The organism is Nocardia barduliensis (assembly GCF_013315795.1).
Classification (GTDB): Bacteria; Actinomycetota; Actinomycetes; order Mycobacteriales; family Mycobacteriaceae; genus Nocardia; species Nocardia barduliensis.
This window is the reverse complement of record NZ_JABLTE010000023.1, coordinates 1-56,860: the sequence shown is the minus strand read 5'-3', so window position 1 is coordinate 56,860 and position 56,860 is coordinate 1. Positions and strand designations below refer to the sequence as shown.

Below are 56,860 nucleotides of genomic sequence, written 5' to 3'. Positions count from 1 at the left end.
TGGCGCGTGGACGTAGACCGCTTCCGGACCGAATGTTCCGTCCAGCTGGTTCGGGCCGAACGCCCCTGCGTTCAGCGGGCCGGAGACGAACTCCCAGAACTCGTCGAAGTCGGTGAAGACCGCGCGCTCGGGCGAATAGCGGTGTGCCGCCGTGTAGTGCACGTCGGCGGTGAGCCAGACGACATTGGCGACTTTGTTCGCCCGGATCGACGAGAGCACCGCGGCGATCTCGCGTTCCCGGCCCGACGGTGCGCCGGGGTCACCGTTGGCGGGACCTTCGTAGGCGGTGGTCGTCTTCTGCTCGCCGTCCGGGACGATCACGCCGAGCGGCAGATCGCTGGCGATGATCTTCCAGGTGGCCGTGGACGCGCGCAGACCATCGATCAGCCAACTCGTCTGCGCCGGACCGAGAATGCGACCGTTGGGTCCGTTGTTGGCGTCGTTGACGTCCTTGTTGGCGCGCATGTCCAGCACGAAGACGTCCAGCAGTGGGCCGTAGGCGATCTTGCGGTACAGGCGGCCGTCCACCGCTTCCCTCGGCTCCAGCGGCATCCACTCGTGGAAGGCCTGCCAGGAGCGGGCGGCCAAGGTGTCCATGGCGCGTTCGGTGTAACCCTTGTTCTCGGCGACCAGGCCGCCCGGGTACCAGTTGTTCACCGTCTCGTGGTCGTCCCACTGCACCACCTGGGCGACGGAGCTGTTGAAGCGGCGGTAGTTCGCGTCGGTCAGGTTGTAGGCGTAGTTGCCGCGGAACTGATCCAGGGTCTGCGCGACAGCGCTTTTCGCCTCGCTCACGACATTGCGCCAGATTCGGCCGTCGGGCAGCGGGACCGATTCCTTCAGCGGTCCGTCGGCGTAGATCGAGTCGCCGGAGTGCACGAACAGGTGCGGGTCGCGGGCGGCCATGGCGGCGAAGATCTTCATGCCGCCCAGGTCCGGGTTGATTCCGTAGCCTTGGCCCGCGACGTCGCCGCTCCACTGGAGCCGGATGTCCGCCGCGGCGGTGGGCGCGGTGCGGAAGACACCGGTGACCGGTTCGGAGGCGGCGCCGTCCTCGCCCTGCAGCGTCACGCGGTAGTGCACCTGCTGTCCCGCGGGCAGGCCGTTGACCCGCACGCGGCCGGTGCCGTCGGAATCGGGCGTGAGCAGCGGGCCGGTGAAGCGCTTGGCATCGGTGAACGATTCCGTGGCGGCAGTCTCCACGATCAAGGTGGCGGGACGATCGGCGCGGGCCCAGATCAGCGCGCCGTCGGCGCGTGGGTCGCCCACCGCAACGCCATGGGTGAGCACGGGCCGCTGCCGGACCAGCCCCGGACCGCCGTCCGACGAGCACGCGGTCAGCACGGGGGCCGCCACGAGTCCGAGCGCGGAGGCGCGTAAGACGGTGCGCCGGGAGAGGGAGCCGGTCATGAGGCCACCCTGGCGCAATCACGTCAACGTCACGTGAACGCATCGGGTCCGTGCGGCCAACAAGCGCGCTCGTTCGTCAGTGCGCCAGACGCGCCAGCCGATGGTGCAGTTCGCCCGCCCAGTCCACGCCGCCCAAGTGCTGGTAGTCCACCCACAGGGCATCGAAGACATCGCGGCCCTCGGAGATCCAGCCGCCGCGCTTGTCCGCCTCCAGGACCACGCTCATGCCGGTCTCGGTCGGGACGAAAGTCACCTCGAGCTGGTTCAGGCGCGGGTAGCGGGGTGAACCGGCGAACTCGATCTCTTGGTAGAACGGCAGCGTCTGCGGTGTGTTGTGCACCCGTCCCTGCTCCACGTCCGCGCTGCGCAGGTGAAATCCCAGGCGTTCCACGGCTTCCAGCACGACGTGCTGGGCGGGCAGCGCCCCGACGCCGATCGGGTCGGTGTCGGCGGCGTCCACCGCACCGTGGATCTCCACGATCGTGCGCAGCGAGACGACCGTGCCGGGCAGGTGACGGCCGTTGTAGAAGGTGATCGGCGTCTCCATCGGCGCGCGTGCGGTGAACCGGAAATCCAGCACCGCGCCCGGAGGCAGGTGCAGCGGGCCGTGCACCCCGGTGCGGCCGAACGCGATATCCCGAACGCCTTCGTGATCCTCGTACTCCTGCTCAGCCCTGGTCACGAACTCCACGGCCACATAGGCGATCTCCTGAGCGACCGCACCGCCCCGCAACCGGATCACGCCCTCGACGGCACCCCCCGGCTGCACACCCGGCGTGAACAACTCGGTCTCCACTTCGGCCCCACCGACCCCGGCCGCCGCCAGCAACTTCTTGAACATGCCGGTAGTCTCCTCGCCCTTGCCGAAGGAAACCTTGGCGTTTCCTTACGTTGTGGGCAACGTCATCGCACATGTTTCTCGTGGCACTGCTCGGATCGCACGGCACCGTAATGTAGCCGAGCTTGGAATACTCGACTTCGCAGCACATTCCGGCGCTTGCCGTTGCTGCAGTCGTGGAGTCGCGCAGCCGAGGCCGCCGACTCCGGAAGGGGGTGGGTGTGCGACAGTCCGGAGGAGGACGGGCATCGTCGGTCGCGCTGCTCGTCGCGGGGACAAGCCTGTGGGGATTGTTCAGCGCCGGGCTCGCCTTGTCGGGTTCCGACCAGGCGGGGCCGCTGGTGGCCATGGGTGCGGCGATTCCCCTGCTGGTAGTCGCCGCTGTCACCGGCCGACGTCCCGGCCTCGAGCTGCGGTCGCACCCGAGAATTTATGTTCAGCTCGGGTTGCTCGAGGCCGTGAACATTTCGCTGTACGTCGCGGCCTTGGCCATCGGCCCGGTGCCCGTGGTCGTCGCGCTGCATCTGGCCTCTCCGATCATGTTGCTGGTTCTGGCCGTGGTGACCGGGAAACGGGCGATGAACGTCCGGATCGTGGTCGAGCTGCTGCTATTGGTCTCCGCCATCGTGCTGGTCTCCGCGCGGCCCGATGCGGAGATCGGCAGCGGCAGCGCACTGCTCGCTTGTGGTCTGGCACTCGGTAGCGCGGCCGCGGTAACCGCGTTGATCGTTCTGGTGGCCCGGGAGTCCCAGAATCGCGACCCGACGGTCTCCGCCGGGCTGCAATTGGCCGTCGCGGGCGTGCTGACCGCGCCCTTCCTGACGATGACCACGTGGGACTGGGAACGAATGCTGACCGAGTTGGGGCTCGGCGCAACTCTGCTCGGTCCGGGCTTCGCGCTGTACTGGCGCGCGATGCGGCGCCTGAGCCCGCCGATCGCCGGTGCGCTCGGTGTGAACGAAGCGGTCGTGGCCTCGATCGTGGTGGCGGCGCTGGACAAATCGCAGCTTTCGTTGCCGACGGTGCTGGGTGGGATTCTCGTCGCCGCAGCGGTTCTGCTGGATGCCGAGAGCGGATATATTGACGGTCACCGTCCGGACGGGTGATGCGTATTACCCACGAGGGCAATGGTTTTCACCATCGCGAGGGGGCACTGTGTCATACGTGGACGACCGCATCGGTCTCGCTGCCGACTGGTTCGGCAGGAATCTGGTCCAGCACGACGACGGGTATGCGGGCTGGGGTTGGTCCACCGACGTGCCGCCCAATCCGCAGGACACCGCCGAGGTTGTGTGCGCGTTGTCCCGCGTGAACCGGCCCGTGCCGGCAGCGACAGCGGTGCTGGCACTGGTGCGGCGCGACGTGGTCCGGCACAGCACTCGCGGCGAGTGGGAGTTCCGTGCGTCCGTGGACGCGGCTTGGCGGTTGCGGGCTCTGCGGTGCTTCGGGGTGGCCGCTGCGGACGCCGATCTGGTGGCCTGCCGCAACGCTTTGCTCGCCGCCCAGGACGCCGACACGGGTGGTTGGTCGCTGGCCGACGGTGTCTCCGCGGTCTCGGTGACGGCTACGACCGCGGCGATCCGGGCATTGGTGGAGGTGTCCGCGTCCGACGACGAGGCCGCGCGTGCTGCGCTGCGCGGCACCACCTTTCTGGTGTCCGCGATGCTCGCCGAGGACCCGCGGGTCGACCCGAACTACGCGGCGGCGCAGATCGCGAGTTTGCTGGCGGTACCGGAGATCGCGGTGCTCGGCGGCAGCCGGGTGCGCCGCGCCCATGAGTTGGCGACTGAAAGGGTGCTCAGCGCGCTGGACACCAGCCTCGGCAAGCTCGAGGAAGAACAGATACGCCGCGGCAGCGTGGCACAGACCTGGCATCACGCTACGTTGCAGCTGTCGGTCGCGGCGCTGGCGACCTCGGGCGACCGCTGGATCTTCCACCCGACCTTCCGCAGGGCATTCATCGAGTTGCTCGACTACCAGCAGTTGTCGCCGATCCATCGAGATCGTGGTGGATTCCGCACGTCGCGCGAAGGCTTCATGACTTCGTACGCGACCGCGCAGGCCGTCCACGCACTCGCCCAGGTGCGGTCCGAGGTCGGCGAGTGGGTCAACCCGGCAAAGGTATTCGACATGCTGTGCCGGCGTGAAGGTGTCCACCACACCGATCCGCAGGAGGTCCTCCCGGTCGGTAGCGCGCCGATGGTCATGAACAGTTCCGCAGGAGCAGCGTTCTTGGCGATGGGCGCCGCATCCGGTGCCACCATCGTCACTCTGGCCTTGTTCTTCGCCGAACGGTTGGGGGAGATCGCCAGTCGGGCGCTGGTGTCCTGGGGGACGATCTCGTCTTCCTCGGGATCTATGGTTTCGCGGCCACCCGGTTGAACTCGATCCCGAAAGGGAGAGTCGGCGCGGTTGTCTTCGCCGCGTTTACGGCGATCGTCTTTCCCGTCGTCGCTTTTCTGCTCGCGTAGGCGGGTCGCCCCGGCACCGGGCATGAAAAACGCCCCGAGACCGAGCGGTCCCGGGGCAGAGTCGGTGCTGGGATCAGCCCGCGGCCGTGTCGGGGATGCGGACGGAGACGGTTTCGGGGCGGCTGCCGCTCGGGACGCCCTTCTTCAGGCTGTGGGCGTAGACGTCGACGTATTCCTGGCCGGTGAGCCGCATGAGCTCGTACATGACCTCGTCGGTGACGGCGCGTTCGACGAAGCGGTTGCCGCCCATGCCCTCGTAGCGGGAGAAGTCGATGGGCTCGCCGAATTTGACGGTCACCTTCCTGCGGCGCCAGCGGAACGGTCCGGGCGGGCTGACCTCGTCGGTGCCGATCACGGCGACCGGGATGACGGGCACGCCGGTCTCCAGTGCCAGGCGGGCCAGACCGGTCTTGCCCTTGTACAGGCGGCCGTCGGGGGAGCGGGTGCCCTCGGGGTAGAGGCCGACCAGGCGGCCCTGATCGAGCAGCTTGCGGGCGGCGTTCAGCGCGTCCTCGGCAGCGTCGGCGCCGCTGCGGTCGATCGGGTATTGACCCGTCGCGCTGAAGAAGAACTTCTGGAACCGGCCCTTGATGCCCGGGGTGGTGAAGTACTCGGCCTTGGCGAGGTAGTTGATCCGCCGCGGGCTCAGCAGCGGAGCGAACAACCAGTCGGCGAAGGATAGGTGATTACCCGCCATGATGGCCGGCCCGTCCGCCGGAATGTTCTCCACACCTTCGACCGTCGGCCGATTGTAGAGATGAATGAACGGTCCCAGCAGCACGAACTTCAGCAGCCAGTAGAACATGACGTCCTTCCCCCGGGACCGGGATAGTAGCGGGCACCTGCGTCAATTCCCGACTTTACCGCCGGTGCAAGATCACATCCAACCGCAGCGGCGAATCTCACCACACTTCGGCCCCTACGCCGACCGATGGCGAGGGTCGGCGTGTCGCCGCAGCCGACCGGGTTCGGGGGGCTCCGCGTCAACGGCTGGTCCGCGCGATCCGCGCGGACTTGCGTGCCCCGGTGGGCAGGGCCGTTCTGGCGAGGTCGGCGGCGCCGATCATGCCCGCGGCCTCACCCAGCTGAGTGGTCCGGATGCGGGCCAGCGGCCGGTGTCCGGCACCGGTGATCGCGCGCGCGTACTCCTCGCGCGCCTCGTCCAAGAACAGCGGCGCCGAACTGCTGACACCGCCCGCGATGACCACCAGATCGGGATCGAAGATATCGCTGACGAACGCCAGCCCGAGCCCCAGCCAGCGCGCGAAGTCGGCCATCACCCGCGTCGCGAGCGGGTCGCCGTCCTGCGCCGCGCCCGCGACCCGCCGCCCGGTCAGCGACCCCGGATCACGCGCCACATCCCTGGCCAGCACGGAACGCACCGGATCACTGGCCAGCATCTCGATCGCGGTGTCGGCCAGCGCTGTTCCGCTGCAATAGCGCTCCCAGCACCCGTGCTTGCCGCACGGACAGGCCCGTCCTTGCGGAACCACCTGCAGATGACCGAGTTCCGGCGCGACGCCGTGCGTCCCGCGATACAGCTGGCCGTCGATCAGCAGGGCGGCGCCGATGCCGGTGCCGATCGCGACGAGCACCACGTTGTGCCCGCCCGCGGCGGCGCCGAACCGGTATTCGGCCCACATCGCCGCGTTGGCGTCGTGCTCCAGGATCACCGGCAGTTCCAGCCGTTCGGAGAGGCGCTGCGCGACCGGGGCGTCCTGCCAGGGCAGGTGCGGGGCGAACCGCACCGTGGAGCGATCACCGCTGATGAACCCGGCCACCGCCAAGCCGACCGCGCCGATGGAATGCCTGCCGGACAGATCGCGCACGGCCCGGTCCAGCGCGTCCTCCAGCGCCCGCGCGGATTGCGGCGTCGGCGCCTGGACCGTGTCGAGCACCTCGCCGCTGTCATCGATCACCGACGCCCGAATGTTGGTGCCGCCGACATCGATTCCGACGGTCAACGGTCGCGTACCGGCCATCTGGTGCGTCATACCTTGATCGTCACGGGAATGTCGACATACCGCGGGCGCTCGTCGTCCCCGGTAGGACCGTGACGATGCGGCGCACCGGTTTCCGGATCGGCGTCGGTGGGCATGACCGGTTCGACCGGCACCCCGGCCAGCGCCTCGCGCAGCACGGTGACGATCGCGGTGCCGTGATCGGCGACCGCGGCCAGTACTTCGTGATGCTCTCCGCGCACCAGCGCCGCCGCCGCGCACACCGGGCACCAGCTGCAACTGGACCACTCGACCTGTCCGTCGGCGGCGCGCCGCAGCACCGGCTCGACCCGTTCCAGCACCGCTTCGGCAAGCAGCTTCAATTCCTCGGCGAACTCGGCGACACCGTCCGCGTGTCCGCCCGCCGCGTCGCCCTTGGGCGGGTGCGGATCACCGGTCATGGTCGTGACTTTCGGACGCGTGCGCCCAGACCAGCGGATCCGGCCGGAACCGGACCACCAGGAATCCGTCGTCGAGCTCGGCGCCCTCGACCGTGCACCGCCGCAATACCGGAGCCAGGCGCACCCGGCGCCGGACCCCGTCCGCTCCCACGATCAAATCGTCCTCCACTCGGCCAAGGCGCAACGTGGCGGCGTCGACCACCGGCAGGTGCATGCGCAGCGCGTACACCGCCTGCAACCCGGTGCCGGATTCCCGGAGAACCAGCGGTTCGCCGGAACTCGCGTCGACCTCCGTCTGATTGTCGCTCAGCATAAGCGCAGCGTCGCCGGTATCGCCCGCCGAGTCCGTCGCGTACGACAGCGCGGCCAGCGAGTTCGGCCCGATCGGCTCGGGACCGGTGTGCTGCGCGATCACCACCGGAATACCCCGCATCTTGCTCCGCAACTCGGCGATGACGTCCGATTGCTCGCCGCGCCGATCCGAATACCACTGCACCGCCGGATGTCCGGCTCCGGCGGGCTCGCCGGACGGTGCGAGGTCGGGCAGCACCTTGTTCACCACCACGGCATCCAGCCGCAGGCCGAGCAGCGCCGCGGCGGAACGCACCCGCTCCGATTCGGCCACCGCCACCCGCTCGGCGACCGTGATCAGCCGCGCGCCCGTGCGCCGGTGGTCGGCGAGCAGGTCGCGAACCTCCGTGACCGCGTTGACGATCCGTTCCACCGTCGCGGCGAGCACCGCGCGGCGCAGGTCGGTGCCGATGGCGCTCATCGCCCGCGCGTGCGGCGGCCACATCCGCTCCACGTAGCCGAGCAGGGTGCCGGGCGCGGTGACGATGCGCAGCATGTCCGCCGAGGGCGGGCAGTCGACGACGATGAGATCCCAGTCGTCCTCCGCGGCGAACTGGGTGATCTCCACCAGCATCAGCAGTTCCTGCACACCGGGCAATCCGGTCAGTTCGGCCGGGTCCAGCGCCGCGAGATCGAAACCGTGCTCGTGCCCGCGGCCGGTGGAGACCATCCGCACCACGTCCCGGAACCGGTCCTCGAGCAGCGCGAGCGAGTCCACTTCGATCACGTCCAGACCGGGCAGCACGGTGGCGATGCCGGGCACTGCGCCCGGGTCGTGCGGGAAATGGAAGCCCAGCGCGTCGCCCAGCGAATGCGCCTGGTCGAGCGAAGCGACCAGCACGCGACGGCCCGCGGTGGCCTCGGCCATGGCGGTGGCGCACGCGAGCGTGGTCTTGCCTACCCCACCCTTGCCGATGAACAGCTCGACCCGGGTCTTGCGGGCGGTCAGCCTTCGACCCGTTTCTTCAGTTCCTTCAGCGCGGTGTCGGTGATCACTTTCTCGGCCTTGCGCTTGAACATGCCGATCATCGGGATGTTCAGGTCGACGGTCAGCGTGTAGACCACCTCGGTACCGCCGCCGGGCCGATCGATCAGCTCGTAGGTACCGTTCTGCGCCTTCTGCAGGTCGCCGCTGAGCAACCGCCAGCTGACCGCCTTGCGGTCGGCGCGCCACTCATACGACAGCACATAGGTGTCCTTGACCACCCCGGCGTCCAGCACGAATCGCGCGGTCTTCGCCAAACCGTCCGGTCCCGCCTCCAGCACCTCGACCGACTTCGCCGCCGAAACCCACTCCGGGTAGGACTCCAGATCGGCGATAACGGACATCACCTGCTGCGACGGGGCCTCGATGACGATCGATCTCTGGGTCCTGTCGGCCATGCGGACAGCGGTTCCTTTCAGCGTCGGTGCTGGTAGATCACGCCAGAGGCGCGGGAGCGACACCGGCGGGCCGATCGGCCTCCAGCCGGGATTTCAGTTCGAAGGCCATGTTCCTGCCCGCGACGCGGCGCGCCCGGTTCGCTGCGGCGAGCTTGCCCACGGGCAACGCGGGTTGCGGCTCGGCGTGCAGGAAGTAGTGCAGGATCACCCCGTCGAGCGAGGGCTCCAGCCACACCTCCATGGTCCCGGATAGCGCCCCTGCCACCGACCAGCGGATTCCCTTCTCACCGCGCTCCTCGCGGACCTCCAGAACCAGGTCCGGCCACCAGCGGCGCCACTGGTTCGGCGCGGCCAGCAGGTCGGCCACGGCGGCCCCTGGTGCGGCGACGAAGGTCTGATCTGCGACCTGGATACTGCTCACTCCGCTGAGCGTAGTAGATGCGACGCGGATCACCGCAGCAGCTGCCGCAGGCGCGCGCCCAAGCTGTCCCAGCGCCACTGCTGCTCGACGAACGCACGCCCCGCCGCGCCCATCCGCGCGGCGGCCTCCCGATCGGACAGGATCGCCACCAGCGCGTCCGCGATCTGCCGCACGGACCGGCCGTCCACCACGCGACCGGTCTTGCCCTCGATCACCGTTTCCGGCGCGCCGCCGGAATTGCCCGCCACCACCGGAACGCCGGACGCGGACGCCTCCAGATAGACGATGCCGAGACCCTCCACGTCCAGGCCCGCGCCCCTGGTCCGGCAGGGCATCGCGAAGACGTCGGCCAGCGTGTGATGCGCGGCCAGCTCACCGGACGGGACGCGGCCGGTGAACACCACGTCGTCACCGACGCCCGCGGCGACCGCCAAGGCGCGCAGCTTGTCCTCGAAGGGGCCGCCGCCCGCGATCACCAGCACCGCGCCATCGACCCGCTCGCGGATCTCCCGCATGGCGAGGATCAGCGCGTCCTGTCCCTTCCTCGGCACCAGGCGGGACAGGCACAGAATGGTCGGACGATCACCGAGACCATAACGGTCACGCAGCTCGGCACGTGCGGCCGGATCCGGACGGAACAACTCGGTGTCCACGCCGGGCGGCAGATACTCCAGCGCCGCGTTCGCCCCGAACGCGGACGCGAACCGGCGGCGGGTGTAACGGCTCACATAGGTGACCACGTCGGTGTGCTCGCCGATGGCACGCAGCGCCTGCCTGGCGCCCGGCAGCATCGACCAGCCGACCTCGTGACCGTGGGTACTGGCCAGAATGCGTTCGGCGCCCGCGCGGCGCAGCGCGGGCGACATCAGCGCCAGCGGCGCCGCAGCACCGAACCACACCGTGTCGCACTTCTCGCTGCGCAGCAGGCGCGTGGCCCGGCGCAGCACCAGCGGAGTCGGCAGCATCAGCGTGGTGGGGTGGCGAACCACCTGGAACTTCTGCTTGGCATCGAACTTCAGATGGCTGTCACCACGCCAGCGCGGAGCGTAGACCACCAGGTCATCCGGTGGCAGCTCACCGGCCAGAGCCTGCAGATACGACTGGATACCGCCCGGCCGCGGCGGGAAATCATTGGTAACCAGCAAAGTTCGGGCCATGCGCAACAAAATACTGGGTTGGATTTGCCGCGACTTCGTCGCGGCGGGTTCGCGGCCCCCTGGTGGCTCGCGTTTGCGCGGCCGCCGCTTGCTCCTTCGTCGCTTGCGCGGCGGCCGCGCAAACGCGAGCCGGGCCGCGAACGGCGGATGCTCGGTCTCGCTTCGCTCGAAAGTCGTGGTTGGGGTGCGCGGGGCGCGTCGGCACTGAGGGTGGGGCGTCGTGGACGCGGCTGTGGGTGGGTGGTCGTCGAATCGGTCGGTGATTGTGTGGATTCTCGCCGCACGCGGTGACTGCTCGGATGTGGGTTGGGAGTGCCAGTACGGCCGTTGGTGCGAGCGGGCGATGTGGGTGCGGGGGATGCCCGCACCGGCGAGCGTGTTCGGGTGGCACCACTACGAACGCGCATCGCTGGTGGGGCGCTCGGTCACAGTCTTTCGATGATGGTGGCGTTGGCCAGACCGCCTGCCTCGCACATGGTTTGTAGGCCGTAGCGGGCGCCGCGGTCCTGCATGGCGTGTACCAGCGTGGTCATCAGGCGGGCGCCGGACGCGCCGAGGGGGTGGCCGATGGCGATGGCGCCGCCGTTGACGTTGACCTTCGCCAGGTCCGCTCCGGTGTCCTGTGCCCAGGCCAGTACCACCGGCGAGAAGGCCTCGTTGATCTCGATCAGGTCGATGTCGGACAGTTGCAGACCGGCGCGGCGCAGAACCTTCCTGGTCGCGGGGATCACCGCGGTCAGCATCAGCAGCGGGTCGTCACCGGCCACCGCGAAGCTGTGCAGCCGGGCCAGCGGACGCAAGCCGAGTTCCTTCGCGCGCTCGTTGGTCATGATGAGCACCGCCGCGCTGCCGTCGCTGACCTGGCTGGCGGTCGCCGCCGTGATCGCCCAGCCGATCTGCGGGAAGCGGGCGGCCATGGCCGGGTCGTAATAGGCGGGACGGAGGCCGGCCAAGGTCTCCAGTGTGCTGCCGACCCGGATGCCCTCGTCGGTGGCGAGTCCGTTGATCGGCGCCAGCTCCCTGGCGAACGAGCCGTTCTTGGTGGCGAGCGCGGCCTTCTCGTGGCTGGCGAGCGCGAATTCGTCCAGTTGGGTGCGGGTCAGGCCCCACTTGGCCGCGATCAGCTCGGCGCTGATGCCCTGCGACACCAGGCCGTCCGGGTACCGCTCGGCGAAGCCGACGCCGGAGATGTCGTCGGAGCCGACCAGATTGGCCCCCATCGGAATCCGGCCCATCGACTCCACGCCCGCGGCGACCACGATGTCGTAGGCGCCGGCGATCACGCCTTGCGCGGCGAAGTGGATGGCCTGCTGGCTGCTGCCGCACTGCCGGTCGACGGTGGTGGCCGGGACGGATTCGGGGTATCCGGCGGCCAGCGCGGCCCGCCTGGTCATATTCGCGCCCTGCTCGCCGAATTGGGTGACGACGCCGCCGATCACGTCATCGATGAGGGCCGGATCGATGCCGCTGCGGTCCACCACCTCGCGCAGGCTGTGGGCGAGCAGATCCACCGCGTTGACATCGTGCAGTGCGCCGTTGGGCTTGCCTTTGCCGATCGGGGTGCGAACCGCTTCGACAATCACCGCGTCTCTCATGGTGTTTCCTTCCGGACCGAGAGCCCGACCGCCATGCCTGGCTCTATCAACACATAGTCAGAATACCTCTGGCAATAGTTAAGACAAGTCAGCATCGGTATGATGTTCGCCATGGCAGCAGTGATGGAAGGACCGTTGGCCGATCTCAGCGCGTGGAAGGCCGAGGAGTGCTCGATCGCGAAGGCGATGGATATCGTCGGCACGCGCTCGGCGGTGCTCATCCTGCGCGAGGCGTACTACGGCACCCGGCGGTTCGACGGGTTCGCCAGCCGGGTCGGCATCACCGACGCGGCGGCCGCCGCACAGTTGCGCAAGCTCACCGAGGCGGGCTTGCTGGCGAAACAGCCGTACCAGGAGGAAGGCAAGCGCACCAGGCACGAATACGTGCTCACCCGGATGGGACGGGATCTGCTGCCCGCGGTGCTCGCACTCATGCAGTGGGGCGACGCCTACCTGCAATCGGGGCCCGCCCCGCTGCTCTTGGTCGAGGAGGCGACCGGCGCCCCGGTGCGGGTGCAGGTGCGCAGCGCGTCGGGCCGCGAGATCGAACTGGAGGAGCTGGGCGTGCGGCTCAACGAGGAGTACGCGCACCAGCTGCGCGAACGCCGCCGCTCGGACGCGACCAGCTGATCACACCGGCCAGTTCACGGCTCGGCGCCGGACGAGCGAGCTGGCGGACTCGATCTACCCTGCGGGTATGCGGCCGGGCGAGTTCGCGCGGACTGGAGCGCACCGGCCCTACGGGTGGGCGGCCGGGCCGGCTCGTGGCGGACTCGATCGCACCAGGCCCCGCATGGTCGCCGGACGGGCGGCTCGTGCGGACTGGCTCGCAGCCGACGCCATCGCACCGGCCCGCTCATGGTCACCGGACGAGCGGGCCGTGGCGAGTCAGTTGAGCCTGCGCCCCTCGGTGTCGAAGAAGTAGACGTGCTCGGCGTCGGTGGCCAGCCGCAGCCGCGTGCCCTTCGCCGGCGGATTGCGCCAGTCCGCGCGCGCCACAATGGTTTCCCCGGCGCCGTCGGTCGGGCCCTCGGCGATGGTGCGGCCGTAGATGTAGGCGTCGGAACCGAGTTCCTCCACCACGTCGACTTCCATTTCGATGCCGGAGCCATTGCCCAGCTCGAAGTGCTCGGGCCGGATGCCGACCGTCACGGTGGTCCCGGCCGCGTCCGCGACCGTCCGCGGCAGCGCGAGCGCGTGCCCGCCCAGCTCCACCCGGCCGTCGGTGACGGGGAGGGTGAACAGGTTCATGGCCGGTGAGCCCATGAACCCCGCGACGAACACGTTGGCCGGATCGCGGTAGAGGTCGCGCGGCGTGGCGCACTGTTGCAGCAGACCGTCCTTCAGCACCGCGACGCGATCACCCATGGTCATCGCCTCGACCTGGTCGTGGGTGACGTACACCGTCGTGGTGGCGAGCCTGCGCTGCAATTGGGCGATCTGCGTGCGGGTCTGCACGCGCAGCTTGGCGTCCAGGTTGGACAGCGGCTCGTCCATCAGGAACACCTGGGGCTGGCGCACGATGGCGCGGCCCATCGCGACCCGCTGACGCTGACCGCCGGACAGCGCCTTCGGTTTGCGATCCAGGTAGGGCTCCAAGTCGAGCAGCTTGGCCGCCTCCAGGACCCGCTTCTGCTGCTCCGCCTTGGCGACCTTGGCCAGCTTCAGCGCGAAGCCCATGTTCTCCGCGACGGTCATGTGCGGGTAGAGCGCGTAGTTCTGGAACACCATGGCGATATCGCGTTCCTTCGGCTCGGCGTGCGTCACGTCCTTGTCGCCGATCAGGATGCGGCCGCCGTTGACCTCTTCCAGCCCGGCGAGCATGCGCAGCGAGGTCGATTTCCCGCAGCCGGACGGGCCGACCAGCACGAGGAACTCGCCGTCCTCGATCTCCAGATTCAACCGATCCACCGCGGGCGTGGCGGAGCCGGAGTAGAGCCGCGTCGCGTTGTCGAAGGTCACCGTGGCCATAGCGAATGCACATCCCATCCCGGCAGGAACGTGCCGGACGATCCGAGTAAGGGTTGAGCGGCGATCCTATCGGGCCGGGCGGCTCGCGGCCACGTCAGCGTGTTCCAGCCTCGAAGAACGCGCGCGGGACGGCCACGAGCATGGCGTCGATCTGCTCCTGGGCGACGCCGCGTTCGAGCACGTAGGGGAACACGTCGTCGAACAGGTGGGTGTAGTGCCACTGCGGCAGGGCGGCCATGGCGGCCGGCTCGATCCAGTCCAGGTAACAGCTCGCGTCCTGGGAGAGCACCATCCGGTCGGTGTAGCCGCGGCGCACCATCTCGATCAGGGTGTCGGCGCGGGCTTCGAAGGTGGTGTCGAGGTTGATGCCGAAGCGGTCCATGCCGAGTACGAAGCCCGCGTCGGCCAGTTCGGCGAGGTGGTCGCAATCGGTGGTGTCGCCGCTGTGACCGAGCACGATGCGGCCGGGATCGACGCCTTCCTCGTCGCACATCACGCGCTTGACGTCGAACCCGCTGCGGGACTCCGGATGCGTGTGCACCGTGATCGGGACGCCGGTCTCGAGATGGGCTTTCGCGACCGCGCGCATCACCCGCTCGACGCCAGGGGTCAGCCCGGGCCGGTCGATCGCGCACTTCAGCATGCCCGCCTTCACGCCGGTGCCCGCGATGCCGTCGCGGATGTCGCCGACGAACATGTCGACCATCGGGTCGGGGACCTCGGCGCCGACGATCTCGTTCAGGGCAGGCCCGCGATAGTGGAAGAAGAACGGGACATCGCCGTAGGTGTAGACGCCGGTGGCGACCACCAGGTTCAGCGGCACTTGCTCGGCGATCCGCTGAATCCGTGGGATATAGCGGCCCAGCCCGACCACCGTCAGGTCGACCACCGTGCGCACACCCGCGTCGTAGGCGACGCGCAACCGCCGTACGGCGTCGGCGATGCGTTCCTCTTCGGAACCCCATTCGGCCGGATAGTTCTGCTGGATATCCCCCGTGAGCACGAAAACGTGCTCGTGCATCAGTGTCACTCCGATTTCAGCGGTGTCGATCGGGCCGCGCGCGGTTTCCAGCTGTGACACAGCGGTTTCTCCTCATCCGAGCTGCACATTCGGGGGGAATGCTACGAACCGGGAGAGGCGGCGGACCATATTCGGCGACGCCGAAACTTCGTACAACTTTCGTGCGGAGCGCACAACGGCAGCTCCGGGTCGCTCAGGCGGACGGGACCGGTCGCAGCACCGCGGGCCCCAGCCAGCGCGCGGCCTGCAACGCCAGGTGCAGGTGCAGCGTGCGGTCGTGATCGTTGAAGTCGTGGCCGATCAGGTCGAGCGCCCGCCCCACCCGGTACTGAACGGTGTTGCGGTGCACGGCCAATTCCTGCGCGGCCGCGGCGTAACCGCGGTTGTTGGACAGGAAGACGCGCAGAGTTTCGCGCAACCAGAGATTGCGCTGGTTGTCGGTGGCGAGCTCACCCAGGTAGTCGGCCACGTACTGGCGCAGTTCCTCGATGTCACCGCCGAGCAGCGCGATGGCCGCCACCTGGTCGTACGACACCGCCCTCGGCGCGTCCGGGCCGGCGAGCAGCACGAGTTCGCGTACCCGGTCGGCGCGGCGCAGGCTGCGACGGAAACCGGCGACGCCGGCGCCGCACCCGCCGATCGCGACCCGGACCGGCAAGGACATCGCCGACAGCGCTCGCTCGACGGCGTCGACATCGATCGTGGTGTCACGGGAGATCGAGAACCACAGCCGGACTTCGCGTTCGTCGGTCGGCACCAGCAACGCCCTGCGCGGATTGCCGAACAGCGGAATCAGGGCCGTGCGAACGGCATCCAGGATTTCCACCGCGGCCCGCGCCGAGATCTGCGGATCGGTCCAGGCATTCACCGCGACATGGCGACCGGTCAGGGGATAGCGCAGCACCCGCTCGGCCTGGCCGATGTCGTCGGCCGTGCCGTCGAGCACCCGTGCCACCCATTCCTGCCGCAGTCCGCTGCGACTGCCCACCCACCGGTCGCGTTCCCGCTCGTAGGCGACACCGACGTGCTCGCACACCCGGTCGATGTACACGGCGCTGCGATTGACCATCCGGATGATGGCCGCCGAGCTGGCGGAACCGCCCAGTTCCACGGCATAGCGCATCGCGATGTCGAGGAAACCGGCGTGCCCAACGCGGTACGCGCGAATCAGCGCCGACAGCGGGACGTCGCGCTGGGCGAGCGTGCGCGCGTACACCAGCGCACGGGCCGGGGCGTGCACGTCGTGCTCGGCGGCGTCGTTCTGCACGAAGTCGAGCACCGCCATCAGGTTGTCGGTGGTGCCCGCTTCGAACAGGCCACGCAGCCGGGCGTCCAGGTCGAGCGCGGTCACCTGCGCGCGCATGACCGCCGACAGCTCGGTGATCAGCTGATCGCGATCGCGCAGGATCGCCGAGACGACCGTGCGAACCACCTCGTCGTCGCCGTCGGACACACCGGCACCTCCCTCCGCCAGCTCGGCACGCGTCCCCAACCTAGGCTGCCTGCGGGCATCCGGTCGCGCCGGTAGCCTCGGGGCGGGGGCAGGCCGAGCGACGAGGAGCATGCCATGAGCCGTCCAGTTCGTATCGGGGTTCAGCTGCAACCGCAGCACGCACCGGAATACGGGCTCATCCGCGACGCGGTGCTGCGTTGCGAGGACGCGGGTGTCGACATCGTGTTCAACTGGGACCACTTCTACCCGCTCACCGGGGATCCCGACGGTGCGCACTTCGAGTGCTGGACGATGCTGGGCGCGTTCGCCGAGCAGACCGAGCGGGTGGAGATCGGCGCGCTGGTCGCCGGCGGCGGTTACCGCAATCCGGACCTGCTGGCCGACATGGCGCGCACCGTCGACCACATCAGCGGCGGCCGGCTCATTCTCGGCATCGGCGCGGGCTGGTTCCAGAAGGACTACGACGAGTACGGCTACGACTTCGGCACCCCGGGCAGCAGGCTCGAGCTGCTGAAGGAGAACCTGGCCCGGATCAGCGCCCGGCTGCCGAAGCTCAATCCGCGCCCGACCCGCGACCTGCCGATCCTGATCGGCGGGGGCGGCGAGAAGAAGACGCTGCGGCTGGTCGCCCAGTACGCCGACATGTGGCACACCTTCGCCGACCTGGACGTGCTCGCGCACAAGAACAGGGTGCTCGCCGAGCACTGCGCCGCCGTCGGCACCGACCAGGCGCGCATCGAGCGCTCGGTGCAGTGGCCGGGCTCGGCGAAGGCGTCCGCGTTCGTGGAGGCGGGCGTGACGACCTTCACCGTCGGGGTCAGCGGGCCGGACTACGACCTGAGCGAGGTGGTGAAGGCGGTCCGGTGGCGGGACGAGGTCAATCCGGAACCGGTCAGCGGGCTGGCGTAGGCCGGATTGCCCGGCGGCTGTCGCCCCAGTTCGGATCAGGCTGATCGGAATCTCGACCGCAGGCCGGGCATGGTCGCGCCGGTCACGAGCCTCGGGGTAGCTGTGAATTAGCAGATTCTCGCGGCTAGGGTTGTCCGTCATGGCTGCTGTGCCCGCTGTGCGGTTTCGTGCGTTGATCGCCGTGCTATTGCTCGCCGTCGGTCTCAGCGCGACGGCGTGCGGTGCCGGCTCCGACGACGCGGCCACCGAGCGCAACCTCTGCGCACCACCGGGCCTGGCCGCCGCCTCCGCCGCGCCAACCAACCTGGCCTCATCGGCCGCCGCGGGCGACGACCGCTACACCACCGCGACCACCGCGCCGCTGACCTCGATCGATGTCTCGAAACTCGGCTTGATCACGCCCGGCAAGCTCAGCGTCGGCACGCTCTCCGACGCTCCGCCGAGCATCTGCGTCGACCGGCAGGGCGCGTTCACCGGTTTCGACAACGAGCTGTTGAAGGCGATCGCCGCCAAGCTCGGGCTCCAGGTGGAGTTCTCCGGCACCGAGTTCGCGGGGCTGCTCGCCCAGGTGTCCGGCGGCCGTTTCGACGTGGGCTCGTCCAACATCACCACCACGGACGCACGCCGTCAGCTGGTCGGCTTCACCAACGGCTACGACTTCGGCTATTTCTCCCTGGTGGTGCCGAACGGCAGTCCGGTCAAAGGGTTCGCCGACCTGAACCGCGGCACCCGGATCGCCGTGGTGCAGGGCACGGTGCAGGACGAGTTCGTGGTGAACCAGCTGCGGCTGGACCCGGTGAAGTTCCCGGACTACAACACCGCCTACGCCAACCTGAAGTCCGGCCAGGTGGACGCCTGGGTCGCCCCGTCCGCGCAAGCGGAAGGCGCGATCAAGCCCGGTGACGGAACGTCGGTGTCGCAGAACACCTTCAGCTTGGACAACTTCGTCGGGTACGCGGTCGCCAAGAACAACCAGCCGCTCATCGACGCGCTCAACAGCGGTTTGGACGCGGTGATCGCGGACGGCACCTACGCCGAGCTCTACGCCGACTGGGTGCCCCGGCAGCTGCCCCCTGGCTGGAAGCCGGGCTCCAAGGCCGCGCCCGCGCCGCAGTTGCCGGACTTCGCGGCGCTCGCGGCGGGAAGACAACCGGGCGAGACGGAGCAGAACGCGCCGAAGTCCACCGTGCAGCAGCTGAAGGACACGTTCTTCGACTGGTCGCTGTACCGCAAGGCATTCCCCGACCTGTTCAAGACCGGTCTGCCGAATACCTTGATCCTCGCGGTGGTTTCGGGTGCGCTCGGCACCGTGCTCGGCATGCTGCTCGCGGTCGCCGGAATCGCGCGGACCCGCTGGCTGCGCTGGCCCGCGCGGGTGTACACCGACATCTTCCGCGGCTTGCCCGCCGTGGTGATCATCCTGCTGATCGGTCTCGGCGTCGGCCCGGTGGTGCGCAACCTCACCGGCAACAACCCGTACTGGCTCGGTGCGGTCGCGCTGGCCCTGCTCGCCTCGGCCTACATCGGCGAGATATTCCGCTCCGGCATCCAATCGGTCGAGGCCGGGCAGCTGGAGGCGGCGCGCGCGATCGGTTTCGGTTACCGACAGGCGATGACGCTGGTGGTGATCCCGCAAGGTGTGCGCCGGGTGCTCCCGGCCTTGATGAACCAGTTCATCGCCCTCATCAAGGACTCCTCGCTGATCTACTTCCTCGGCCTGCTCGCCACCCAGCGCGAGCTGTTCGCCGTCGGCCGCGACCTCAACGCGCAGACCGGGAACCTCTCGCCGCTGGTGGCCGCGGGACTGGTCTACCTGATCCTCACCATCCCGCTCACCCACCTGGTGAACTACATCGACCGCCGGATGCGCACCGGCCGGCCCGACCGGCCGATCGACCCGGTCGAGGCGGCCACGATCACGGAAGGGCGCGGATAGATGAGTGCCTCCCTCACCGGTACCGGACTGCACCTGACGCTGGGGCACAATCACGTGCTGCGCGGGATCGACATCCACGTCGACGCGGGCAAGACCGCCACCGTCATCGGGCCGTCCGGCTCGGGTAAATCGACCCTGCTGCGGGTGCTGAACCGGCTCTACGAGCCGGACCAGGGTGACGTGCTGCTGGACGGCAGGTCCGTGCTCACCGAGAACCCGGACCGGCTGCGCCAGCGCATCGGCATGGTGTTCCAGCATTTCAACCTGTTCCCGCACAAGACCGTCGCGGAGAACGTCGCGCTGGGTCCGCGCAAGCTGCGCGGGCTGTCCAAGGACGAGGCGCGGGCGCTGGCCGTCGAGCAGTTGGAGACCGTCGGTCTGGCGGACAAGGCCGACACCCGGCCGGCCAACCTGTCCGGCGGGCAACAGCAGCGCGTCGCCATCGCGCGGGCGCTGGCGATGCGGCCGGAGATCATGTTCTTCGACGAGGCCACCTCGGCGCTGGATCCCGAGCTGGTGAAGGGTGTGCTCGCGCTGATGGCCGACCTCGCCTCCGGTGGCATGTCGATGGTCGTGGTGACGCACGAGATGGGCTTCGCCAGGACGGTGTCCGACAGCGTGGTGTTCATGGACCGAGGACAAGTGGTGGAGACCGGCACGCCCGACGCGTTGTTCGACGACGCGCAGACGCCACGCTTGCAGAAGTTCCTCTCCGAGGTGCTCTGAGTCAGGCTGGCGCACGCACGGCAATCTCCATTGATGCGCATCTGCTAATGTATTGATCATCACGATTCCAGCTATCCGATCGATTCCAGCTATCCGATCAAGGAAAGAGGGAAATCCGATGACCACAGCACACGCGCAGCACACCGGCCACGACCATGTGCACGGCCCGGATTGCGGGCACACGGCGTTCCAGCACGGCGATCACATCGACTACGCCCACGATGGTCATCTGCATCGCGAACACCAGGGCCACTACGACGAGTGCGAGCGGTCCGGGCACACCGAGTGCGCCGATCATCCGCATCAGCACGGTCCCAACTGCGGCCACGAGGCCGTCCAGCACGGCGACCACGTCGACTACCTGCACGACGGCCACCGCCACGCCCCCCACGACGGGCACTTCGACGAGCACTGACGCGCGTCGGTACCCGGTTCTAGAGTCGGGCGGGTGATCGAAGAACTCGAGATTCACACCGCGGCGGGAACCTTCGACGCCTTGGCCGCCGGCGCGCCCGGCGACCGCGAGGTGCTGTTGCTGCACGGATTTCCGGAGGGCGCGCGCGAATGGGAGTTCCAACTCGGCGTGCTGGGCGGCGGCGGATGCCACGCCGTGGCGCCCGACCAGCGCGGGTACTCGCCGGGCGCGCGGCCCGAGCGAGCCGCCGAATACCGGCTCGAGGAGCTGGTCGGCGACGTCGTGGCGATCGCCGACGCGCTGAGCTGGGAGCGCTTCGACCTGATCGGGCACGACTGCGGGGCGCTGGTCGGGTGGGCGGTGGCCGCCGAGCTGCCGGAGCGGGTCCGCACGTTCGGCGCGGTGTCGCATCCGCATCCGGCCGCGCTCCAGCAGGCGATGGCCGAGGACGAGGACCAAGCGCAGCGCTCGCACCACCTGACCAGGCTGCGCGAGCCGCGTACCGCGGAGCGGACCTTGCTCGCCGACGACGGGGCCGCGTTGCGCCGGATCTTCGAGTGGAAGGTTCCGGAGGAACGCGTCGAGGACTATGTGCGCAGGATGACCCGGCCCGGCGCGCTCACCGCAGCGCTGAACTGGTACCGCGCCACGCATCTCGCGGGTCCGATCGGCCCGGTGGAGGTACCCACCCTGTACGTGTGGGGCACCGAGGACGCGACCGTCGGATCCACCGCGGCGCTGGCCACCCAGAAGCACGTATCCGGCCCGTACCGGTTCGAGATGCTCGAGGACGTCTCGCACTGGATCCCGGAGGAGGCGCCCGAAGCGCTGACCCGGCTGCTGATCCAGCACCTGCTCGCCCACCGCGACCGAATGCATCGGTGACGCCGTCGATCCCGGCGTTTCCCGGACAGGGCGGGCGGGCAGGAGAAAGCTGAGCCTCGTCCAGCACAGGCAAGGGAGGTGATCCGTGGACGTCAAGGAAGTCAATCGGCGAACCATCGCGCAGTTCCGAGCGGGCGGCGAGATCGAGGGCATGCAGCGCGACCGCCTGATCTTGCTGACCACGACCGGGCGCAGCACCGGCGCCCCGTACACCACCCCGATGATGTTCCACCGCGACGGCGAGCGTCTGTTGATCGTCGCTTCCAACATCGGCGCGCCGCGCCACCCCGACTGGTTCCTGAACCTGCGCGAAGACCCGCACGTCACCGTCGAGGTGGGCGAGGAGACCTATCCGGCGCTGGCGATTCCGCTCACCGGCGACGACCGCGCCCGCACCTGGGCGATGCTGAAGAACACCTACCCGTTCTTCGCCGAGCACGAGATGAATACCTCCCGCGTCATACCGGTGGTGGCCCTCACCCGGGCGTGACGGGGCGGCTCGGTGCCGCTCAGCGGGCTGCCGTGTCGGCGCGGGGAGTCGTCGCGTCGGCACGCCGGTCCGCGACCAGATCGAGCAGCGCGGTCAGGTTGTCCGGATCGGCCGGGTCGACGGCCCCTTCCGGTAGGGCCAGTTCGGTGAGCCGCTGCCCCCGGTGGAAGGCGGCGGGGCGCAGCGGCGGCGCGTCGTCGGGTTGCCCGAGGATGGTGGCGAGGTTTCCGTCGTTGTCGTAGACGGCGTAGTAGCGCATTGATGGGCTCCTCAGAGGCCGGTCGAGGCGGTGATCCGACTGTGTAACTACGTCTCCTGCTCAAAACTCGTAACGGTTGAGGCGTTCGAGCTTATCCACACCTTCGATGCTCGGTGTCGGTTTGCGCAGTAGTAGCGTTACCCGATTTTTCTCGACTCTCTCGGCATCGTCGCACGTAGAGCGGTATATGGAGACCGCGTGGCATGGTTTGCCGGGATCAGGCGCACACGGTCGCGAATGCCGCCCACAGCACCGGGGAATGCTCGATCCGGCCGGTGTCGCGCCACGCGGCCAGACGTTCGCGCTGCCATTCGGCGAGCGCGGTCACCGGGTCGGGCTGTTCGTGCGCGTCATCGATGGCGCAGACGGCCCGCTGTAGCGGTTGGGCCTGCGGCGGCGCGCCCGCGATGCGCTGGAAGGCGAAATCGGTGGGCAGCGCCCACCTGCTCGCGGTGACCAGCTCCGCGCCGTTGGTGATCATCGCGGCGGTCAAGCCCAGCGCCTCGCTGAACCGCAGGTCGCCACCGCTCTCGCAGGCGATCAGCGCGACCCGGCTCGGCATCGGCCACAACCGCGCTCCGGCAACGGGTTCCGCGTCGATGGTGTGCGTGCCGAGCAGCAGGTCCTTGGCCGACAGCGGTCGGTGCGTGCGGGACGGCTCGGCGAAGCCCACGGCATCAGCGGTACAGGCGAGATGCAATTCGGCGTCTTCGCTGCGGCCGGATTCCGGTGCGGCCGCGGTGACATGCCCCACGTAGACCAAGCGCCCGGCGCCCGCGCGCAGGGTAGCGCCGAGCCAGGCGCGGTCCACATCGGTGCGCCGGAACGCGTCGACCGGGTTCTGCACCGCGGGTCGCAATCGGTCCTGCGCGGCGTACGTCGCGATCCGTTGCGCGAGCGGCGCTTCGGCGGTCATCCGGCCCAGTACCGAACCGAGTGTCGAATCGGCGCGGAAGCCGGGTATGCGGGGATCCAGTATCGCGACGACGGGTAACGCGGAGGTCTTCGTCCACTCGCGCGCGATCCGTCCCGGCGCTTGCACGACGCTCGCCGCGGCGAGCAGGCTGACGTCGGCGATGTCGATCAGCCGGACATCGCGGTCCGGTGCGATCAGTTCCCACGGCACTTGCGCCAAGCGCGGTGACGGTTGCAACCGGATGTGCGGGCGCACGCCGCGCTGCCACAGCTCGTAGAGCTGGGTGGCCAAGCCGTAGGGCAGGAGTGCGCGGGAAAGCTCCTGAGCGACAGCGTATTCCCGCTCATAATCGGAAAACGCGCCGGTGGTGAGGGCGTGGACGAGACCACCGGCCTCCGCGGGCCTGGGCAGCGCCTCGGCGAGCAGTCCGACCGCCCGTACGGCCGCGTCTTCCGGGAGCACGCCCGCGCCGCGGGGCGCGCTGTCATCGACCCACCGCCACGACACGTAGACATCTCCAGCGTCCGCCATGCGGACGAGCACGGTGGGTCGCGTCATATCGTGAGCACCCGATCGTCGCGGATCACCCGACCGTAGCGCTGTTCGGCGGCGACGATGAACGGCGCGAGCGCGATCCGGCCCTCCGCGGCCAACGCCAAGCGCGGCGGCGGTGCGACCGGCAAGCCCGCTCCGGCCGCGACCTCGGCGAGGGCGGCGCCCAGTTGCAGGGCGGCGTTGCCGGGATGATCGGTGCGGTCCTCCGGTGCGTCCAGCAGATCGAGCGGAAGCCGCGCCGGCGTGTCCCGCTGCGCTCGATCGATGGCCAAGGTGATACCGGCGCACTGTGTCTCGATCAGATCGGCCACCAGCACCCCGTTGCCGGACAGGTAGGCGAAGCGGAACGCGAGCCGCATGGCGGGATCGGCGATCTGCCGGTTCCACTGCTCGCGCTGCGTGCCGTTGGGCAATGTGTAGCGCACGGCGTCGATGGCCAGCGCGGCCGGAACGGCTATGCCGACCGCCTGCGCGAGCATCTCCCCTGTCGGCGGCTCGGTAGCGGTGAGCACGCCCTCCAGTAACGTCGCATGCCAGAAATCGAGCTGGGCGCAATGCAATCCGAGGCCGCGCTCGGCGTAGGTCGCGAACGCCGTGGCGAGCAGCCGCTCGCCTTCGGCGACCCGCCCGGTACGGAACGCCACGGTGGCCGAACGGATGCGCAGGTCGGCCGCGTCGAGTACGGCACCGCTCGCCACGAAATACGCCAGGCTCCGTGCGTAGCAGTCCTCGGCGCTCGCCAGATCGCCGCGACCCTCGGCGAGAAACCCCATGGTCTTGAGGCCGACTCCGGCTCGGTGCCCCAGACCGGCCCGCTCGAAGTAGTCCTGACTCGACCGCAGCGGCGCCTGCGCCTCGTCGTAGCGCTCGCTGCGAACGAGCATGATGGCGAGGTTCTGTTCGGTCTCGGCGACCGCGTTCCGATCGCCCGCGGACTCGAACGCGGCCAGCGCCTGCCGCGCGAAATCGACGGCCAGATCGCGGCGTCCGGTCTCGAAGTAGGTGGCGGCGAGATTCATCAGCGGGTGACCGGCCAGCTGCGGCGCGAAACGCCGTGCCGCGCCGAGCGACTCGGTGGCCAGTTCGGCGGCGTAGGCCCAGTTCTGGCGGTGCAGCGCGACGGCGGTCAGGGAGAGCAGGCAGGCCACGCGCAGCACGCCGAGGTCGGTGTCGGTGTTGTCGGCGAGTAAGGCCCGTGCCTGCTCCAGCGCTGCCTGCGCTTCGTCCAGCGCACCGAGATGCTGGAGCGCCTGGGACATGTTGACCAGCGCGTTCGGGCGCAATCGCGGAGCGTGCTCGGGCATTTCGGCCAGTGCCGAACGGTAGAGCGCGAGCGAGGCGGCGTGATCGCCGAGTTCGTCGGCCATGCTCGCGGCGTTGATGATCGCGCCGAGCCGGACGTCGCCGGTGGTTCGCTCGGCGGCGTCCTCGAACAGGCGCTTGGCCTCGGCCGGGTCTCCACCGGTGTAGGCGGCGGCGCCCGCGGCGAGCAGTTCGCGGCCGTCGCCGGGGGTCTCGTCGGCCATGTCAGAAGTCCGAATCCGACGCGGCGGCGGCGATTTCCGCCAGCAGCGGCGCGTCGACGGGCGTGCCGGAGGTGTCCGCGGTGCGCCGCAGCCGTGCCGTGACCAGCTCGCGGATTCGCGCGCGGCGGGTCGCGGCGTCGGGCTCCTGCTCGTCCACGCCGACGCCCGGTACGTAGACGCGCACGGTGACGCCCGCTTCGGCGCCCGCCGGCGCGGTGGTCTCGGCTCGCCACAGTTCGCCGTCGCGGAGCAGCGGCACGTCGGCGGCATCGGTCGCGGTGCCGATCGCGGCTCTGGGATGCAGGTGGGCAGGCACGTCCGCGGCCGACAGCGGCGCGGCGACCGCGCTCACCCGCACGATCGTCGCGCCCGCCGCGCGCACCACTTCCCAGGAGACGGCGCGTTCGGAGGCGTCGAGCAGACCGGGCGGGCAGCGCTGCCAGTCCCAGCCCGCGGTGCCTCTGGCCAGGACGAGGGCGCCGGGCGCGACGATCGTGGCCGGCCCAGCGGCCAGCGCATAGTCCTCCGCGCGCCCGAGCGTCTCGGCGGGGGTGCGCTCCTCGGCGACCTCGTCGGCCCCGTCGACGATCAGATCGCATTCCTCGCTCAACGCGGCGATCTCGTCTTCGAGCAGGCTCTCGTCCAGCGGGGCGATGCCGTCCAAGGTCGACGCGGGCCACCAGCGCGCCGCCCAGCGGGCGTAGCCGAGCCGCCACGCGCGTGCCGCGAGGTCCGGCAGCGCGGGCTCGGAGGGGAATGCGCCCTCGATTCCAGGTGCGTCGAGTGCGAGGGAGACCTCCGGGCCGTACACCGCCCAGATCCACTCCTGCGCGAGGGTGAGGTCATCGATCACCGCCGCCGGTGTCAGCTGTCCGGCGAGCAGGCTCCAGGTCAAGTGCCCGCCCGCCACCTCGAGCACGAGCACGTCCACCCCGGCCGTGTCGTCCACGACGGTCGGGGCGTCGTCGGGTGCGATGATCCACAGGTCGTCTCGACGGCGGATGCGTACGGTCGTCATCAGCTCGCCTTCGATTCCGTCGCGTCCGCGGCGTCCGCGTCCGCCCGCACACTCAGCGCCCGCTTGACCCGCGTGCGATGGTCCAGGATCACCGACCGCGCCACACCGTCGAGCAGGTCCCACAGCTCGTCCGGATCGTCGATCGAGAACTCCCGGACATCCCTGCCGTGCAGGCGGACCCACAATCGGCGCAGGTAGGGCCGCCACGGCGTGATCAACTCGGCGGCGATGGCGGCCAGCGGACCGGTGGGCGGCTGCGCGGCGTCGGCGCACACCACCAGCCGTCGGGCTTGCAGCACGTAAGCCTCCCGCTGCCAGCGGCTGTTGACCACGTGATGCGCGGTGGATCGCGCCGCGCCCGAATCCGTATCGGCCGGACGCAGCCGCGCTCGGCCCGCCGGTTCGCGGCGGTGATCGATGGGCGACAAGCCGCTCGCCAGAGCGGTCCCCGCCGTCGCGGCCACGCGCAACGACTCATCCAGCAGCGCCCAGGGCGCGCAACTCCTGGCGATCTCGGCGTCGACCAGCTCGGGAATCGGCGGCAGCTCCGCGCGGTCGGTGGATGCCTGCAACACGGTGAACACACGTTCGTAGACGGTGCGATCGAACGGGAGCCCGAGGGTCGATTTCGAGGCCGAGGAGCCGATCGCCGGGCGCAGCGGCACCGGGTGCGCGGTCAATCCCAGTTCCCGGGCCGAATGGCCGGAGGTGTCGTGCCACAGCTGGATTCCCGTGTGGGTACCGGCATGGGCGGCGACCAGCCGGTCCAGCACCGGCTGTCCGTCGGTGGTGTCCTGGCCCAGGCGCGCCGCGGCGCTGGCCTCCAGCAGGGCGTCCACCTCGGCGGCGTGGTCGGTACCCTGCGGGCCGGTCGGCGGGCGCCGCCGCCAGGCCAGCTCCAGCAGCCCGGACAACTCGCGCTCCCGGGTGCGGTCGGTCAGGTATTCCTTCAGCGCCTGGGTGGTGCGTCCCGCGGTGTACTCGTGGATCTCCCGCAACGCGTCCTCCGCGACCGCGCGCGCCCGTGCCGGATCCGGCATACCCGAGGTGGTCGCCAGCTCGAAACAGCGCTGGAAGTACAGATCCTGCGGATGCCCCTCGGTGATCCGCAGCGTGCGCCGCACCTGCTTGAGCACCGTGAACCAACTCGCCGTCGCGCGCAGCACATCGGCCGCGGCCTGGATGCGCGCCTCCAGCAATACCGCGCCGTCGGCCGTCAGGATCGGCCCGGCGCACAGCGGATTCTGCACGGGACGGATCACCAGCGGATCGAGCAGGAGCTTCACCGTCCGGCGCAGCGGACCCCCGTGCGGGCCGCTGAGCGGTTCGACACCGCCGAGCTTGCGCCACACCTCATCGAGCACCATGGCGCGCGGTCGTCGCATGCGTGCAGTGTATTTGCCGCGACTTCGGCCCGGCGGGTTCACGACCCGCTCATGGCGGATTCTTCGGCGCTGTCGCAGCGCGTGCGCGGAGTACTGCGCTCCAACCGGTCACCGAATGCGGTGACTCCGAACCGCGTGTGTGGCGTACCACACACCATCGGATTCGCCGCCTAAGGTCTGAATCGGTCCGCCCATCAGGGGCAGCTGAGTGGAGGGATTCGAAGAATGAAGTTCGAAAGAATCACTGCTGCCGCTTTCATGGCCATCGCGGCCGTGGGTATCACTGCGGCAAGCGCTCATGCGGAGCCGAGCGTAACGAAGCAGCCGACAGCGGTGACCGACAACGGTGCGGTGGTGCTCGAGTCCGGCGACGGAGCGGCGGTGACCGAAGTGTCGCAATGGGACGCCCTCGACGGGGGTTCACTCGCGATCGCGCAGCACATCGATGCGGACGGCGGCACCCTGACACCGACCCCGACGGCAGACGATATCGCGCAGCTGGAAGACATCAGCTCCTACGACCGGCTCAAGGAGCAGATCTACAAGAACCAGCCCGGCGTCGTCGGCGGTGCCATCGTGGGCGGCCTTCTCGGAGCGTGTCTGCCCCTGATCTGGGGGGTCAGCATCCCCGCAGGTGTGCTGATCGGCGGAACCGTCGGCGGATACGTCTCGGGCGGCCCGGAGTTCCTCGACGCCGTACAGGCGTTCGTCACCAACCAGGGCAGGTGAAAGAGCGGGACGCACCATCGGCGCACGGCCTCGGTGAGTCGTTCTACGCCCGGACGCGACGACGGCCAGCTGGCGCGGCGCCCGGCCGGGCGCCGCGGACCAGATGGCCGCTGAACCGATCGCCGCCAACCCGACGGGCGATCGATCCGAGAACGCACGACAGGCGATCGGTGGGTGGGCCACCGATCGCCGGTCGTGCTCATGGATTTGTCATCGCGACAGCGAGTTGCGCAGATCGGTGATGGTGGCGCGGCGCTCGTGGGCGATCCAGGCGAAGATCGCGGCGAGCACCAGCGGGAAGATCCCCATCAACGGCTTATCGGCGATGAAAGCCTGTGTCCCGGCGGCGAGCACGGTGAGAACGGACAGACCCGCGGCAGCGAGGGCGCTGAGCCGCGGCACCATCAGGCCGATACCGCCCGCGACCTCCACGATTCCGATGAAGATGAGCAGCCCGAAGGGGATGGTCAGATTCTCGGGGGCGTTGTCCACCAGAGTGTTCGGTATCACGAGCTTCGGCCCGCCGGAGGCGATGATGAAGAACAGGCCGAGCAGGATCTGCAGGGTCCACAGGACGCGGTTGCGGACCTTGCCGGGACGGTCGGTGACGTCGTCGGAGAAGCCGGCGGAGGGGTTGGCGGAGGGGTTGGCGATGGTCATCTCTGGTCCTTCTGGTCGGTCGCGCCGGGTTGGTAGCGCGTTCAACAGATAGGACGGAGCACCGGCCGAAGACTCATCGCTGTCCGCGAAATTTTTTCGGATGGCTGCTGAACCATCGAAGTCGACCCCGCACGACACATCCACCTGACTTCGGTACCCAGCACAATCCGGCACCGTGCCCGCCACACAACTTCCGATGTCACACCCAAGTGCGCTGCGTCGTCATCGAGGTGAACCCCTCCGGACACGGACCACCGAAAAGAAATCGAGGAGATCGCCATGAACACTGCATATGTCGTCGTGAACATCGCCGCTGCCGCCTGGGTCGGCTTCTCGGCGTTCTCGCTGCTGCGGCGAGCCGCATTCGTGGTGGATCCGCTGGTGGAATACGGCGTGCCGCAGTCGTGGTGGACGCCTTTGGGATTGGCCAAGGCCGCAGGCGCAATCGGGCTGATCGTCGGCCTCTTCGTTCCCGCGATCGGAGCCGCCGCGGCCATCGGCCTGCTCCTGTACTTCGCAGGCGCGGTGATCACCGTGCTCCGGGCCCGCTCGTACAAGACCGTGGCGTTTCCGATGCTGTACCTGATCCCGGTAGCGGTCGCGCTGGGTCTGGGTGTCGCCGCGTAAGGAAGACGACACCCCCGCGAGCCGGGTCGTGGGATTCCGGCGATACCCCGGATAACAGCACGTTATCCGGGGTAATCGAATCGCTCTGAGCTACGCACGTCGGCGAGGACGAGGAGACCAACCGACGCGCCGAACCTTCAGGGGGTCCGAGTTGTGCTGGGCTATAACGCTGTGGTGTCTTCCGGTATGTGTGTCGTGTGGTTCACGCGAAGAGCGGTCAGGACGCCGAGTGCGGCGATGGCGGTGAATCCCACCAGTAGGTAGCGGGCCGAGTCGACCAGCTCGGATCCACCGAGGTTGACCAGCAGACCGGCGACGGCGGCTCCGAAGGCGGTCGACATGGTCAGGATCGTCGCTATGGCTGCCGCGGCCTTCTGGCCTTCTTCTGGATCCGGCGCGCTGGTCATCGCGGCCACCGACAGGTGTGGCCAGGCAATGCCGATGCCGGCGCCGGCGAGGAAGAGCAGCGGCAACCAGGCCAGAACCATCGGCAGAGCGACATGGTCGCGTTGCAGCGACGCCACTCCCAGGAATCCGATCGCCAGCAGCAGCGGACCGGCAACGCGAAGTCGCCGGATCGTGGCTTCCCGCTGCACCGGGGCGACGAGCATCTGACTGACCGGCCAGCCCAGAGACAGGGCGGCACCGAAGAATCCGGCTACGACCGGAGGCAAACTCGCCAGGCGCTGCGCGAACAAGGGCAAGAACATCTCCACGCCCACACCGGCCGACAGCACGACGATCGTCAGATACACCCACCGCAACGAACTGCCGGACCGATACGTAGCCAGCGGGAGAATCCGCTGCCGCGCACGCCTTTCCCAGGTCAGGAAAACGGCCACGGACGCGATGGCCACCGCGAGCGCGAGCGTCATTGCCGCGGCACCCGAGACGACCCCGGCCACACTCACCGCCGTGGCGGCACCGACCACCAGCACCAGCGACACGACCGGAACAGGCGCTGGGGCGTGGCGGTCGTCACTCTTCGGCAGGACCCGCGGCGCGAAACTCGCTGCCGCCACGCCTGCAACGGCGAGGACAACGAACGCGGCTCGCCATACACCGAACTGGGCGAACAATCCCCCCATAGCCGGGCCGACGATCGTGCCGACGCCGAACATGGCCGAGATCAATGCGGTCCCGCGTACCCACAGCGACTGCGGCAGTGCCACATACACCGCCGCGAAACCCAATCCGGTGAGCAGTCCCGCGCCCAGCCCCTGTACCCCGCGGCCCATCAGGAACACCGCCATGACAGGACTGAGCGCACACACCCCCGAACCGGTCGCGAACACTCCGAATCCGATCAGGTACGAGCCCACCGTGCCGCGCAGAGACAGCATCCGGCTCACTGCCAGCGTGCCGGCCACCTGCGCGACCGAGAAGACCGTCGTACTCCACGCATACAGCCGTTCGCCGCCGATGTCGGCGACCGCGCTCGGCAACAAACTCCCTACCAGATAGATGTTGATCGCACCGACGAGCACTCCGCCCGCCAACACGATCACAACACCGAGATAATCGCGAAATTCCGTCCAGGACGTGGCTTTTCGCTCCGTCGTCACATGCCCTCCGTTTCGTGGATCGAATACGTGACGGCATCATCACTGACCCGGGAGCACCGGTAATCGGACAAATCGGACGTGAAATGCATCACATTTTCCGACCGTCCATCGGAATATCAGGAGCCCGAGCCGACCGTCGAGATGACGCGAAGGTCACTTCATTCCGGCGCTGCCCCGCATCGGTAGAGCGTGTGGCATCGAGGTGTGCTGCACTCGAAACTCGGTCCGGCGAGTCCTGACGGGCAGTTGCTGATTCACGCTGGCGGTGGGGCAGACGCTGCGATACAGCTTCTGGACTGGCTGCTCGAGAAGGCGGGTTACGCGGCCGTCGCGGGCATGGTGGTCGGCCGGGCCGTCCACACCGCCGCGACCGACAGCTGGCTGGCCGCCGGACCCCACCCTATGCCTCTTGGGAGGACGAAGGAGCTCATGGTCGGGGCGGTACTTTCGCCGCTTGGCGAGTCGGCGATCAGTGCTACTCGCCACGCGTGGCTGGAACCTTCGATACATTGTCTGTAGAGGGTGCCGCCGACCCACAACTGGCAATTCCTAACCTACTGAGAAGTGCACGGGCCTCATCTGATTCGTCGAGCATGGAGACTTCACGTGTTCCGTGGGTCCAGTGCTCGACTCGAGTATCGATGATGCGGATGCCGCCAGTCGGTGTGGGTTGCTGAACGATCAGCGATCGTGACAGAGGAGAGTCTGGTGAGGTACTGGAGTAGAAGCCCATTGCAGAGTAGTCGGCAGGGGTGACTTCGCGGGTAGTGAAGGTGTAGAGGGGACGTCGGAGTCCGTCGCGTTCGTACATCATCGAATGCGTGGTGGATTCGCACGTGATCCACCAGGTCTGTCCGCTGGCGGTGTTATGTACGGCAGTACCGTCCAGGGGGACTGGTGCGCGTGGTCCGTCTATCCCGAATCCCGTGTCCACGACATACTTGTTGTCGACTATCAGCAGCGCATGGGTCTCGGGCAGTATGTGGTCTTCGTAGCCGGGGGGTGTCGGTCGTCCGAGGACGCGGGTGAGCGTGAATCCGGAGTGTGAGAGCGCGGCTGCGAGCGCGATTGCGTGGTAGAAGCAGTCTCCGGCTCCTTGGCGGTAGGCGATCGAGTCCAGCACATCTGTTGACGAGGCAGTAGGTTGGCAGGGCACCGACACGAAGGGGATCGAGTACAGGTGCGACCTGAACCAGTTGTCCAGACTCGAGGTGTCGGAGTCGATTCGGCGTAGGTACGCCGACAGCTGGTCGTCGTTCATCGGCACCCATGACGGCTGCCAGTTCGCTGATCTAGACATTGGCTCGTTTGTTGGTAGGACAAGACGCGCTGAGGGTCCCGGTACCGCAGGACACGATTACCAGTGAAACGAACGCCATGTTCTTCGTCCAAAATCCCCAGCACACGTCCCGCGCATTTCTCAGTGATGGAAGTGTATATATGGCTCGATCCTGGAAGCTGGGGAAGAGAATCTGAGGGTGCGCCAAAGACGTCTCTATTTTGAGGTATTCGGTGTGAGCCCAGGAGAACGCGTCTTCTGCCGAAGTGCATGTTTGGGTTACAGCATTCGGCCCTCTTTTCAGCTCATCTCTCAGAATGTTCGCTGGAATTCGTGAGGTGAGGAATTCTTGCCTACCCATGATGGGGTCTCTTTTGGCTCGCTGGCTCAGTTCCCCGCCGGGGCCTGTCCATGCATAGCAATGCCAATGTGTGAGATCTCGGGGATCGATCATGCCCGTACCAGTCCGATCAGCGCCAATGTAATTGCCTCTCCTGATTGGAGCGATGTACGTCCATGAGGAAGGAATCGGCCATCGAAAATTATGACACTACCAGGTGTAGAGGATACGGATTGTACCCCGTCGCGGGTGATGAACCGCGTCTGAGAAGTCCGGTTTGAGGACGCATCGGACGGGGGATGGTGATCCAGCATAAGTAAGGCGGTGGCCTCACCGAACCGCGGTTGGTCGAGGTGGGCCCGGGAACGTGAGCCGTCGCCTGCATAGTGGGCATAGGATCCCCATCCCGACGAGACAAATTGCGTTCCAGTGCATTCCGTGAGCAGTGGACGGAGCACTTCGGTGACGGTCTCCAGCTCTGGTCCCGGCACGGGCGCGGTGTATTGGTCTTGATTTCGTGCGACGCCTTTCTTGAAGGCATTCAATGTGTTGGCCAGGAAGGAACAGCGATAGTCTTCTGAAATCGCGTTAGGAATTGTGATGAAGGGCGTGTCGAAGAGTGGGGTCGGTGTGATTATCTTGCTCACCTCGACCGCGATCTTCGCTGTAGGTCCTTCGGGATCATCGTCAATATCGAAGATTTCGTCGACCAATCTGGAAATCCGCTCATATGCGGCCTCGACATGGGTACGGCGGGCGTTGTCGCCGCGACGACCGAACTCATTATCCCCCGTATTCATCGCGGTCATTCTCCCTTCTTGTATACCGATACGAAGCGGGTGCTCGACCGGGTGAAATCTGAGCCATTGAATCCGCCGAATCTCGATACGAGATGCAAGTCGTGAAGCTCTGCCAGTAGGTCCAGTTCAGGCGGAGTGGTGTACCTCATTTTTATCGGGTACATCTGGACCCGTCCGTCCGTGGAGATTTTGACTTCCTGCATCGTTATCGTCTGCTCGTGGAAGTTGGACTGCGATGCCGAAAACATTATTCCGTCATCCGACACCGATCTGACGGCCATTCGGGGTGACCATGTCACCGATGTCGGGGATGGATACATGTTCTCGGTGACGAAGTGGCCGCCGGTCTGTAGGGCGGCTGCCACGTTCTTGATGCAACTGCGCAACTGGGCTGCTGTGGTGAGGTTCAGCAAGCTGCTGTACACGGCGTAGACGAGGTCCAGGTCTTGCCAGGGCAGCACGTCGGACATGTCCGCCTGGGTGGCGACAACGCCGGCGTCGGGGTAATTGGAGCGAAGCTTGGCGATCATCTCTGCGGAGATGTCTAGGCCGAACACCGGAACGGCGGTCGCTTCAGCGAGGGCGGCTGCGACGCGACCGGTCCCGACTCCCAGTTCGAGGATCCGTGCGCTGTTCGTTTGCGAGACCATCTTCGTCAGGAAATCCACTGGCGCGGTCACTGGTTCGTGAGCGTGCCATTCGTCGTAGACCTCTGCCCAGCCATCCCAGATGGCTTGCTGATCAACCAGCGGTTTCTGCTGCATGCTCGTCCTTCCACCTGCGTACGATCTCCTTGTCGTTGCGGGCCAGCGGTCGGCTCATCAGCGCCAGCGCAGGGATCGTCAGTACCCCGAGTCCCAGCACGGCTGTCGATATCTGAGGCGACGTCATCCCCAGCAGAAGCCCTCCGAACATCCTGCTGACCGGGGCGGTCGCAAGGCCCAAAGCTACTTGCGCCGAGAACAAGGCGGTGAAGTCTGCGCGGTCGAGGACCATTCCTGTCGCGGCGACCCACGCGACAGAGAGGTTCTCCAGAACTGCACCGCCGAGAACCCCGAGAGCCAAGCACACCACGATTGGTGTTCCGGCTGCGATGGCGAGCGGTAGAGCAGCGGCCGCGCCCGAGACAACCAAGGCCGGTACCAGCCGCGGTGCGACCGACGCTCGTGCGGTGTACACGCCAGCGAGTGCCGCGCCCACCAGTGGAGCTGCTGCGATGATCAACCAGATCTCGGCCTGTCCTAGCGATTGGTATACCGCTGGGCCGTTGATCTGGATCGCCGCCCCCCAACACAGCTGGAAGAACACCTCTAGCGCTGCAGAAAGGAGAAGCCAGCGAGTCTGTGCGAGCAGCGCGAGTCCTTGGGGGATCGTTCCGGTCTGCTGTGGTCGGGGGCCGCCTGCGGTCGTGGACCTGACGCGGGTGCCCACGCAGTACACCGCGAACGCTGCGGCTTTGAACGCCGCGTCGACCCAAAGAAGGGCCAGCGGGCTGGAGACGCGCATGGCGAGGCTTCCGGCCAGCAGGCCCGCGACAATAGCGACATTGCGAACGGTCCTGAGTTTGCCGATCGCACTACGAATTTCCGCTGACGACACCACAGCCTTGATCTGTGATGCCGCGGCCGGCGCGGTTGGTGCAAGCGCTGCGCAGGACACCGCGGAGGCTGCTACCCCCGCCAGCATGAGGTCGTTTGCGAAGGACCACCACGCAGCCATCTGGCACAGCGCACCGCCCAGCGCTGTGTACTGCAGCGTGTGTAGGGCGCCGAATGTACGGACAGCACGGGGAGCGAGGAGAGTGCCGCAGAAGGTGGCTGCGGCACACGCGGCAAGAGCGACGCCGACTGTCTCGTAGCTCGGTGCCCGCGCGATCAGCACGTACGTCAACGCGATGGTCGACACGTACCCCGTGCAGGAGATCGCTGCTTGCCCCAGGTAGACAGCCCTGAGTCCACTCTCATCACTCGACATCGGCCGGTGGTTCTCCTTCGAAATGACTGTGGCGGGTGGGCAACTGGTCGTCGCGAAGCCGGGGGCGACCGCAGGCCATGATAAATGTCGGAAACTGATTGTCCGGATCTATATCGAGTGCTTCGGTCAGCAGCGTGTCGCAGAATGCGCCCGTCATCGACGCGCCCATACCGAGAGCTGTCGCGTTCATCGAGAACAACTGCGCGACACAACCAGAATTCTGATAGAGAACCCGCATCGCCCGGGGGTGAGGGTACTTCCAGTGCAACCTACGAACGTCAGAGGTCAGGAAAGTCACGAACGCCGCGTTGTGTGTGATGTCCTGATAATAGATCAGCTCATCGAGTTGTTCTTCGGCGATCACTTTCGAGTGAGGTCGAAGTGCATGCAGCAAATCGTCGTACTCATACATTCCCTCGGGAATACCTGTTACCTTTCGGACGAGGAAGTACGGCACCACGTCCTGGCGGGCGCCTCCACTTGCGGCTCCTCGCAACTGTAGAGTGCCCATCTCTTTCGCATAGGAGAACCAAAACGGGCCGAAAGTCTTCTGCAGTAGCATCGAGAATGTCGAAATGCTCAAAGTGTCGGAGCGAAAGCTGCGATGTGTGCGCCTGCTCTCGACGACCCGGAAATACGGCTCTGTTTCGGCTGGAGTCAGGCGCGGCAGGAAGAGTTCGTCGCCGGTCACTGTCGTCGTCGTGGGCGAAGGAGGGGGTTTGCGTTGCGCGAGATCTTCGAAGTACTGCGTGAGCTGCTGCCCAGAGTTCTTGGTCGGAGAGATGAAGGGAGCGTCCTTGGTTGCGGTATGGAACGCCCACGCCGCATTTCCCCATACCTTCCACACCTCCGGTATGTCCGTCTGGTTGACAGCTTCGTCAGTCAGGTCGAATTTGCGAAGATACTCCATCAACGGCTGGCGGGAACCATCTGACGCGTTCATGTCGCGGGCCAGTAGTGTAAGCGCTTCGTCGCGAATGGCTGCACGCTGCTTCGAGTGCGGACTACTGAGTACGGCCAGCCCCTCTGTGAAAGTGATTGTGACAGGATATTTGAGTTTTAGAATGTCTGGTCCCTCCCCGGAGAGAAAGGCTTCCGGCGACCCCGGGAGCGCCGGAAGCCCGCCTGCCTACTCGGCTAGACCTCGGCTGCGGGGACCTGGTCGAAACAGAGGAGCGCGGTGCCCTCCTGCGGCAGTTCCATGACCAGGTCGGAGATCATTTCGGACAGGTTCTGCGTGGACTCCATTTGGAGATCCCCCTTTTTATTTCCGGCGACAAGGAGGCTGCGCCGCCCCCTGGTCAGGGAGCCTTGTTGCCCCCGTCGTCAGTTAAGCACAACAAGTTTCACGAGGCAACGACATTACCTTCGGGGAATCCAGCGACGCATTTGATCATTGATTGGTTTCACTGCAGAAGGAAATGTGATATAGATCACTCTCTATGTTGTGGTGGTGGATAAACTAATCGTTAGCTTCGGGAGCGCTGCTGCCCATTCGGTGCGGCCGTGATTCCCGACGCGCGTGGCAGCAGAGCCATGTATCGGAATACGTTCTCGCCATGCCCACTGCCGCTGACCAGCTTCGACGTCAGACAGCAGCCGACCCCGTGGACGGTGAACGCTGCGCTCAGCTCCCATCGCCGGACCGCTACCAGCTAGGTTTGCGTGCAAACCTCGGAGCTCACAGCTGACCTTCTAGGGCCGGACCTCCGCGCGGCCGCCACCGAACTCGATGGAACCGATTGCCGCGCTGCGACGTCAAACTCTGCACCGCGTGCTCACATACACGACCCGATCGGGCCGATAACGCCGCCGGCGGGCTGGCCACTTCGAAGGCCTTCCGCAAAACTCTGTCCTGATCGGACGGAATGGCGAAGGTTCGGACCGACAGGCGCGACTTGCGAACGTGCCGAGCTATGCGCTGCCGTGTCACATCCGACATAGACTGATCTTGTTCGACACCAGACCCGACACCGGGTCGGTCGAGGAGAAGCGTCTGAGCAGCCCGGCGAGCTGATCGTCGCTCGTACCGTCCAACTGCGTATCCCGCTGTCGATCGAGCAGCGGCGCACCGGCCCATGCGGAGGCCGCCGACTCCAGCATCGACGAACTGGTCTCCGAATGAGTAACCGTCGAGGCTGCCACCGACGACACATCAGCCGACACGAGATTCTCGCGTTGATCGCCCACCGGCGGGTGGAGGGCGTTCAAATCGGTCGCGCCAACCGCTTCGATCATGGTCTGCTCTCGAGGGTGGGTGCTCGGGCGCTGCGGATGTGGCAGCGCCCGAACCACCAAGCACTCGGCTCGTATCGAGCACGTGGGCTTACTGACGATGATTGCTATCGATGTGGCGCCCGCGCCAGGCTCGGTAGCACAGCGCGGTGGTTGCGCCTGCCGCTGCCAGGACTGCGGACGGGGTGTTGCTGAGGGCGACGATCGCGACCACGGCTGTGAGGATCAGCGTCAGCGCCGCCAGGTCGAGCATCGTAGTGGCCCTGGAGGTGGCCCGGCGCTGGTCGATCGGCATGAGGAAGTCCTTTCCGGTTCGTGTACTCACCGGATCTATTAGGGCTGGCGGTGCGTGATCCCCCAACATGGTGGTGCTCGCGCACTTTTCGGCTGCGTGGGGGATGGAGTTCGAGCCGTCCTATAACCCCCAACGACCGGTGCGCGATCTGTGCCCCGGCGGAAGTAGCTACCGGTGCTCAAGCGGGGAGTGGCGTGCGCGTGAGGAGGAAACATGGGTACATCGAGCTCACAGGCTGTACCCCAGCATCAAGGTGATCTCGGCCCATTCGAAGAACACCAACGCGACCACGAGGGGAATCGGGATTTCACGAGTCAGCCTCCCGGACCGGTAGAGCAGGCCGCCGGAGCGCAGGCTGCTGCCGAGCGGAAGTTATTCGCGCTGCTTCGCGCGCAAGGTGTCCAAGGACCGGTCTGGGAGACGGTGATCGTCGCGCTGTCCGAGTACGCCACTCAGGTTCTGGATCCGTGGATCTGGAGCGGGGAGATCTACAGCAAGCTCGAAGAAAAGACGATCGGCTTGAAGGTCGGTACCACCGAGCGGGCAGTGCTGACCGTGAACCGGGAATACAGACAAGAGATCATCGCCCACACCGTGGTCGGCGCGCTGACGAAGTTTCGGGAGTCCATGCGTGCGGGAAGGGGCTGGGACCCCTGTCACGGAGCGCAGCTACGGACCTACTTCGTCACTGCCTGCCTCTTCGAATTTCCACGCGTCCTCGAGGGAGATTTGCGGTGGCGGCGCACCAATCAGCCCGTCCCCGCCGAGTACAACGACATCAACGAGCTTTTGGAGACGGGCAGACCGGGAATGTTCCGGCCGCCTGCCGACCCCATCGCGGCAGCCACCGATCGGTTGATGATCACTGACTATCTCGCGACATTGACAGCACCTGACCAGATCATCGTCCGGGCGGTCGCTGATGGCTACACCCACGCCGAGATCGCAAACCTTTTCCCGAGCCTCGAGCTGACCCCCAAGGCGGTCGAACGCCGCCTACATCGAGTCCGCCGAGACGCTCGTCTAGTCCTGAGGAGCGAGCGATGAACCAACACGACCTCACCACTGCGGCAGGTCTAACGGCCTACGCCCAGGCCCTGATCGAACAGTCCTCGCTCGGGGAACAAGAGCCTCGACTGTTACGGCGCCGGGCTGCTCGCCACCAGATCGACCGAATCCGCGAACTGCTCGACCAGCAACCCCAGGACACTGATACAGAGTTCGCGACGGAGGAGCGTGCCGGTTCCGAGCGTCAGAGTTCGACGCCGCGTCCCGGCGGCGGCTCAGCACTGCCCGCATCCGCTGATCTTGTCGAGCACCCTGTCTCACCGGGGGCACTCGAATCGCTGATCACGCAGATCGCGACCGAACTCACGGCCGTAGACCACGCCACCATGGTGCCCGCCACGGAACGCGTCCTCGCCCGTCTGATCGAGCAATTGGATTTCGAATTCGGTTACCTGCGGCGCATCGACCGCGATCGTCGTGCGACCGTGCTGGTGGCCGAGTGGCCGCATCGATCAGCACCGGATCCGGATCCGCTCAACGTCGTGTACTTCGATCAGCCCTACTCTCCATTCCATGCGGTCGAGAACGTGACCGAGCCGACTATCATCCACGCCGACTCCTACGCCGATCAGCAGGTGACCACCGCCGTGGTGCCGCTGATCGCGCGAGGTGAGTCGGTCGGCTTCCTGGGTTTCCTCACGCACGGCGCCTGGGCCTGGAGCGACCAGCAACTGGCCGCGCTCATGGTGATCGCCTCACTTCTGGCCCAACTGCAAGCACGGATCGACGCCGAAACAACGACGCAGTACGTCACCATGCACGACGACCTCACCGGTCTGCCCAACCATCACGCCCTGTGGAGACACATGGAGCAGCGGCTACGGCCCGGCCGGCCTGGACCGGTTGCAACACTCTGCGTGGGCTTGGACAGGTTGAAAACAGTCAACAACCACCTCGGGCGCACGGCTGGCGACAACGTCCTGCGTGTCATCGCAGGACGGCTGAAGGAAACTCTGGAGCGCAGTGACATGATCGCCCGGTTCGACGGCGACGAGTTCGTCATCGTGCCGGCGAAGCCTATGGACACTTGTACCGCCGAATTCATCGCGTCAGGACTCCGGCAAGCACTGGCCGGCGGGATCACCGTCAATGGTCGATCCATCGGCTGCGGAGTCAGTGTCGGTGTCGCCGTCGGTATCCCCGGTGAGGTCGCCGCAGACGTGCTGCGCCGAGCTGATCAGGCGCTGCGGGCAGCAAGAACACAGGACGGCAATGGAGTCGCTGTCTTCACCGACAACATCTTCATGCAGTTCGACCTCCGCGACGACGTGGCGCTCAACCTGCCCAGCGCGGTCTCCGACGACTCCCTGGTCTTGCACTACCAGCCCGAAGTCGACCTGCGCACCGGCCGCGTGCTCGCCGTGGAGGCGTTGGTGCGCTGGCAGCATCCCACACGCGGCCTACTGGCACCGGACACGTTCGTCGGCATCGCAGAAGCAACCAACCTCGCTAGTGACCTCGGTGATTGGGTGATCCGTACCGCCTGCGCCCAGTTCGCCGACTGGCGCCGTCGTCGGCTCGCCGCGGACGTGGTAATGCGAATCAATGTCTCCCCGAGGCAGCTGATCGGCGCGAACTTCGTGGAAAAGGTAGAGACCGCGCTACTCCGGTACGGCATTCCAGGCAACTCGGTGTGCTTCGAGATCACCGAAAACGTGGCCGTTCAGGACCTGCCCCGCACTCAGATGACTTTGGAGGCACTCACCCGCCTGAGGGTGCAGATCGCGATCGACGACTTCGGCACCGGATACAACACCCTGTCGCACCTGAAGTCACTGCGCGTGAACACGGTCAAGATCGACCGCAGCTTCGTCAGGATTCTCAACCAAAGCATCGACAACCGCGCCATCGTCGAGTCCATCATCGGACTGGGCCAGGCGTTCGACCTCGAAGTCGTAGCAGAAGGAGTCGAAACCGCCGCGGCCGCACGCACACTGCTCGGGCTGGGGTGCCACCGCGCCCAAGGCTTCCTCATCGCACACCCCCTGCCTGCCGATGAGGTCGAGGCTCACTTGGCTGCCGGGGAGATTCCACTCAGCCTCGAGCGATCCCATGAGGCAATTTCCTGTGGCAGAACGACACCTGACCGCTGGAGTGGCCCGAGCTCGCGGACGCGGACGCCGGGGACCGGCTTCACCGGACCTGCAACGCCATAGGCACGTGGCGGGTTCAACTGGGTCTGAACCCATTCCAGGAGCGTTTCTGTCTCGTCGGCCCTGGATGCGGTAGCCATAAGTTCGAGCAGCGAGGTGAGCAGGCAATCCGCGCGGATCAGAGGTCGTTCAGCGACGTGCCGGTGACAGTAACCGTGCCGGCCGGTCCACGCCGTGGTCGGCGTGCCCCCGGGGCGGGAGGACTCCAGGTAAACTCTGCCGCGCCAGCGAAGCCGGACACGGTAGCGGATACACGTTGCTGTGCGAACGCCCGATCTATCGCGCGTGGAAGCGGGCCGTTCTCGGTCCAACAGCCCTCCAACCGGACCTGCACCGCGGAGTCGAGCAAGTCACCGGCCTCGAACAGCGGCGCAACCAGATTCGCGAAATTCGAATCATCGATCAGTTCACGACTCGGATGCGCGGGTGATCCGGCCACGGCGATGAGGAAATCGCCGTTGGCGCCGGCGCCGTGGCCCGCGAAGGCGAGCGTCGCGACCCGTCGGTGCGTCGCGGAAAGCTGTTGTGCTATCTGCCGAAGCTGTGCCTGCGCGTCGGCGACGCTCGACGCCGCGATGATGTAATCGGCGCCCGCGGTCTGTGCGCGCAAGCGGAACATCTCCGTCATCGTCCTCGGGCGCGAAGGATCTCGTCGTGCGGTCCCTCGGAACCCCGGGGACACCTGGTCACCAGCCGTGATGATGTAGATACTGACCCCTCGACGTTCGGATGCCGAAGGCCCGTGCGGAGCTTGCGCCCCCGCGTCGGCCGCCGGCGCCGACGGCCGATGCTGTTGGCGCTGGAGGTCGAATTCGTTTTGCCGCAGAAGATTTGCGACGGCGATGTTACCGGCAGAGCGTTGTAGCGCCAGCATGAGCACCTGTTCCGGATCAGCTCGGCGTTCGCTCCCTCGGGTCGCAGGTCGCGCCGGTCGCTGCTCGTGTTCCCGCACCTGTTCAGGCTACGTCGCACCGCGGCCGATGGTCGCGCATCGTTAATTCCGGCCTGTGAACGGCAAGTGCCGTTGCGTCCTAGAACCGCCGCCGGTCCCGATCGCGTCGAGTCGCACGTCCCTTACCTGCGTAAACGCGGAAAACCTGGGATCGGTAGGGCGCGAATCGTTCCTACCTTTTTCTCATCGGCCCCACACGAAGGGCCGGGGAAACAGGACCAGGGGCGCCGCCCCGCGAACGACAAGGACAGACCATGAACACCACTTCGCTCCGCATCGCCGCCGCCGCTTTCGCCGCCACCGCCGCCGTGGGCGTGCTCACCGGGTGCGGTGACAGCAAGGGCAGCTCCCCGGCCGCGCCCGCGCCGTCCTCGGCGCAGCCCGGCCCGGCCGCCCCGGCGGGCAAGTCGATCGCCTCGGTCGACGGCAAGGTCTTCGACGCGAAGTTCACCACCACCTGCGCCAAGCAGGGCGGCACCCTGGCGCTCGCGCTGACCGACACCGAGAACGCCGCCTACGGCAACCTCTCGGTGAGCGCGACCATCACCGATGCGAACACCGTGCAGGCGGTCGGGATCGCGGGCAGCAAGGGCGGCGACAACGGCCTGCCCTACGCGGTCGGCTTCGGCAACGGCATGCCGGGCGGCTCCGCGACCGTCGTCAAGGACGGCAACACCTACAAGGTCACCGGCGAGGGTGTGAGCGCCCCCGACCTGACCAACCCGCTGGCCGGACCGAAGACGTCGAAGTTCGACATCACCTTCGCCTGCTCGTCCATCGTCGGCGCCTGATCGCCGCATGTCCCCCGATCCGCCCCCGTCATCCCGGCCGAACCGCCGGGATGACGGGGCGCGGCGAATCCCGAAACTTCGCACCGAAAAGGAAATGTCATGAACAAGATCCGTCTCGCCACCCTCGCCATCGCCGCCGCGGCGATCGGCCTCTATGTCTACCGCGCCGTAACCTACGTCCCCACCAGCGAATGGGAGCCCTCCGGAATGGGCTGGCTCGGCATCGAGATGGCGCTGCCGATTCTCGCGGTCACCCTGGTCGTCATGGTCTTCGCCTTCACGGGGGAAGGCATCATGAGCGCATTGACCGGCCGCAACAGCGCGGAGTTCCGTGCAGGCCTCACCGGCCTCGGCACGGTCCGCTCGGTGCGGCAGACCGGCGTCACCGTCAACGACCAGCCGCAGGTGCGCATCGAGTTCAGCGTCGAAGGCGCGGACGGCAAGATCTTCCACTCCTCCGCGAAGATGATCGTGCCGTTCACCGAACTGGCCCTGCTGCGCGCCGGGGTGGTGCTTCCGGTGCGCTACCTGCCCGGCCGGACCGACAAGGTCGAGGTCGACCTGTCCGGTGACGCGAACGCCGCGCAGCACGCGATGAACGAGTCCCTCATCCGCAAGGGCATGACCACCCGCCACAAGCTCGACATCGCCGAGCGCGGCATCGCCACCCAGGCGGTGGTGCAGTCGCTGTCGGTCACCGGCACGATCCGCGAGGGGCACTCCGAGGTCGAACTCGGCCTGGTGGTCACCCGGCCGGACGGATCCTCCTTCACCACCCGGGTGACGAAGTTCCTCGCACCCGCCAGCGTCGGCCAAGTGCAGGTGGGCCGCGTGCTGCGGGCGCACTACCTGCCCGAGAACGAGAGCGAGGTCGTCATCGCCCTTCCGGTCAACGCCTGATGGGCGAGCCGGACGCGGACGAGATCCGCGCCGGGCCGATCGGAAACGAGGCAGCCACCTGGACAGCCGAATGCCGCGTCGATTCGAGATCATCGAGTCGGCGCGGCATTCGTCGTTCCCAGGTCCGGTGGCCCGGCAATCTGAGGGTTACCTAATTGGGCGGCTGTTCACTTTGTCGTCTATTCGGGATGGTCCGGATGGTTTACCGTGCGGCCGTCGGCCCAACCCAGGAGTCACCGTGAGTCTGCAGCCACTCCCCCTTTTCGTTCAGCACGACGGACAGTCGTCGCGCGCCGCCGTCACCTGTGCGTACAAGTGCGCGAACGCGTGCTTCCACGAAGCGCCGAACACCTCCGCGGGCGCCTACTTCGGTGACATCGTCAGCTCGCTGAACCGGCGCGGGTTGATCAAGGGTGGCGCCGCCGCCGTGCTCGCGGTCGGCGCGGGCAGCGTGCTCGCGGCCTGCGGTGACGACAGCGAACCGGCCGCCGCGGTGTCGCCCGCGGGCCCGCCCGGAACCGGCACCGATTTCACCGCCGTGGCGCCCAATAAGGAAGACGCCGTGGTGATCCCGGACGGCTACGAGCAGTCCGTCGTGATCCGCTGGGGCGATCCGCTGTTCCCGGACGCGCCCGCGTTCGATTTCGACAAGCAGACCGCCGCCGCCCAGGCGAAGCAGTTCGGCTACAACAACGATTTCGCCGCGCTGCTGCCGATCGAAGGCCAGGCCAACAAATACCTGCTCGTGGTCAATCACGAGTACACCACCAGCCCGCACATGTTCCGGGGCTACAACAAGGACGCGCCGACCGACGAGCAGCTCGCGATCACCATGGCCGCCCACGGCTTGACCGTCGTCGAGGTTCACGGTGAACCCGGCTCGGGCAAGCTGGTCCCCGCCTTCGGCAAGTACAACCGCAGGATCACCGCGACCACCGAGTTCCAGCTGACCGGTCCCGCCGCGGGCAGCGACTTCGTGAAGACTTCGGCCGACCCCACCGGCACGAAAGTGCTCGGCACCATTGCCAATTGCGCCGGTGGCGTCACGCCATGGGGCACGGTTCTTTCCGGCGAGGAGAACTTCAACGGCTACTTCGCCAACGGCGACAAGGTGACCGACCCGGCCGCCGCCGCCCGGATCAAGCGCTACGGGTTCCCCACCGGCAAGACCGCCAACCAGTGGGAGCGCGCGGACAAACGTTTCGACCTGGCCCAGGAACCCAACGAGGCCAACCGGTTCGGCTACGTGGTGGAGGTCGACCCGTGGGATCCGAACTCGACGCCGATCAAGCACTCCGCGATGGGGCGGCTGAAGCACGAGGGCGCCAACATCTACGTCACGAAGAACGGTGACGTCGTCTCCTACACCGGTGACGACGAGAAGTTCGACTACATGTACAAGTTCGTGTCCTCGCGCAAGATCCAGCCGGGCACCGGCGCGGCCAGCATGCGGCACAACCTGACAATCCTGGACGCGGGCACCCTGTACGTCGCCAAGCTCACCGGCGATCATCCGGACAAGATCGACGGCACCGGCGCGAAGCCGTCGGACAAGGGCTTCACCGGCACCGGCCAGTGGATCCCGCTGCTGGAAACCGGCGCGGACGGCAAGGGAAAGTCGCTGGTCGAGGGCATGAGCGCGGAAGAGGTCGCGGTCTTCACCCGCTCGGCCGCCGACAAGGTGGGCGCCACCAAGATGGACCGCCCGGAGGACTTCGAGGCCAACCCCTACACCGGCAAGGTGTACGTGGCGCTGACCAACAACGACAACCGCGGCGCGGAGGGCAAGCAGGGCCCGGACGAGGCGAACCCGCGCAAGCTCAACAAGAACGGCCAGGTCCTGGAGATCGACGACAACCACACCGGCACCACGTTCACCTGGTCGCTGCTGCTGGTCTGCGGCGATCCCGCCGCGGCGGACACCTACTTCGCCGGATACGACAAGTCCAAGGTCAGCCCGATCTCCTGCCCGGACAACCTGGCTTTCGACCCGTACGGCAACCTGTGGATCTCCACCGACGGCAACGCGCTGAAGTCGAACGACGGCTTGTTCTCGGTGGTGCTCGACGGCCCGAATCGGGGCCAGACCAAACAGTTCCTCACTGTTCCCCGTGGGGCGGAGACCTGCGGCCCTGTGGTCACCGAGTCCCGCGTCCTGGTATGCGTGCAGCACCCCGGCGAGGCCGACGACGCCACTCCCGACAACCCGTTGTCGCACTGGCCCGACGGCGGCACGTCGCAGCCGCGCGCGTCGGTCGTGGCGGTGTGGAAGAAGGCCGGCGGCCGCATCGGGGCCTGAGACCACAGCCGCGGCGCCCCACCGGCCCCCTGCAACCACGGCCGACCATCCTCCGCGGCTCTTCCCGCGGGTGGAGCCGCTACTCGACTGGGCGGGTAGCGGCTCCACTCCTGTGGCGGGTGGTCAGCCACTGCCGGTGACGCCGCTCATGTTCGCGTACCGGGCGAAATCGCCTTGGGCGCCGCTGTATACGTTGAGGTCGACGCGGCCCGCTATGCCGGGGATGCTGCCGCTGTCGGTGGTCTGCCAGAACGTCCAGGCGGGCCAGCCGCCCGGGACCTCGGGTTGAGCGTTGCCGCGGTAGTCGGCGATCCACAGGGGGTACTCGGAGAACTCGCTGGTGTCCGCCATAGCCGTGCGCCAGAAGTTGGGATAGGTGTAGACGATCGGGACGCGGCCGGTGAGCGCCCGCACGGTGGTCAGGTAGCGGCGGGTCCAGTCGATCAGGGCCGCCGGGGCCAGACCGCCGGAGTCCTCCAAGTCCAGGACCGGCGGCAGGTCGAGCGGTCCGTTCTGTCCCAGCACCACCGCCGCGTACATCGCGGCCTGCGGTTCGGGCGGCAGGTTGGGACGGGCGTAGTGGTAGGTGCCGCGTGCCAGACCGGCCGCGCGCATCAGCAGGCTGTCGGGCACGAAGTACGGGTTGACGTAGCTGAGCCCCTCGGTGGCCTTGACCATGGCGAAGTGGTGGCCGGAACGCTTGACCGCGAACCAGTCGATCGGGCTGCCGCCGGTGTGCTGCCAGGAGGAGACATCCGGGCCGGTCGGCGTGGCGGCCGCGGGCAGCGCGATGACGAGGGTGCCGGACAGCGTGATCAGTGACAGCGCCGCGGCGCGGCGGATGGTCGACCTCCAGGTGTCCATGCCGGACGACGATAGCCATTTGCTCTAGTTGTTACCAGTGTGACCAATGGGGTGTGTCCGCGGGTGCTCACCCCAGCCAATCCAGGACCGACGCCGCCGTCCACGACTGCTGCATGCTGCCGAGCGGCTCGCCCGTGAACGGCTCGTAGTACTCGGCGAAGCTGCCGTCGCTGGCCTGGCGCAAGCCCTCGGCGCGCAGCATGAACGAGCGCTCCGCCCAGCCGCGCCTGGCGAAGACCCAGGAGAACAACCAGCTCATCACCGGCCACACCGGCCCGCGCCAGTACTCCCGGGAACGGAAGTCCTTGGACACCGGAGAGGTCGAGGGCGGCAGCGCGTAGCGCAGATCCGGATGCCCGCAGAAGCGCGGACCCTCGAACAACCGCAGCAAGCCGCGCTCGGCGTCGCGGGGCAGTCCACCGCACAGCAGCGGCGCGAACATCGAGAGCGTCTCGGTGTTGATCCAGCGCTGCAACCGCACGTCGAAGTCGCGGGCCGCACCGGTCCGGGGGTCGGCCGTCGCGACGACGCCAGCGCGGAAGCGGTCGGCCCACGCGTAGAGATCGCGCACGTCGGCGAGGGGCTGCTTGTACTCCTCGCCGATATTGGCCAGTACCTCGCAGGCCAGCGCGAAGATGCCGGTGACGAAAACGTCCTCGACGGCGAAACTCATGGTCGAGGCCAGCTGGTAGTCGTCGTAGCCCGCCCGGCGCATCTGCTCGACCAGCCACAGGTAACGGTCGTACTCGCGGTCGGTGGGGCGCTGGCTCGGGTCGGCGACCACCAGCACGTCCTCGCGGCGGTAGGGCGGCAGGTCGCCGGGGATGACGTGCTCGTAGGCGCGGTCCCAGCGCGGCGAGTTGTCCATCCCGGACTCCCAGCCGTGGTACAGCGTGATGCGGCCGGTCTCCTTGGGATCGCGCGCGTGCGCCAGCCAGCGGTGCCAGCGCACCAGATCCGGCCAGCGCCGGTTCAGGAACTCCTCGGCCACCGCCCTGGTGCTGCGGCCGTGCCTGCGCGAGTGGTCCAAGATCCGCTGCACCGCGATGGCGTGCACCGGCGGCTGGGTGATCCCCGAGGTGTCCGGGCCGTCCGGCGCGTCGGCGGCCAGCTTGCGGCACTCCCAGCGGGCCGGGCCGGGGAAGTAGCCGTCCACGCCGTTGGCGAAGACGATGTGCGGAATCATGCCGTTCTTCCACTGCGCCGAGAGCAGGGTGTCCAGCTCGATCACCGCGCGCTCCACGCTCAGCGGCGCCAGCCCCACCGCGACGAATGCCGCGTCCCAGCTCCACATGTGCGGGTACAGCCGCGGCGCCGCGCTGGTCATCGTGCCCAGGTCGTTGCCGCGCAGCAGGTAGGCAGCGCGGGCCGCGAGCTGGGTCGGAGTGAAGCCCGGATGTGCCATCCCCCTATTCTGCGATGTCACCCGCAGATATGCCCGCTCAGCGGAGTCTGTTTCGTCCCCATCCCATCGGCCCGTGGCCGGTTCGTGTTCGGCGGTTCTCACTCTCGAATGCCCCGTCCGTGATTCGCTGCTCGAGATTCTCGGTCGATTTAGCCTGCTTCGCCAGTCATTCGTCCAGTGCTATCGGTTTTTACGCCTTACTCACACAGCCGGTTACGGTGGGGCCATGACTTCGGCCGCGATCCCCAAACCGACCGCGTTGATCACCGGCGCCAGCCGCGGCCTCGGCGCCGCGATCGCTCGCGAGCTCGCACCCACGCACGACCTGCTGCTCGGCGCGCGCTCGACGGATTCGCTGCGCGGCATGCTGGCGGAACTGCCCGACGCGCAGGGCTGGCCGGTCGAGTTGACCGATTACGCCGCGGTCGCCGCGGCGGTCGCGCCGATCCGGAGCCTGAACGTGCTGGTGCACAACGCGGGCATCGCCGATCTCGGCACCATCGCGGGGTCCACCGTCGAGCAATGGCGGAAAACGTTGGAAGCCAATCTGATCGCGGTCGCCGAACTCACCAGGTTGCTGCTGCCCGCGCTGCGCGCGGGCGAGGGCCACGTGGTGCTGATCAACTCGGGGGCGGGGCTGCGCGCGAACGCAGGCTGGGCCTCCTACGCGGCGAGCAAGTTCGGGCTGCGCGCCTTCGGTGACGCGCTGCGGCTGGAGGAGCCGCGGTTGCGGGTGACTTCGATCCATCCGGGGCGTATCGACACGGATATGCAGCGGGAGATCATCGCGGGGGAGGGGCGCGAGTACCGGGCCGAGGAGTTCCTCACTCCCGAGACGGTTGCTTCCACCGTGCGTTGCGCCATCGATACCCCACGCGACGCGCATCCCACCGAGATCGTGCTCCGGCCGTACTGATCACCGGCACCACATGCCCGCGCGAGCTGCTCGCCGTGGGCGGGTGGACCGGCAGTTCGGTGCGGAGGCGGCTTCCGCGCGCGCGTGCTCGACGCGCTGGGCGGCGTGCGAGGTCTGCTCACCGTCGCGGCCGGCCGTCGCCCGACGCGAGTCCGGGTTCCCATCGAGCCCGCCGCTTCCCGACGCGGAGGTTCGAGCGGACGAACGGATCGGGTGCGGACGAGCGCCGAATGCCGACCCGGTCACCGCGGGCGCGTCGCTCACGGTGACCGGAACGCCTCAGGCGACGATATTGACCAGGCGACCGGGCACCACGATCAGCTTGCGCGGCGGGGCCCCGTTCAGCAGCGCGGCGATCTTCTCGTCCGCCAGCGCGGCCGACTCGATCGCGGTGTTGTCGGCGTCCGCGGGCACCTGAATCCGGCTGCGCACCTTGCCGTTCACCTGGATCGGGTACTCCACCGACTCGTCCACCAGCAGCGCGGGATCGGCGACCGGGAACGGGCCGTGCGCCAGCGACGCGGTGTGGCCGAGCCGCTCCCACAGCTCCTCGGCGATGTGCGGGGCCAGCGGCGCCAGCATCAGCACCAGCGGCTCCACCACCGAGCGCGGCGCGCCGTCGGGGTAGCTCTTGGTCAAATGGTTGGTCAGCTCGATCAGCTTGGCGCCCGCGGTGTTGTCGCGCAGCGCGGCGAAATCCTCGTCCACGCCCGCGATCGTCTTGTGCAGCAGGCGCAGCGTCTCCTCGCTCGGCGCGGCGTCGGTGACCCGCAGCGCGCCGGTCTCCTCGTGCACCACCAGGCGCCAGGCCCGTTGCAGGAACCGGTGCGCGCCGACGACGTCCTTGGTTGCCCACGGCCGCGAAGTGTCCAGCGGACCCATCGCCATCTCGTAGAAGCGGAAGGTGTCCGCGCCGTACAGATCGCACATCTCGTCCGGCGAGATGGCGTTCTTCAGCGACTTCCCGATCTTGCCGTACTCCTGGAACACCGGGATCTCGGTGCCGGTGGCATCCGTCCAGAAGAACTCACCGTCGCGTTCCACCACCTCGGCGGCGGGCACGTACGTGCCGCGCTCGTCGGTGTAGGCGTGCGCCTGGATGTAGCCCTGGTTGAACAGCCGCCGGTACGGCTCGCTGGCGGACACCTCACCCAGGTCGAAGAGCACCTTCTGCCAGAAGCGGGCATACAGCAGGTGCAGCACCGCGTGCTCGACGCCGCCGACGTACAGGTCGACGCCGCCCGGATCGTTCTCCCCGCCGACCTCGGTGCGCGGGCCCAGCCAGTACGCCTCGTTCTCTTTGGCGCAGAACGTCTCCGCGTTGGTGGGGTCGGCGTAGCGCAGCTCGTACCAGGAACTGCCCGCCCACTGCGGCATGACGTTGGTGTCGCGGCGGTAGCGCTTCGGCCCGTCACCCAGGTCCAGTTCGACTTCCACCCAGTCGGTGGCCTTGGCCAGCGGCGGAGAAGGCTCGGAATCCGCGTCGTCGGGATCGAAGGTGACCGGGGCGAAGTCGTCCAGCTCCGGGAGCGACACCGGCAGCATGGACTCCGGCAGGGCGTGCGGAGCGCCGTGCTCGTCGTACACGATCGGGAACGGCTCGCCCCAGTAGCGCTGGCGCGCGAACAACCAGTCGCGCAGCTTGTACTGAATGGTGCCCTTACCGTGGCCGTCGGTTTCGAGCCTGGCGATCATCGCCGCCTTGGCCTCCTCGACGGACAGGCCGTCGAGGTAATCGGAGTTCACCAGCGCGCCCTCGCCGGCATGGGCGCCCTTGTCCAGGTCGCCGCCGCTGATCACCTCGATGATCGGCAGACCGAGGGCGGAGGCGAACTCCCAGTCGCGATGGTCGTGCCCCGGCACGGCCATGATCGCGCCGGTGCCGTAGCCGCTGAGCACGTAGTCGGCGATGAAGATCGGCACGGCCTTGCCGTTGGCCGGGTTGATCGCGTAGCTGCCCAGGAAGACGCCGGTCTTCTCCTTGTTCTCCTGGCGCTCCAGATCGGACTTGGCCGCGATCGACTTGCGGTAGGCGGCCACGGCGTCGGCCGGTGTGGCGGCGCCCTCGTTGGTCCACCGCTGGTCGGTGCCCGCAGGCCAGGCGGCCGCTGTCAGCTTGTCGACCAGCTCGTGTTCGGGGGCCAGCACCACGTAGGTGGCGCCGAACAGGGTGTCGGGCCGGGTGGTGAAGACCTCGATCTGCTCGCCGTCGGCATCGAACTTCACCTGCGCGCCGCGGGATCGCCCGATCCAGTTGCGCTGCATGGCCTTCACGTTCTCCGGCCAGTCCAACCGGTCCAAGTCGTCGACCAGCCGATCGGAGTAGGCGGTGATGCGCATCATCCACTGGCGCAGCCGCTTACGGAACACCGGGAAGTTGCCGCGCTCGCTACGGCCCTCAGCGGTGACTTCTTCGTTGGCCAGCACGGTGCCCAGGCCGGGGCACCAATTGACCATCGAATCGGTCTGGTACACCAGGCGATGGGAGTCCAGCAGCGCGCCGCGCTCGGCGGACGACATCGTGTCCCAGGACTTGCCGTCCGGGACCGGCCGTGCGCCGGAAGCGAATTCGGCCGCCAGCTCGGCGATCGGGCGGGCCCGGTTCAGTTCCGTGTCGTACCACGCGTTGTAGATCCGCAGGAAGATCCACTGCGTCCAGCGGTAGTACTCCGGATCGGTGGTCGCGAACGACCGGCGGCGGTCGTGGCCGAGACCGAGGCGGTCCAGCTGGCGCTGCATCGTGGCGATGTTCGACTCGGTGGTGTCGCGCGGGTGCGCGCCGGTCTGCACCGCGTACTGCTCGGCGGGCAGGCCGAAGGCGTCGTAGCCCAGGGCGTGCAGCACGTTGCGGCCGTGCATCCGGTGGTAGCGCGCGAAGACGTCCGTGGCGATGTAGCCGAGCGGATGCCCCACGTGCAGGCCCGCGCCCGACGGGTACGGGAACATGTCCTGGATGAACAACTTGTCGGCCGGGGTGGGGCCCGCCAGCGGCCCGACCGGGTTCGGCGCATGGAAGGTTCCGCGCTCGTCCCACGTCCGCTGCCACCGGCGCTCGATGCGGCCGGCAAGCTCCGCGTTGTACCGATGCTCTGGTACATCGCTTTCGGTTGCGCGTGTGTCTTGCACGGTCCTGCCTTCTTGTGGTCGCCGATCCCCGACAAACTTCGTCTATCAGGGTAGAACGTCCCCGCCGCAGGACCGAAAATCGGGCTGGCCTGGACTTTGATCCCGGTTCGCCGACGGCCCGCCCGTCGGGGGCCGCGCGGCGCCGATGCGCTAGCCTGCATGAGTGTTCGTCGTCGCTCTCGTCCTGTTCGTGCTGGCTGTCGTGGCCGTCACAACCGGCGCACTCGGGCTGACCGGCCGGTTGCCCCGCAATCGTTTCTTCGGGGTCCACACCGAGGCCGCGCTCGCCACCGACGACACGTTCCGCGTCGCCAACCGGGTCGCCGCGCCCACGTCGATCGCGGCAGGCGCGCTGCTGTTCGCAGGCGGTCTGGTCGCGTTAGCGGCCAGCGGTATCGCCGCGCTCGTGGTCGCCGCCGGGGCCGCCGTGGTCGCGCTGTTCACCCTCGGCGCGGGCGCGAACGCCGCCGCGCAGGCCGCCGAGGCCATCGCCCCGCCGCCCGCGACCGGCGGTTGCGGCAGCTCCTGCGGTGCGTGCTCGCTGCGCGACGCCTGCCAGCCCGCGAGCTGAGGTCGGTGCGCGTCACCGTGCTCGCGCGCACTCCGGTGGCGGGATGCTGCGGGACAGCGGGCTGTCGACCGGTGTGACGTAGAGCACGCACAGCAGTACCGGCGCTGTTCCGAGATTGCGCGCCACGTGCGGGTGACGCGGCCCGCTCGGTTCCCGGAAGACTCGCCATCGCCGGTAGGTGACCGGCGCGCAGTCCGCGCCGGGATGATCGAGGGTTCCCCGGGCGACCAGGACGAACAGTGTGCCGTCGTGGTAGTGCCACCCGCTGCCGCCGCCCGGCTCGATGATCGTCTGGCGCAGGATGAACGCCCATCGTCCCACCGCGAACCGGAACAGCACCCGACTCGCGGTGCCGTGCGCAGGCGCCGCGTTCACCTCGAATTCGCGCCACATCCCTCGATCGAACCACCTCGGCGCGGGCCGGCCCAAGGTCCCCGGATCTCCGCATATGACTTGGGCGGTGCGGTCGAGACGCGACTGCGCCCTGGCGGTCACGGGGTGTGCGTCAGAAGCGCTTCCAGGACCGCATGGTCGGCGGAGGGATCGCCCACGGCGATCCGGGCGCTGCCGTCCGGGTAGGACTTCGCGGCGATGCCCGCCCGCCGCAGGACGGTGGTGGTGCCGGGGCCCGGCACGTACAGGAAATTGGCGCGGCTCTGCGGTATCGCGAACCCGCGAGCCACCAGTGCGGCACGGAGCGCGTCGCGCTCCTCGGTGATGCGGAGGGTCCGGGCGGCGAGTTCGGGTTCGGCGGCGTAGGAGGCGGCGACCGCGGCCACCGCCGCCGCGCCCAGCCCGAAGGGCAGTTGCAGCTTGCCGACGCGCGCGATCAGTTCGGCCCTGCCGAAGGCGTAGCCGATCCGCAGCCCGGCCAAGCCGTACGCCTTCGAGAAGGTACGCAGGACGAGCAAGTTCGGGTGCCGAGCGATCAATGCCAGCGGGTCGACGTACTCGGCGGCGCCGAGAAATTCGACGTATGCCTCATCGAGGATCACCGGAACCCGGGTGGGCACGTCGGAGAGGAACGTTTTCAGCTCGTCGGCCGGTATGACCGTTCCGGTGGGATTGTGCGGACGGCACACCACGACCATGGCGGTGCGCCGGTCGACGGCGCGGCGCATCGCCCGCAGATCCTGGTTGCCCGCCGCGTCCAGCGGTACCGGCACGGCTTCGACGCCGGTCATCTCGGCCATGATCGGATACCCGTCGAAGGTGGGCGCGCCGTAGACGATCTCCGATCCCGGCGTGGCCAGCGTCTGCATGATCTGCAGCGCCACGCCGGTCGCCCCCGAGCCGACCACCACCTGATCCGCCCGCACACCCACGTGCCGGGCGATCAGCGACGGCAGCCGGCGCGGCAGGAACTCCGGATACCGGTTGGCGTGCGCCAGCGTCATGTGCACCGCCCGCAGCACCGAAGGCAACGGCGGGAACGGATTCTCGCTCAGCGTGAGGTCGAACCGCGGCGGGACCCGGGCCGCCCGGTGCCGGCGAGACGGCCTGGTGCCGTCGACGAGCACACTCATCGAGCGGCTCCCCAGCGAACGGCGGCCGCGCCCGCGAAGTCGCCCGCGTGCGCGAAGGCCGCCATCAGGACCAGCGATCCGTTGGGCAGCCGTCCCGCCCGGTTCTCCACGTCCAGGGTCACCGGGATACCGGCGGCGAACAGATTCCCGCAGGAGTCGAAGGTGTCGGGATGCCGCTGCTGCGGCAGCTCCAGCGCGTCGCGCCAGTTGCGCAGGAACAGCCGGTTCGGCTGGTTGGTGACGAACGTGTCGACGTCGCGTCCCCGCACGCCGATCCGATCGCACACCGCGAGGGCCACTTCCGGAACCAACCGGTTGCCGCGGGAGAACACCTTGGCGACCTTGGACTCGGTGAAGCTGACGCACGCCTGGCCCTCGCCCGGCTCCCAGTACTTGCGCTCGCCGTGGGTGGAGAACTCCATGTCGCCGGCGAATTCGGGATAGGTGCGGGTTTCGATGTCGAGAATCGGCGCGCTGTCGTCCTTGCGGAGCAGTCCTACCCCGCACCCGTCGCCGGGCACCGGCGCCTGGGCCAGCTTGCGGATCTCGGTCTGGGTGAACACCGGTCCCGCGCAGTTCTGGGTGGCCGCGATCAGCGCGGTGCGGGCGGAGGTGGTCTGCAGAACCATGCGGGCCATCGCCATCATGTGCACGAACGCCGCGCACCCGCTGTTGTGCACGTCGTAGACGAACGAGGGACGGATGCCGAGCCGTCGCGCCACCTCGGGCCCGGAGCCGAGCACCGGATTGTCCGGCAGCTGGGTGTGCGTGATCAGTACGTCGACCTCGGCGATGGCATCGGCGCCGTGGCGTTCGATCAACGGCGCGACGGCGCGTTCGACCATGTCCACCGCGGTCTCCCCGCGTGCCACGTGGTGGCGGCCCTTGGGCGCGCGGAACATGACGTTCTTCGCCATCCGGTCCGAGCGGGCGAACTGGGTGAAGTACTCGGTGCCGACCGGTTCGCCGGGTAGGTAGCCGGCCACGTCGACGAGGCTGACCGGCGGCAGGCCGGAGGTGTTCTGATGCATGGCGGGTCTCACTTCATCCAGTCGGGCTTGACGGGCAGGCCGTGCGCGGCCCGGTACTCGCAGATGGCCTTGAGGTTGTCCATCTCCAGTTGGTGACCCGCCGAGAACATCTCCCAGAAGTCGCCGACCCACTCCGGCCGCTGCGGCGGCGCGGTCTCGGGGAAAGGGTTCTCGTCGTAGAACGGGTGCTTGCAATTCACCCAGAGCACCACCGAACCCGGCTTGTCGAACACGACCTGCGCGTCGACCACGCGCAGCAGGTAGATCATCCACAGGTGCTTCGCCTGATCCCACGCGCAGTGGTAGTCGACCGTCATCGCGTCGGGGTTGGTGACGGTGCGGGTGTAGATCTTGGTCTCCGCGCCGAGCCGGTCGTAGGCCGACCAGAGTCCGGGTTCGTCGGTCTCGGTGAACTCGCGCAGGCCGTAGGTCCACTCCTCCATCGAGCGGGGGTCGGCGAGGTATTCGTAGACTTCGCGCGGCGGCGCGTCGATGTACCCCTGCACCGGACAGTATTCGCCGTAGATCTGGTCGTGCGGATATACCGACCGCAGCATGTCCACGATGATCGGCTCGGTCGCGTCCTTGTCGGAGTTCTCGATGCGGAGCACACCCGGCAACGAGCCTTCCGGAATGTCGCTGAGGGCGGGGAGGGAACTGGTGGTCATGCTGGTACTCCTCTTGGCAGGCATGGGCGCGGCACCGTTGCCGGCGAAGCGGGCGTTCATCAGGGGTTCCGGGATTGCTCGATGGTGGTCAGGAATGGCAGGAACGGGGGAATCTCGTCGGGGTCGCAGTCGATCGAGACGAACGACGGCCCCTCGGTTTCCAGGCAGCGCCGCAGCGCCGCGGCCAGTTCGGCGGCGGTGTGCACCGAGAACGCGGGCAGGCCGGGGAACATCGCGGCCACGCCCGCGCCCAGATATGCCGGACGGAATCTGTTGAAGCTGTAGCGATCCCGGTAGTACAACTGCTCCCTGGTCAGGCACATGGCGTGCGCGTTGTTGTTCAGCACGACGAAGGTGACCGGCAAGGCGTGCTCGATCGCGGTGTGCAGCTCCAAGCCGTGCATGTAGAACGCGCCGTCACCGGCGATCACCACCGTGCGCCGCACGCCGTCCGGTTTCGCGTGCCGCGCGAACGCGGACCCGATCCCCGCGCCGAACGCGCGGACGTGCGCGTCGAGCTGGCTCGACACCGAGCCGGTGTCCAGCGCGAAGGCCGCGCTCAGCAGTGCTTCGCGCCGACCGAGCGTTGGCGCG

Annotated in this window: 54 protein-coding genes (1 of these 54 cut by a window edge); 18 read left to right on the top strand and 36 right to left on the bottom strand. The window is 67.7% G+C overall.

Annotated elements, in window-relative coordinates; translation table 11 throughout:
- Both HOV91_RS12730 and HOV91_RS12725 read right to left on the bottom strand, forming a co-directional pair.
- Positions 1-1,410, bottom strand: partial view of an alkaline phosphatase D family protein gene (locus HOV91_RS12730; RefSeq protein ID WP_174185583.1) — the 5' portion only. The gene continues 147 nt to the left of window position 1, outside the view; 1,410 of the gene's 1,557 nt are visible here — the first part of the coding sequence; it begins with the start codon at positions 1,408-1,410; the stop codon falls past the left edge of the window.
- A 76-nt stretch (positions 1,411-1,486) separates the two neighbouring features.
- A complete protein-coding gene (locus tag HOV91_RS12725) occupies positions 1,487-2,251 on the bottom strand; it encodes a sporulation protein (RefSeq protein ID WP_174185582.1) in 765 nt (254 codons plus the stop codon).
- 218 nt (positions 2,252-2,469) lie between these two features.
- Here HOV91_RS12725 and HOV91_RS12720 point away from each other — a divergent pair, with 218 nt between their 5' ends.
- Both HOV91_RS12720 and HOV91_RS12715 read left to right on the top strand, forming a co-directional pair.
- Entirely contained in the window at positions 2,470-3,354 is an 885-nt protein-coding gene (locus HOV91_RS12720) for a DMT family transporter (protein ID WP_174185581.1), read from the top strand.
- 58 nt (positions 3,355-3,412) lie between these two features.
- Positions 3,413-4,630 carry a prenyltransferase/squalene oxidase repeat-containing protein gene (locus HOV91_RS12715; RefSeq protein WP_174185580.1) on the top strand — a complete coding sequence of 406 codons (1,218 nt, stop codon included), beginning with the start codon at positions 3,413-3,415 and terminating at the stop codon, positions 4,628-4,630.
- Positions 4,631-4,792: 162 nt separating this feature from the next.
- On the opposite strand, the gene HOV91_RS12710 is transcribed toward HOV91_RS12715, so the two are convergent.
- The 8 genes from HOV91_RS12710 to HOV91_RS12675 all read right to left on the bottom strand — a co-directional run bounded on the left by HOV91_RS12710 (position 4,793) and on the right by HOV91_RS12675 (position 12,027).
- A complete protein-coding gene (locus tag HOV91_RS12710) occupies positions 4,793-5,524 on the bottom strand; it encodes a lysophospholipid acyltransferase family protein (protein ID WP_174185579.1) in 732 nt (243 codons plus the stop codon).
- Positions 5,525-5,702: 178 nt separating this feature from the next.
- Positions 5,703-6,713 (bottom strand): ROK family protein, encoded by a 1,011-nt coding sequence (locus HOV91_RS12705; protein WP_174185578.1) that lies wholly within the window; start codon positions 6,711-6,713, stop codon positions 5,703-5,705.
- Entirely contained in the window at positions 6,710-7,120 is a 411-nt protein-coding gene (locus HOV91_RS12700; RefSeq protein WP_174185577.1) for a hypothetical protein, read from the bottom strand. Before HOV91_RS12700 ends, HOV91_RS12705 begins: the two co-directional genes overlap by 4 nt.
- Positions 7,110-8,393: an ArsA family ATPase gene (locus tag HOV91_RS12695; protein WP_174185614.1), complete on the bottom strand. Its 1,284-nt coding sequence runs from the start codon at positions 8,391-8,393 to the stop codon at positions 7,110-7,112. Before HOV91_RS12695 ends, HOV91_RS12700 begins: the two co-directional genes overlap by 11 nt.
- Positions 8,394-8,416: 23 nt before the next feature.
- The gene (locus tag HOV91_RS12690) at positions 8,417-8,854 is read right to left on the bottom strand and encodes an SRPBCC family protein (RefSeq protein ID WP_174185576.1); all 438 of its coding nucleotides are present in this window, start codon (positions 8,852-8,854) and stop codon (positions 8,417-8,419) included.
- Positions 8,855-8,891: 37 nt separating this feature from the next.
- Complete coding sequence (locus HOV91_RS12685; protein ID WP_174185575.1) at positions 8,892-9,275, bottom strand: polyketide cyclase / dehydrase and lipid transport; 384 nt, start codon at positions 9,273-9,275, stop codon at positions 8,892-8,894.
- Positions 9,276-9,304: 29 nt separating this feature from the next.
- A complete protein-coding gene (locus tag HOV91_RS12680) occupies positions 9,305-10,432 on the bottom strand; it encodes a glycosyltransferase family 4 protein (protein WP_174185574.1) in 1,128 nt (375 codons plus the stop codon).
- 425 nt (positions 10,433-10,857) lie between these two features.
- On the bottom strand, positions 10,858-12,027 hold the full coding sequence (locus HOV91_RS12675; RefSeq protein ID WP_174185573.1) for a thiolase family protein: 1,170 nt from the start codon (positions 12,025-12,027) through the stop codon (positions 10,858-10,860).
- 99 nt (positions 12,028-12,126) lie between these two features.
- Here HOV91_RS12675 and HOV91_RS12670 point away from each other — a divergent pair, with 99 nt between their 5' ends.
- A complete protein-coding gene (locus HOV91_RS12670; RefSeq protein ID WP_174185572.1) occupies positions 12,127-12,657 on the top strand; it encodes a winged helix-turn-helix transcriptional regulator in 531 nt (176 codons plus the stop codon).
- Positions 12,658-12,915: 258 nt separating this feature from the next.
- Here HOV91_RS12670 and HOV91_RS12665 read toward each other — a convergent pair whose 3' ends face one another.
- The 3 genes from HOV91_RS12665 to HOV91_RS12655 form a co-directional block, all read right to left on the bottom strand.
- Positions 12,916-13,998 carry an ABC transporter ATP-binding protein gene (locus HOV91_RS12665; RefSeq protein WP_174185571.1) on the bottom strand — a complete coding sequence of 361 codons (1,083 nt, stop codon included), beginning with the start codon at positions 13,996-13,998 and terminating at the stop codon, positions 12,916-12,918.
- Positions 13,999-14,092: 94 nt separating this feature from the next.
- Positions 14,093-15,079 (bottom strand): phosphotriesterase family protein, encoded by a 987-nt coding sequence (locus HOV91_RS12660; protein WP_174185570.1) that lies wholly within the window; start codon positions 15,077-15,079, stop codon positions 14,093-14,095.
- Between the two features lie 133 nt (positions 15,080-15,212).
- On the bottom strand, positions 15,213-16,472 hold the full coding sequence (locus HOV91_RS12655) for a PucR family transcriptional regulator (protein WP_174185569.1): 1,260 nt from the start codon (positions 16,470-16,472) through the stop codon (positions 15,213-15,215).
- 114 nt (positions 16,473-16,586) lie between these two features.
- Between HOV91_RS12655 and HOV91_RS12650 the strand changes: the two genes are divergently transcribed.
- The 6 genes from HOV91_RS12650 (at position 16,587) to HOV91_RS12625 (ending at position 21,833) form a co-directional block, all read left to right on the top strand.
- Complete coding sequence (locus tag HOV91_RS12650; protein WP_174185568.1) at positions 16,587-17,381, top strand: LLM class F420-dependent oxidoreductase; 795 nt, start codon at positions 16,587-16,589, stop codon at positions 17,379-17,381.
- Between the two features lie 139 nt (positions 17,382-17,520).
- Positions 17,521-19,317, top strand: coding sequence for an ABC transporter substrate-binding protein/permease (locus HOV91_RS12645; RefSeq protein WP_174185567.1), 1,797 nt, complete (start codon positions 17,521-17,523; stop codon positions 19,315-19,317).
- The gene (locus tag HOV91_RS12640) at positions 19,318-20,043 is read left to right on the top strand and encodes an amino acid ABC transporter ATP-binding protein (RefSeq protein ID WP_174185566.1); all 726 of its coding nucleotides are present in this window, start codon (positions 19,318-19,320) and stop codon (positions 20,041-20,043) included. It abuts the gene before it with no gap.
- Between the two features lie 118 nt (positions 20,044-20,161).
- Entirely contained in the window at positions 20,162-20,458 is a 297-nt protein-coding gene (locus HOV91_RS12635) for a hypothetical protein (RefSeq protein WP_174185565.1), read from the top strand.
- Between the two features lie 33 nt (positions 20,459-20,491).
- Positions 20,492-21,343 (top strand): alpha/beta fold hydrolase, encoded by an 852-nt coding sequence (locus tag HOV91_RS12630; RefSeq protein ID WP_174185564.1) that lies wholly within the window; start codon positions 20,492-20,494, stop codon positions 21,341-21,343.
- Between the two features lie 85 nt (positions 21,344-21,428).
- Entirely contained in the window at positions 21,429-21,833 is a 405-nt protein-coding gene (locus tag HOV91_RS12625; RefSeq protein ID WP_174185563.1) for a nitroreductase family deazaflavin-dependent oxidoreductase, read from the top strand.
- A 19-nt stretch (positions 21,834-21,852) separates the two neighbouring features.
- Here HOV91_RS12625 and HOV91_RS12620 read toward each other — a convergent pair whose 3' ends face one another.
- The 5 genes from HOV91_RS12620 to HOV91_RS12600 form a co-directional block, all read right to left on the bottom strand.
- Entirely contained in the window at positions 21,853-22,092 is a 240-nt protein-coding gene (locus HOV91_RS12620; protein WP_174185562.1) for a hypothetical protein, read from the bottom strand.
- 217 nt (positions 22,093-22,309) lie between these two features.
- On the bottom strand, positions 22,310-23,566 hold the full coding sequence (locus HOV91_RS12615) for a CHAT domain-containing protein (RefSeq protein ID WP_174185561.1): 1,257 nt from the start codon (positions 23,564-23,566) through the stop codon (positions 22,310-22,312).
- Positions 23,563-25,089 carry a tetratricopeptide repeat protein gene (locus HOV91_RS12610; RefSeq protein ID WP_174185560.1) on the bottom strand — a complete coding sequence of 509 codons (1,527 nt, stop codon included), beginning with the start codon at positions 25,087-25,089 and terminating at the stop codon, positions 23,563-23,565. Before HOV91_RS12610 ends, HOV91_RS12615 begins: the two co-directional genes overlap by 4 nt.
- A 1-nt stretch (position 25,090) precedes the next feature.
- Positions 25,091-26,107 (bottom strand): hypothetical protein, encoded by a 1,017-nt coding sequence (locus HOV91_RS12605; protein ID WP_174185559.1) that lies wholly within the window; start codon positions 26,105-26,107, stop codon positions 25,091-25,093.
- Positions 26,107-27,474, bottom strand: a complete 1,368-nt coding sequence (locus HOV91_RS12600) for a hypothetical protein (protein ID WP_174185613.1) — start codon at positions 27,472-27,474, stop codon at positions 26,107-26,109. The genes HOV91_RS12605 and HOV91_RS12600 overlap by 1 nt, the downstream gene beginning before the upstream one ends.
- A gap of 351 nt (positions 27,475-27,825) precedes the next feature.
- Here HOV91_RS12600 and HOV91_RS12595 point away from each other — a divergent pair, with 351 nt between their 5' ends.
- Complete coding sequence (locus tag HOV91_RS12595; RefSeq protein ID WP_246350027.1) at positions 27,826-28,221, top strand: hypothetical protein; 396 nt, start codon at positions 27,826-27,828, stop codon at positions 28,219-28,221.
- A gap of 210 nt (positions 28,222-28,431) precedes the next feature.
- Here the strand turns inward: HOV91_RS12595 and HOV91_RS12590 are convergent, their stop codons facing one another.
- Positions 28,432-28,881 (bottom strand): DoxX family protein, encoded by a 450-nt coding sequence (locus HOV91_RS12590; protein WP_174185557.1) that lies wholly within the window; start codon positions 28,879-28,881, stop codon positions 28,432-28,434.
- A gap of 279 nt (positions 28,882-29,160) precedes the next feature.
- Between HOV91_RS12590 and HOV91_RS12585 the strand changes: the two genes are divergently transcribed.
- Positions 29,161-29,508 carry a DoxX family protein gene (locus HOV91_RS12585; protein ID WP_174185556.1) on the top strand — a complete coding sequence of 116 codons (348 nt, stop codon included), beginning with the start codon at positions 29,161-29,163 and terminating at the stop codon, positions 29,506-29,508.
- A gap of 161 nt (positions 29,509-29,669) precedes the next feature.
- Here HOV91_RS12585 and HOV91_RS12580 read toward each other — a convergent pair whose 3' ends face one another.
- From HOV91_RS12580 to HOV91_RS12545, 8 genes are all read right to left on the bottom strand, one after another.
- The gene (locus tag HOV91_RS12580) at positions 29,670-31,073 is read right to left on the bottom strand and encodes an MFS transporter (RefSeq protein ID WP_312884578.1); all 1,404 of its coding nucleotides are present in this window, start codon (positions 31,071-31,073) and stop codon (positions 29,670-29,672) included.
- 475 nt (positions 31,074-31,548) lie between these two features.
- Positions 31,549-32,334: an arylamine N-acetyltransferase family protein gene (locus HOV91_RS12575; RefSeq protein WP_174185555.1), complete on the bottom strand. Its 786-nt coding sequence runs from the start codon at positions 32,332-32,334 to the stop codon at positions 31,549-31,551.
- Between the two features lie 468 nt (positions 32,335-32,802).
- The gene (locus tag HOV91_RS12570) at positions 32,803-33,501 is read right to left on the bottom strand and encodes a hypothetical protein (RefSeq protein ID WP_174185554.1); all 699 of its coding nucleotides are present in this window, start codon (positions 33,499-33,501) and stop codon (positions 32,803-32,805) included.
- Complete coding sequence (locus HOV91_RS12565) at positions 33,498-34,256, bottom strand: class I SAM-dependent methyltransferase (RefSeq protein ID WP_174185553.1); 759 nt, start codon at positions 34,254-34,256, stop codon at positions 33,498-33,500. Before HOV91_RS12565 ends, HOV91_RS12570 begins: the two co-directional genes overlap by 4 nt.
- On the bottom strand, positions 34,234-35,466 hold the full coding sequence (locus HOV91_RS12560; protein WP_174185552.1) for an MFS transporter: 1,233 nt from the start codon (positions 35,464-35,466) through the stop codon (positions 34,234-34,236). The genes HOV91_RS12565 and HOV91_RS12560 overlap by 23 nt, the downstream gene beginning before the upstream one ends.
- Complete coding sequence (locus HOV91_RS12555; RefSeq protein ID WP_174185551.1) at positions 35,456-36,409, bottom strand: SagB/ThcOx family dehydrogenase; 954 nt, start codon at positions 36,407-36,409, stop codon at positions 35,456-35,458. Before HOV91_RS12555 ends, HOV91_RS12560 begins: the two co-directional genes overlap by 11 nt.
- A 986-nt stretch (positions 36,410-37,395) precedes the next feature.
- A complete protein-coding gene (locus HOV91_RS12550; protein WP_174185550.1) occupies positions 37,396-37,704 on the bottom strand; it encodes a hypothetical protein in 309 nt (102 codons plus the stop codon).
- Between the two features lie 88 nt (positions 37,705-37,792).
- Positions 37,793-38,026, bottom strand: coding sequence for a hypothetical protein (locus tag HOV91_RS12545; RefSeq protein WP_174185549.1), 234 nt, complete (start codon positions 38,024-38,026; stop codon positions 37,793-37,795).
- Positions 38,027-38,209: 183 nt separating this feature from the next.
- On the opposite strand from HOV91_RS12545, the gene HOV91_RS12540 reads away from it, so the two are divergent.
- Complete coding sequence (locus HOV91_RS12540; protein ID WP_174185548.1) at positions 38,210-39,043, top strand: RNA polymerase sigma factor; 834 nt, start codon at positions 38,210-38,212, stop codon at positions 39,041-39,043.
- Positions 39,040-41,220 (top strand): putative bifunctional diguanylate cyclase/phosphodiesterase, encoded by a 2,181-nt coding sequence (locus tag HOV91_RS12535; RefSeq protein ID WP_246350026.1) that lies wholly within the window; start codon positions 39,040-39,042, stop codon positions 41,218-41,220. Before HOV91_RS12540 ends, HOV91_RS12535 begins: the two co-directional genes overlap by 4 nt.
- 115 nt (positions 41,221-41,335) lie before the next feature.
- Here HOV91_RS12535 and HOV91_RS12530 read toward each other — a convergent pair whose 3' ends face one another.
- Positions 41,336-41,845, bottom strand: a complete 510-nt coding sequence (locus HOV91_RS12530) for a hypothetical protein (protein ID WP_174185547.1) — start codon at positions 41,843-41,845, stop codon at positions 41,336-41,338.
- A gap of 578 nt (positions 41,846-42,423) precedes the next feature.
- Here HOV91_RS12530 and HOV91_RS12525 point away from each other — a divergent pair.
- The 3 genes from HOV91_RS12525 (at position 42,424) to HOV91_RS12515 (ending at position 46,159) form a co-directional block, all read left to right on the top strand.
- Positions 42,424-42,960, top strand: a complete 537-nt coding sequence (locus tag HOV91_RS12525; RefSeq protein ID WP_174185546.1) for a lipoprotein LpqH — start codon at positions 42,424-42,426, stop codon at positions 42,958-42,960.
- Positions 42,961-43,059: 99 nt separating this feature from the next.
- The gene (locus HOV91_RS12520; RefSeq protein WP_174185545.1) at positions 43,060-43,860 is read left to right on the top strand and encodes a hypothetical protein; all 801 of its coding nucleotides are present in this window, start codon (positions 43,060-43,062) and stop codon (positions 43,858-43,860) included.
- Between the two features lie 238 nt (positions 43,861-44,098).
- Positions 44,099-46,159 carry a PhoX family protein gene (locus HOV91_RS12515; RefSeq protein WP_174185544.1) on the top strand — a complete coding sequence of 687 codons (2,061 nt, stop codon included), beginning with the start codon at positions 44,099-44,101 and terminating at the stop codon, positions 46,157-46,159.
- Between the two features lie 123 nt (positions 46,160-46,282).
- Here the strand turns inward: HOV91_RS12515 and HOV91_RS12510 are convergent, their stop codons facing one another.
- Both HOV91_RS12510 and ggh read right to left on the bottom strand, forming a co-directional pair.
- Complete coding sequence (locus HOV91_RS12510) at positions 46,283-47,023, bottom strand: glycoside hydrolase family 25 protein (RefSeq protein WP_174185543.1); 741 nt, start codon at positions 47,021-47,023, stop codon at positions 46,283-46,285.
- Between the two features lie 67 nt (positions 47,024-47,090).
- Positions 47,091-48,428, bottom strand: coding sequence for a glucosylglycerate hydrolase (gene ggh / locus HOV91_RS12505; RefSeq protein WP_174185542.1), 1,338 nt, complete (start codon positions 48,426-48,428; stop codon positions 47,091-47,093).
- A gap of 226 nt (positions 48,429-48,654) precedes the next feature.
- Here ggh and HOV91_RS12500 point away from each other — a divergent pair, with 226 nt between their 5' ends.
- Positions 48,655-49,344, top strand: a complete 690-nt coding sequence (locus HOV91_RS12500) for an SDR family oxidoreductase (RefSeq protein ID WP_174185541.1) — start codon at positions 48,655-48,657, stop codon at positions 49,342-49,344.
- Positions 49,345-49,623: 279 nt separating this feature from the next.
- On the opposite strand, the gene leuS is transcribed toward HOV91_RS12500, so the two are convergent.
- Positions 49,624-52,470: a leucine--tRNA ligase gene (leuS, locus tag HOV91_RS12495; RefSeq protein ID WP_174185540.1), complete on the bottom strand. Its 2,847-nt coding sequence runs from the start codon at positions 52,468-52,470 to the stop codon at positions 49,624-49,626.
- 163 nt (positions 52,471-52,633) lie between these two features.
- Between leuS and HOV91_RS12490 the strand changes: the two genes are divergently transcribed.
- The gene (locus HOV91_RS12490; RefSeq protein ID WP_174185539.1) at positions 52,634-53,041 is read left to right on the top strand and encodes an SdpI family protein; all 408 of its coding nucleotides are present in this window, start codon (positions 52,634-52,636) and stop codon (positions 53,039-53,041) included.
- A gap of 12 nt (positions 53,042-53,053) precedes the next feature.
- Here the strand turns inward: HOV91_RS12490 and HOV91_RS12485 are convergent, their stop codons facing one another.
- The 5 genes from HOV91_RS12485 to HOV91_RS12465 form a co-directional block, all read right to left on the bottom strand.
- A complete protein-coding gene (locus HOV91_RS12485) occupies positions 53,054-53,434 on the bottom strand; it encodes a cupin domain-containing protein (RefSeq protein ID WP_174185538.1) in 381 nt (126 codons plus the stop codon).
- A 98-nt stretch (positions 53,435-53,532) separates the two neighbouring features.
- Positions 53,533-54,567: an aminotransferase class I/II-fold pyridoxal phosphate-dependent enzyme gene (locus tag HOV91_RS12480; RefSeq protein ID WP_174185537.1), complete on the bottom strand. Its 1,035-nt coding sequence runs from the start codon at positions 54,565-54,567 to the stop codon at positions 53,533-53,535.
- Entirely contained in the window at positions 54,564-55,598 is a 1,035-nt protein-coding gene (locus tag HOV91_RS12475) for a 3-oxoacyl-ACP synthase III family protein (protein ID WP_174185536.1), read from the bottom strand. The genes HOV91_RS12480 and HOV91_RS12475 overlap by 4 nt, the downstream gene beginning before the upstream one ends.
- A gap of 8 nt (positions 55,599-55,606) precedes the next feature.
- A complete protein-coding gene (locus HOV91_RS12470; protein WP_174185535.1) occupies positions 55,607-56,266 on the bottom strand; it encodes an SRPBCC family protein in 660 nt (219 codons plus the stop codon).
- A 59-nt stretch (positions 56,267-56,325) separates the two neighbouring features.
- Positions 56,326-56,860: thiamine pyrophosphate-dependent enzyme (locus HOV91_RS12465; RefSeq protein WP_246350025.1), on the bottom strand; the 535-nt coding region annotated here is incomplete at its 5' end.

Coding starts and splice junctions, on each gene's coding strand:
- HOV91_RS12725 (WP_174185582.1), bottom strand. CDS start 2,251: ATGTTCAAGAAGTTGCTGGCGGCGGCCGGGGTCGGTGGGGCCGAAGTG.
- HOV91_RS12710 (WP_174185579.1), bottom strand. CDS start 5,524: ATGTTCTACTGGCTGCTGAAGTTCGTGCTGCTGGGACCGTTCATTCAT.
- HOV91_RS12705 (WP_174185578.1), bottom strand. CDS start 6,713: ATGACGCACCAGATGGCCGGTACGCGACCGTTGACCGTCGGAATCGAT.
- HOV91_RS12700 (WP_174185577.1), bottom strand. CDS start 7,120: ATGACCGGTGATCCGCACCCGCCCAAGGGCGACGCGGCGGGCGGACAC.
- HOV91_RS12690 (WP_174185576.1), bottom strand. CDS start 8,854: ATGGCCGACAGGACCCAGAGATCGATCGTCATCGAGGCCCCGTCGCAG.
- HOV91_RS12680 (WP_174185574.1), bottom strand. CDS start 10,432: ATGGCCCGAACTTTGCTGGTTACCAATGATTTCCCGCCGCGGCCGGGC.
- HOV91_RS12675 (WP_174185573.1), bottom strand. CDS start 12,027: ATGAGAGACGCGGTGATTGTCGAAGCGGTTCGCACCCCGATCGGCAAA.
- HOV91_RS12670 (WP_174185572.1), top strand. CDS start 12,127: ATGATGTTCGCCATGGCAGCAGTGATGGAAGGACCGTTGGCCGATCTC.
- HOV91_RS12665 (WP_174185571.1), bottom strand. CDS start 13,998: ATGGCCACGGTGACCTTCGACAACGCGACGCGGCTCTACTCCGGCTCC.
- HOV91_RS12650 (WP_174185568.1), top strand. CDS start 16,587: ATGAGCCGTCCAGTTCGTATCGGGGTTCAGCTGCAACCGCAGCACGCA.
- HOV91_RS12645 (WP_174185567.1), top strand. CDS start 17,521: ATGGCTGCTGTGCCCGCTGTGCGGTTTCGTGCGTTGATCGCCGTGCTA.
- HOV91_RS12640 (WP_174185566.1), top strand. CDS start 19,318: ATGAGTGCCTCCCTCACCGGTACCGGACTGCACCTGACGCTGGGGCAC.
- HOV91_RS12635 (WP_174185565.1), top strand. CDS start 20,162: ATGACCACAGCACACGCGCAGCACACCGGCCACGACCATGTGCACGGC.
- HOV91_RS12620 (WP_174185562.1), bottom strand. CDS start 22,092: ATGCGCTACTACGCCGTCTACGACAACGACGGAAACCTCGCCACCATC.
- HOV91_RS12615 (WP_174185561.1), bottom strand. CDS start 23,566: ATGACGCGACCCACCGTGCTCGTCCGCATGGCGGACGCTGGAGATGTC.
- HOV91_RS12610 (WP_174185560.1), bottom strand. CDS start 25,089: ATGGCCGACGAGACCCCCGGCGACGGCCGCGAACTGCTCGCCGCGGGC.
- HOV91_RS12605 (WP_174185559.1), bottom strand. CDS start 26,107: ATGACGACCGTACGCATCCGCCGTCGAGACGACCTGTGGATCATCGCA.
- HOV91_RS12600 (WP_174185613.1), bottom strand. CDS start 27,474: ATGGTGCTCGATGAGGTGTGGCGCAAGCTCGGCGGTGTCGAACCGCTC.
- HOV91_RS12590 (WP_174185557.1), bottom strand. CDS start 28,881: ATGACCATCGCCAACCCCTCCGCCAACCCCTCCGCCGGCTTCTCCGAC.
- HOV91_RS12585 (WP_174185556.1), top strand. CDS start 29,161: ATGAACACTGCATATGTCGTCGTGAACATCGCCGCTGCCGCCTGGGTC.
- HOV91_RS12575 (WP_174185555.1), bottom strand. CDS start 32,334: ATGAACGACGACCAGCTGTCGGCGTACCTACGCCGAATCGACTCCGAC.
- HOV91_RS12570 (WP_174185554.1), bottom strand. CDS start 33,501: ATGACCGCGATGAATACGGGGGATAATGAGTTCGGTCGTCGCGGCGAC.
- HOV91_RS12565 (WP_174185553.1), bottom strand. CDS start 34,256: ATGCAGCAGAAACCGCTGGTTGATCAGCAAGCCATCTGGGATGGCTGG.
- HOV91_RS12560 (WP_174185552.1), bottom strand. CDS start 35,466: ATGTCGAGTGATGAGAGTGGACTCAGGGCTGTCTACCTGGGGCAAGCA.
- HOV91_RS12555 (WP_174185551.1), bottom strand. CDS start 36,409: ATGAACGCGTCAGATGGTTCCCGCCAGCCGTTGATGGAGTATCTTCGC.
- HOV91_RS12550 (WP_174185550.1), bottom strand. CDS start 37,704: ATGATCGAAGCGGTTGGCGCGACCGATTTGAACGCCCTCCACCCGCCG.
- HOV91_RS12540 (WP_174185548.1), top strand. CDS start 38,210: ATGGGTACATCGAGCTCACAGGCTGTACCCCAGCATCAAGGTGATCTC.
- HOV91_RS12535 (WP_246350026.1), top strand. CDS start 39,040: ATGAACCAACACGACCTCACCACTGCGGCAGGTCTAACGGCCTACGCC.
- HOV91_RS12530 (WP_174185547.1), bottom strand. CDS start 41,845: ATGACGGAGATGTTCCGCTTGCGCGCACAGACCGCGGGCGCCGATTAC.
- HOV91_RS12525 (WP_174185546.1), top strand. CDS start 42,424: ATGAACACCACTTCGCTCCGCATCGCCGCCGCCGCTTTCGCCGCCACC.
- HOV91_RS12520 (WP_174185545.1), top strand. CDS start 43,060: ATGAACAAGATCCGTCTCGCCACCCTCGCCATCGCCGCCGCGGCGATC.
- HOV91_RS12510 (WP_174185543.1), bottom strand. CDS start 47,023: ATGGACACCTGGAGGTCGACCATCCGCCGCGCCGCGGCGCTGTCACTG.
- ggh (WP_174185542.1), bottom strand. CDS start 48,428: ATGGCACATCCGGGCTTCACTCCGACCCAGCTCGCGGCCCGCGCTGCC.
- HOV91_RS12500 (WP_174185541.1), top strand. CDS start 48,655: ATGACTTCGGCCGCGATCCCCAAACCGACCGCGTTGATCACCGGCGCC.
- HOV91_RS12485 (WP_174185538.1), bottom strand. CDS start 53,434: ATGTGGCGCGAATTCGAGGTGAACGCGGCGCCTGCGCACGGCACCGCG.
- HOV91_RS12480 (WP_174185537.1), bottom strand. CDS start 54,567: ATGAGTGTGCTCGTCGACGGCACCAGGCCGTCTCGCCGGCACCGGGCG.
- HOV91_RS12475 (WP_174185536.1), bottom strand. CDS start 55,598: ATGCATCAGAACACCTCCGGCCTGCCGCCGGTCAGCCTCGTCGACGTG.
- HOV91_RS12470 (WP_174185535.1), bottom strand. CDS start 56,266: ATGACCACCAGTTCCCTCCCCGCCCTCAGCGACATTCCGGAAGGCTCG.